This is a genomic window from Chryseobacterium sp. MYb328, from assembly GCF_037572595.1.
In the GTDB taxonomy this organism is placed as follows: Bacteria; Bacteroidota; Bacteroidia; order Flavobacteriales; family Weeksellaceae; genus Chryseobacterium; species Chryseobacterium pennae.
Genome location: NZ_JBBGZQ010000002.1, coordinates 288,358 through 346,028 on the forward strand (window position 1 = coordinate 288,358; position 57,671 = coordinate 346,028).

The 57,671-nt window shown below is 36.9% G+C and carries 39 protein-coding genes and 1 tRNA gene (1 of these 40 running past the window's edge); 15 read left to right on the plus strand and 25 right to left on the minus strand.

Annotated elements, in window-relative coordinates:
- Window positions 1-612 precede the first annotated feature (612 nt).
- Window positions 613-1,578, plus strand: coding sequence for a GNAT family N-acetyltransferase (locus WH267_RS03350; RefSeq protein ID WP_340005679.1), 966 nt, complete (start codon window positions 613-615; stop codon window positions 1,576-1,578).
- On the opposite strand, the gene WH267_RS03355 is transcribed toward WH267_RS03350, so the two are convergent.
- The 3 genes from WH267_RS03355 to WH267_RS03365 form a co-directional block, all read right to left on the minus strand.
- Window positions 1,570-2,427 carry a LysR family transcriptional regulator gene (locus WH267_RS03355; protein ID WP_340005682.1) on the minus strand — a complete coding sequence of 286 codons (858 nt, stop codon included), beginning with the start codon at window positions 2,425-2,427 and terminating at the stop codon, window positions 1,570-1,572. The two genes, WH267_RS03350 and WH267_RS03355, sit on opposite strands and share 9 nt — an antisense overlap.
- Before the next feature lie 152 nt (window positions 2,428-2,579).
- Window positions 2,580-3,326, minus strand: coding sequence for a copper chaperone (locus tag WH267_RS03360; protein ID WP_340005684.1), 747 nt, complete (start codon window positions 3,324-3,326; stop codon window positions 2,580-2,582).
- Window positions 3,327-3,328: 2 nt separating this feature from the next.
- On the minus strand, window positions 3,329-4,867 hold the full coding sequence (locus WH267_RS03365; protein WP_340005687.1) for a tyrosinase family protein: 1,539 nt from the start codon (window positions 4,865-4,867) through the stop codon (window positions 3,329-3,331).
- A gap of 336 nt (window positions 4,868-5,203) precedes the next feature.
- On the opposite strand from WH267_RS03365, the gene WH267_RS03370 reads away from it, so the two are divergent.
- The 4 genes from WH267_RS03370 to WH267_RS03385 all read left to right on the plus strand — a co-directional run bounded on the left by WH267_RS03370 (window position 5,204) and on the right by WH267_RS03385 (window position 11,447).
- Window positions 5,204-5,878 carry a hypothetical protein gene (locus WH267_RS03370; protein ID WP_340005689.1) on the plus strand — a complete coding sequence of 225 codons (675 nt, stop codon included), beginning with the start codon at window positions 5,204-5,206 and terminating at the stop codon, window positions 5,876-5,878.
- A 730-nt stretch (window positions 5,879-6,608) separates the two neighbouring features.
- Window positions 6,609-9,101, plus strand: a complete 2,493-nt coding sequence (locus WH267_RS03375) for a PIG-L family deacetylase (RefSeq protein WP_340005692.1) — start codon at window positions 6,609-6,611, stop codon at window positions 9,099-9,101.
- A gap of 100 nt (window positions 9,102-9,201) precedes the next feature.
- Window positions 9,202-10,893 carry a sodium:solute symporter gene (locus WH267_RS03380; protein WP_340005694.1) on the plus strand — a complete coding sequence of 564 codons (1,692 nt, stop codon included), beginning with the start codon at window positions 9,202-9,204 and terminating at the stop codon, window positions 10,891-10,893.
- A gap of 35 nt (window positions 10,894-10,928) precedes the next feature.
- The gene (locus tag WH267_RS03385) at window positions 10,929-11,447 is read left to right on the plus strand and encodes a DUF2911 domain-containing protein (RefSeq protein WP_115970764.1); all 519 of its coding nucleotides are present in this window, start codon (window positions 10,929-10,931) and stop codon (window positions 11,445-11,447) included.
- 99 nt (window positions 11,448-11,546) lie between these two features.
- Here the strand turns inward: WH267_RS03385 and pgl are convergent, their stop codons facing one another.
- The 10 genes from pgl to WH267_RS03435 form a co-directional block, all read right to left on the minus strand.
- Window positions 11,547-12,257, minus strand: a complete 711-nt coding sequence (pgl, locus tag WH267_RS03390) for a 6-phosphogluconolactonase (RefSeq protein ID WP_340005697.1) — start codon at window positions 12,255-12,257, stop codon at window positions 11,547-11,549.
- Window positions 12,258-12,277: 20 nt separating this feature from the next.
- A complete protein-coding gene (gene zwf, locus WH267_RS03395; protein ID WP_340005699.1) occupies window positions 12,278-13,759 on the minus strand; it encodes a glucose-6-phosphate dehydrogenase in 1,482 nt (493 codons plus the stop codon).
- Between the two features lie 9 nt (window positions 13,760-13,768).
- A complete protein-coding gene (gene gndA, locus WH267_RS03400) occupies window positions 13,769-15,187 on the minus strand; it encodes an NADP-dependent phosphogluconate dehydrogenase (protein WP_340005701.1) in 1,419 nt (472 codons plus the stop codon).
- Between the two features lie 342 nt (window positions 15,188-15,529).
- Window positions 15,530-16,225 (minus strand): ABC transporter ATP-binding protein, encoded by a 696-nt coding sequence (locus tag WH267_RS03405; RefSeq protein WP_340005703.1) that lies wholly within the window; start codon window positions 16,223-16,225, stop codon window positions 15,530-15,532.
- Window positions 16,219-17,565 (minus strand): DUF3526 domain-containing protein, encoded by a 1,347-nt coding sequence (locus WH267_RS03410; protein WP_340005706.1) that lies wholly within the window; start codon window positions 17,563-17,565, stop codon window positions 16,219-16,221. Before WH267_RS03410 ends, WH267_RS03405 begins: the two co-directional genes overlap by 7 nt.
- A complete protein-coding gene (locus WH267_RS03415; protein WP_340005708.1) occupies window positions 17,565-19,010 on the minus strand; it encodes an ABC transporter permease in 1,446 nt (481 codons plus the stop codon). Before WH267_RS03415 ends, WH267_RS03410 begins: the two co-directional genes overlap by 1 nt.
- A 3-nt stretch (window positions 19,011-19,013) precedes the next feature.
- Window positions 19,014-21,332 (minus strand): TonB-dependent siderophore receptor, encoded by a 2,319-nt coding sequence (locus tag WH267_RS03420; RefSeq protein ID WP_340005710.1) that lies wholly within the window; start codon window positions 21,330-21,332, stop codon window positions 19,014-19,016.
- Between the two features lie 906 nt (window positions 21,333-22,238).
- The gene (locus WH267_RS03425; RefSeq protein WP_340005712.1) at window positions 22,239-22,475 is read right to left on the minus strand and encodes a hypothetical protein; all 237 of its coding nucleotides are present in this window, start codon (window positions 22,473-22,475) and stop codon (window positions 22,239-22,241) included.
- Between the two features lie 124 nt (window positions 22,476-22,599).
- Window positions 22,600-24,114, minus strand: a complete 1,515-nt coding sequence (locus WH267_RS03430; RefSeq protein ID WP_340005714.1) for a hypothetical protein — start codon at window positions 24,112-24,114, stop codon at window positions 22,600-22,602.
- 144 nt (window positions 24,115-24,258) lie between these two features.
- Window positions 24,259-24,540 carry a helix-turn-helix domain-containing protein gene (locus WH267_RS03435; RefSeq protein WP_340005716.1) on the minus strand — a complete coding sequence of 94 codons (282 nt, stop codon included), beginning with the start codon at window positions 24,538-24,540 and terminating at the stop codon, window positions 24,259-24,261.
- An 842-nt stretch (window positions 24,541-25,382) separates the two neighbouring features.
- On the opposite strand from WH267_RS03435, the gene WH267_RS03440 reads away from it, so the two are divergent.
- Window positions 25,383-25,928, plus strand: coding sequence for a hypothetical protein (locus WH267_RS03440; RefSeq protein WP_340005718.1), 546 nt, complete (start codon window positions 25,383-25,385; stop codon window positions 25,926-25,928).
- A gap of 388 nt (window positions 25,929-26,316) precedes the next feature.
- Window positions 26,317-29,295 carry a hypothetical protein gene (locus WH267_RS03445; RefSeq protein ID WP_340005720.1) on the plus strand — a complete coding sequence of 993 codons (2,979 nt, stop codon included), beginning with the start codon at window positions 26,317-26,319 and terminating at the stop codon, window positions 29,293-29,295.
- Between the two features lie 32 nt (window positions 29,296-29,327).
- On the opposite strand, the gene WH267_RS03450 is transcribed toward WH267_RS03445, so the two are convergent.
- The 9 genes from WH267_RS03450 to WH267_RS03490 form a co-directional block, all read right to left on the minus strand.
- Window positions 29,328-30,017: a 4'-phosphopantetheinyl transferase family protein gene (locus WH267_RS03450; protein WP_340005722.1), complete on the minus strand. Its 690-nt coding sequence runs from the start codon at window positions 30,015-30,017 to the stop codon at window positions 29,328-29,330.
- Between the two features lies 1 nt (window position 30,018).
- Window positions 30,019-30,696: an HAD family hydrolase gene (locus WH267_RS03455; protein WP_340005724.1), complete on the minus strand. Its 678-nt coding sequence runs from the start codon at window positions 30,694-30,696 to the stop codon at window positions 30,019-30,021.
- Window positions 30,697-30,790: 94 nt separating this feature from the next.
- Window positions 30,791-32,164, minus strand: a complete 1,374-nt coding sequence (locus WH267_RS03460; RefSeq protein WP_340005726.1) for an MATE family efflux transporter — start codon at window positions 32,162-32,164, stop codon at window positions 30,791-30,793.
- 2 nt (window positions 32,165-32,166) lie between these two features.
- The gene (locus WH267_RS03465; protein ID WP_340005728.1) at window positions 32,167-36,585 is read right to left on the minus strand and encodes an amino acid adenylation domain-containing protein; all 4,419 of its coding nucleotides are present in this window, start codon (window positions 36,583-36,585) and stop codon (window positions 32,167-32,169) included.
- A 22-nt stretch (window positions 36,586-36,607) separates the two neighbouring features.
- Complete coding sequence (locus tag WH267_RS03470; protein ID WP_340005730.1) at window positions 36,608-37,732, minus strand: Gfo/Idh/MocA family oxidoreductase; 1,125 nt, start codon at window positions 37,730-37,732, stop codon at window positions 36,608-36,610.
- Window positions 37,733-37,742: 10 nt separating this feature from the next.
- Entirely contained in the window at window positions 37,743-38,840 is a 1,098-nt protein-coding gene (locus WH267_RS03475) for a saccharopine dehydrogenase NADP-binding domain-containing protein (protein WP_340005732.1), read from the minus strand.
- 2 nt (window positions 38,841-38,842) lie between these two features.
- Window positions 38,843-42,409: an amino acid adenylation domain-containing protein gene (locus WH267_RS03480; protein WP_340005734.1), complete on the minus strand. Its 3,567-nt coding sequence runs from the start codon at window positions 42,407-42,409 to the stop codon at window positions 38,843-38,845.
- 13 nt (window positions 42,410-42,422) lie between these two features.
- Window positions 42,423-43,223 (minus strand): thioesterase II family protein, encoded by an 801-nt coding sequence (locus WH267_RS03485; protein WP_340005737.1) that lies wholly within the window; start codon window positions 43,221-43,223, stop codon window positions 42,423-42,425.
- 37 nt (window positions 43,224-43,260) lie between these two features.
- A complete protein-coding gene (locus WH267_RS03490; RefSeq protein WP_340005740.1) occupies window positions 43,261-44,991 on the minus strand; it encodes a condensation domain-containing protein in 1,731 nt (576 codons plus the stop codon).
- A gap of 338 nt (window positions 44,992-45,329) precedes the next feature.
- On the opposite strand from WH267_RS03490, the gene WH267_RS03495 reads away from it, so the two are divergent.
- The 5 genes from WH267_RS03495 to WH267_RS03515 all read left to right on the plus strand — a co-directional run bounded on the left by WH267_RS03495 (window position 45,330) and on the right by WH267_RS03515 (window position 52,734).
- Complete coding sequence (locus tag WH267_RS03495) at window positions 45,330-46,211, plus strand: hypothetical protein (RefSeq protein ID WP_340005742.1); 882 nt, start codon at window positions 45,330-45,332, stop codon at window positions 46,209-46,211.
- On the plus strand, window positions 46,184-46,864 hold the full coding sequence (locus WH267_RS03500; protein ID WP_340005744.1) for a hypothetical protein: 681 nt from the start codon (window positions 46,184-46,186) through the stop codon (window positions 46,862-46,864). Before WH267_RS03495 ends, WH267_RS03500 begins: the two co-directional genes overlap by 28 nt.
- Window positions 46,854-50,138: a hypothetical protein gene (locus tag WH267_RS03505; RefSeq protein ID WP_340005745.1), complete on the plus strand. Its 3,285-nt coding sequence runs from the start codon at window positions 46,854-46,856 to the stop codon at window positions 50,136-50,138. Before WH267_RS03500 ends, WH267_RS03505 begins: the two co-directional genes overlap by 11 nt.
- Complete coding sequence (locus tag WH267_RS03510; RefSeq protein ID WP_340005747.1) at window positions 50,128-51,075, plus strand: hypothetical protein; 948 nt, start codon at window positions 50,128-50,130, stop codon at window positions 51,073-51,075. Before WH267_RS03505 ends, WH267_RS03510 begins: the two co-directional genes overlap by 11 nt.
- Window positions 51,076-51,165: 90 nt before the next feature.
- Entirely contained in the window at window positions 51,166-52,734 is a 1,569-nt protein-coding gene (locus WH267_RS03515) for a recombinase family protein (protein ID WP_340005749.1), read from the plus strand.
- Between the two features lie 267 nt (window positions 52,735-53,001).
- Here WH267_RS03515 and WH267_RS03520 read toward each other — a convergent pair.
- Window positions 53,002-53,075, minus strand: a tRNA-Arg gene (locus WH267_RS03520).
- Between the two features lie 59 nt (window positions 53,076-53,134).
- Here WH267_RS03520 and WH267_RS03525 point away from each other — a divergent pair.
- The 3 genes from WH267_RS03525 to WH267_RS03535 are packed head-to-tail and all read left to right on the plus strand — an operon-like array spanning window position 53,135 to window position 56,924.
- Window positions 53,135-54,181, plus strand: a complete 1,047-nt coding sequence (locus WH267_RS03525) for an ABC transporter substrate-binding protein (protein ID WP_340005751.1) — start codon at window positions 53,135-53,137, stop codon at window positions 54,179-54,181.
- A gap of 45 nt (window positions 54,182-54,226) precedes the next feature.
- Entirely contained in the window at window positions 54,227-54,871 is a 645-nt protein-coding gene (gene mtgA / locus WH267_RS03530; protein WP_115971315.1) for a monofunctional biosynthetic peptidoglycan transglycosylase, read from the plus strand.
- A 13-nt stretch (window positions 54,872-54,884) separates the two neighbouring features.
- Window positions 54,885-56,924, plus strand: coding sequence for a recombinase (locus tag WH267_RS03535; RefSeq protein WP_340005757.1), 2,040 nt, complete (start codon window positions 54,885-54,887; stop codon window positions 56,922-56,924).
- A 69-nt stretch (window positions 56,925-56,993) separates the two neighbouring features.
- Here WH267_RS03535 and WH267_RS03540 read toward each other — a convergent pair whose 3' ends face one another.
- Both WH267_RS03540 and WH267_RS03545 read right to left on the minus strand, forming a co-directional pair.
- The gene (locus WH267_RS03540) at window positions 56,994-57,182 is read right to left on the minus strand and encodes a hypothetical protein (RefSeq protein WP_115971313.1); all 189 of its coding nucleotides are present in this window, start codon (window positions 57,180-57,182) and stop codon (window positions 56,994-56,996) included.
- A 103-nt stretch (window positions 57,183-57,285) separates the two neighbouring features.
- Window positions 57,286-57,671, minus strand: the 3' end of a protein-coding gene (locus WH267_RS03545) for a hypothetical protein (protein WP_340005766.1). Its footprint extends 541 nt past the window's final position; 386 of the gene's 927 nt are visible here — the last part of the coding sequence; the start codon falls outside the window, past its right edge — the gene reads right to left on this strand; it ends in the stop codon at window positions 57,286-57,288.

A 57,671-nucleotide genomic window follows, 5' to 3' on the forward strand; every position in this document is an offset into this window, starting at 1 on the left:
TTAATTTCAGTATTTTATGTTTGATTAAAGCTGTTTATGTCAAATTTTGTAAAATTCTATTTTTCTCTGAAATAAGATTATTTTTATATATGTATAGATATTTGTATTTACTATTTTATTTAAATCGGTTCTAATGTCCTGAAAATTATCACCAAATGTATTATTGTTAAACATAAATGGTTACCAATGAATTTGGTAAATTGTCCGGGACTTAAAATATTCCAGTTGAATTTTCTTGATAGAATTCTCAGTTGTAAACACTTTTTTAAGTATCCAATTTAAATAGGGTCTGAGATTGTACAAATGATGTGTTTCTCTGACGCAAAGTTTTCATTTTTGAAACGGTTGATGATAAGTGAGCAAAGCATTGCAACTTCGCCGCCGATGAAGAATACAGCTAAAACGTCTGCTTCATCGAATCAACTTTGTTGATTCTGTTCTTTGCCTCCTTACAATAAAGCGGAATGATTAATGAACTTTGCGTTCATTCTTTTAATGCAAAAATCAGATCAAATAATTAAAAAATAGCATTTTTCTGCATTATTCTACTGGCTAATTTTGCGGCAATAAAGAGATTGGTTAAACGTCGAATGGACAGTATAGAATATGGAAATGATGATAACAAAAATTACAGAAAATGATATAGCAGAGCTACAGGAGATCAGTAAAAAAACGTTCTCCGAAACATTCTCTGCAGATAATACAGAAGAAAGCATGGCGCAATATCTTGAGACAAGTTTTGCAACAGAAAAGCTTCATGCTGAACTCAACGACAGAAATTCTGAATTCTACTTTGCCAGACTGGATCATAAAGTCATTGGATATTTGAAACTCAACACCGGTTCATCACAGACCGAAATGAACGGAGATCATGCACTTGAAATTGAAAGGATATATGTTTCTAAAGACTTTCACGGAAAGAAAGTAGGACAGGCTCTTTATGACAAAGCGATTGCCATTGCCACAGAAAAAAATGCAGATTACGTTTGGCTGGGCGTTTGGGAAAACAATTTGAGGGCTATTAACTTTTACAGAAAAAATGGATTTAAAGAGTTTGATAAACATATTTTCAGACTCGGAAATGAAGAGCAGACCGATATTATGATGAAACTGGATTTAAAAAGCAACACAATGAAAACTGAATTTTTTATAAAATCATTCGAAGAATTATCCACTCTCGAGCTTTACAACATATTAAAATTAAGAAGCGAAATATTTATTATAGAACAGAATTGTGTATATCAGGATATTGATGATAAAGATTTAAAATGCCATCACCTGATGTGTTTAGTAGATGGAAATCTGGCAGGATATACCCGGATTGTTCCGCATGGTTTGACCTATGAAGACGCTTCAATTGGCCGTGTTGTGATTGGGTCAGATTATAGAGGATTGGGACTGGGAAAACAGCTGATGGAAAACTCTATCAAAGGCTGTCAGGATATTCTTAAGGAATCAAAAATCCGGATCAGTGCACAATTGTACCTGCTGAAATTTTACAATGCTCTAGGCTTTAAAGAGGTCGGAAGTTCTTACGATGAAGATGGTATTCCGCATATAGAAATGGTTTTAAACTAATTCCAGAATATTTTTAAGAATCGGGTTAGGGTCATCTTTCCGCCATTGGATGTACAAATCGGTAACAAAGGGAAGAGGGATAAAACGGATTCCGGTATTTTGGTGAAGATGATAAGAATGCGGCAGAATCGAAATGCCTAATCCGTTTTTAATTAATGAGATAATGGTAGACCCAAACTCACAACGAATATAAGAATCAAGATTGACGTTGTAAAAATCAAGAACTTCCTGAACCAGCAAATTGTAACTGCTGCCGTCATCTCCTGTGGTTAAAAGGAATTTCTGATCTTTCAATGTTTCTTCAGAAATATCAGATAAGGTTTTAAAATGATGATTTTCAGGAACCACTAAAGAAAGATTTTCCTGGTATAATTTCTTTTCATTAATTCCTGAATAGGTATTGATATCACGGGAAAATGCGAGATCTATCTTATAATTTTTAAGATAATCCTCCTGAATTTCATTGGTAAGCTGAAACAATTCCAGATTAAGATGAGGAAAAGCTACCGAAACCTTTTTCACAAAATCGGGTAAAACTGAAGAAGAAATAGAATCAGGGTGTGCAATTCTTATTGTTCCATGTTCGCCTAAATGAATTTGCCGGGCCAGCTGATGAAAAGCCTCCATTTGACTAAGCTCTTCGCCCCATTTTTCCTGTAAAAATTGGCCTGCCGGGGTAAGTTTCACATTTCGCTTATCACGGTAAAACAGCTGAACACCCAGTTCACTTTCTAAAGACTGAATGTTCCGGCTCAAAGCAGACTGTGTAATATTCATTTTCGCAGACGTATTCCAGAAATGAAGTTCTTTGGCCAATGCCAGAAAATATTTGAGCTGTTGTAGATCCATTAATGCAAATTAATCATTAGTTAAGCAAATTTAATAAGTAAATTGAATTAAAGATCACCTGATTGAAAATTATATGAATACAAAAAATAGCGCCTCTTTATAAAAAATGGCGCTATTTGGATATTGTAATCTAATCTTTTTTTAACAGCAGATCAACGTCTGATAGGATTTTCAGGGATTATGATTCTCAGTAATTTCAACCTCAAATCTATGCGCCAACGTGGAGCTTGCGGATGTTCCATATGTTCGCTCAGCATAATAAAAGTGACGATCAGCATCGCCAAATGATGTCCCTGCGGTAATAACATCGGGAGAAGCATTAATGCCCAGCCTGCGCCAACACACCAGAAACCGTGAGTAATCCCAAATGAAAAAGCATCCTTATAAGCTTTAGAACCCCAGGCTGCCAAAACAGGATGATAATGTCCCCTGTTTAGACACTTTTGCTTAATGGGTGAAAATTGCCAGATTAAGGTGATGATCCCAAAAATAACTGCAGGAATAAAAGATCCAGGCATCTGAATACTCAGAAAGATGATGAAAATGTTTAATAAAAACCCGGTTACAGCCCACATCAAAACATATCCTGTTATAAAAAGAATGACCAATAAAAAACTCATACTTTTAAAACTTTGATTAATGATGATCTGTATAGGAATAATCAGCTTGGGAAGCATCATGGCCAATACCATCAATATCCATCCCGTCATCATTTCAGAGAAAGGATTTATTTTGAGGATCATTTTTAATGAAGCGCTGCTTCCGTTACATAAATTCATCTGACAATGTGCTGCTGTAAGCAAATTGCCGGGATTGAAAAGCAGGATAAACCAACAGATAATACTGAAACTCCATACACTGTAACTTATAAGGTTCCGATTAGCATTTGATCTTTTCATTGCTATTGTTTTTCTCTGTAAACGCTTATTCTTCCTACTGTAATTTTCACATCAGATAAGATTTCGTTATCAGGAGTAATGGCAACATCTAAGGATTTTAGATTCTCAAGATCATTTTCAAGATGCAGTTCATCAATGATATTGGTAATATCTAAAGAAAAGCTAAGTCCGTTACCTCCTCCGTGAGAATCGTCCAGTGATGCATTGCGAAGTCCAAAAAGTGAGATAAATCCTATATGCTGATTGTTTACAGAAACTTCAAGCGTATTGGCGTTGATATTTCCCTTCACATTCTCCAGAACCAAATAGATACGGTCAGGAATTTCATCTGCAGAAGCTCTTAAAAGGCTTGTAGACACTTTCTTTAATCCTTTATCAGAAAAATTAACGGTAGTTTTGGTTACTGCATTCTTAATTTCAAAAGAACCTTGGTTGGCAGCGACTAATTCTGTTGGTTTCTCATTATTATCCATAGTAGATTCAGTTAGTTGAGCATCATCCAAAATTGGAATTCCTAGTTTTCTCAATCTTTCAGAAGTAGTATCGGCGGCAGCAGGTTCTACTTTTGTTTGAAGATCATCATAGCTGTAATTCAAAAGATCAAGATTGGTTACATCATTGGGGGTATACGTCCATTCTTTTCCATCAAGTAAAGGCATTACAAACTCACGTTCTCCAATTTCCTTCGGGCCTCCCAGCCATTTTTTCTCTGATGGATTCTTGTTTCCCTTGGCATTCCACGATGCCCACATTCTGTCAATATTACAGTGATGAAGATAAAAGATAGGATCCAGTGCTGCAGCGTTAGGATCAGACATAAGACCTTCATTTCCTTTAACAACTCCTCCTACATCATTATGAACAAAATTATGAGGATTGGTTTCTAAACTTTCTTCAGGAAATATTGTACCATAATGTGAAAAATCAGTTTCAGGCCCTCCGAAACAATTTTGATTACCGGTGTATACTGTCTTAAGTTCACAATTTTGTGTAACTCTTGGCTTGCCGTCCTTAAATAATTTGATGTAAATATTTCCGTCATTATCAGGACCGTGTCTTTCTGTAACAAAAAGAGGGTTAGGAGTATCGCGGTCTAAAAACGGCCTGGTAAATGCCGGAGGTATTTTATTTTCTTTTTCTCCACCAAAGTAGTTCCAATACGGTAAAGCCCAGTCATCAGGCCCATTAAGCTCTATCACTATTGCTCTGATCTGAATTTCCAAAGCCATAAGATAGCCACGATGCCAGGGGGCAAAATACCAGGTTTGGTGCTGACATTGATTCCAATACTTATCTTTTATATCTGTAGACGGAAGAGGGCTTGTAGGTACCTTTGGCGGAGCTTTAATAGTATTCCAGTCAATACCATCAGGATCCCCGGCAAAATTTTCACCGTGAATGGCAGCAAAAAACCACCAGCTCGTTGGGTCATCCAATTTCCTAGACTGCATTTCAGCAACTGCTCTTGCATACCAGTATAAATCGGGATTATTAAACGTTCCTTCCTCATTCCACGCGTTTTTTCGTAAGAATTTTTTCATGTACTAATAGATTTATGATTATAGTTATGAGATTGAAACCAAATATTTTTCGATTTCATTCTCACTGTAAAATTATTATTTAAAAAAATCTTGTCTATCAGTAGTTATACCTAATCTTGCATGAAAGAAGGTTTTGTGATAAGAAAGAGTATCAGACTATTTTCTTGCAGACTCAGCCTTGTATAGTTTAATGTGCTTTGAATTAATAATTTTATAAAATATGATGGAACATATCCAGCTACATAATGTCACAATTTTTTCTATATTTAGAAAAAAATGGCTTGTGTCTGCATTTTGCGTTCTACAGCCTTTCTATGAACCCATATAAAAAGGACAATGCCAATAAATCAATTACCTCCGGACGGAGGTATGCTCTATAAAGAAACAGATATGGCTCATTTTTTTCCTGAGCCGCTAAATGCAATCACTGCTGTATTATTTTTAGCCATAGCCATTTTTTGGACCCTTAAAATGAAAGACAATTTTAAAGAATATCCTTTTTTAACCTACTGTCTGGTTTTGTTATATATTGGTGCCATAGGGGGAACCATTTATCATGCATTCAGACAATGGCCGGTATTTATTATGATGGATTGGATGCCCATTATGGTATTGTGCTTTTCTGCAGGGTTTTATTTTTTAGCGCAGAGCCTCAAATGGTACTATGCTATTGTAATGGTTCTTATATATCTGGTCCTTACGTTGGGGTTGAGAAATTGGATTTTGGCAGATAAACCTTCTCTCTTTATCAACGTAAATTATGCAATCATGGCTTCATTTGTACTTTTCTCAGTATTGAGTTATCTGATTTATACCCAATGGAAAGCTGGTAAATGGGTAGGCTTTGCTTTATTGTCGTTTGTTTTCGCACTCACTTCCCGCATCATTGACAAATGGGAATGGTTGACTTTTGGAACACACTTTTTGTGGCATACCTTTGGAGCGATAGCCACATTTTGCATGTTTAATTATATCTATCTTACACGGAATATAACTAGAAAAAATAAGTAGTTTTTATTTTCCTTGAAACTGTAATTCGTACACAAAGCCTGTATCTAATATTTTTCCGCAGATTACCACAGGTGATTGAGAATAAGTATGTACATTCAAAAAAAAATGATTTTTTTTAAAAACTTAAGTGCTCTTCTCAAACATGTAGCTAATCACTCAAATAAACCAAAGTGTCTAAAACTTTTATGCCTTTTGTGGTTGAATTTTTACCACAGATGACACAGATTAGCACAGATGTTTATGTGTGATTTTATGCTCCGTAGTTTGGGGAAATTACACATGTTTTTATTTTAAACGCCTAAGTTTTCTTTAGAAGAAAATCAAAGATTTTTAAGCCTTATGTGTACTTACTATGCATCAAGTATGCTACTTAAAATAAACTAAAGTGTCTAAAACTTTTATGCCTTTTGTGGTTGAATTTTTACCACAGATGACACAGATTAGCACAGATGTTTATGTGTGATTTTATGCTCCGTAGTTTGGGGAAATTACACATGTTTTTATTTTAAACGCCTAAGTTTTCTTTAGAATAAAATCAAAGATTTTTAAGCCTTATGTGTACTTACTATGCATCAAGTATGCTACTTAAAATAAACTAAAGTATCTAAAACTTTTATGCCTTTTGTGGTTAATAAAAATTAAACAGCTTTTTTATAGAATTCACAGTTTAATTCTTTTACTATTGAAAGAAAGATGATTTACTTATATTTGCCCTGCAAAGTAAAATTAAATGTTCAAAAAAGTAAGTACTGTATTTATTCTTGGCCTTTATACGGTTTTTTGCTCGGCCCAGCAGGTTCGGCCTTCCAAATCATCTGAAATTTACCGTGAACTCAAAACACTTAAACACCTGCCTAAGGTTTTATACCTTGCAGCTCATCCCGATGATGAAAATACAGGATTACTCTCCTGGTTAATCAACGATCAAAATGTAGAAACGGGCTATTTGTCTTTAACAAGAGGAGATGGTGGTCAGAATTTATTAGGTACAGAGCAAGGTGCTGCATTGGGTTTAATCAGAACGCATGAGCTTTTAGAGGCAAGAAAGTTAGATGGTGCCCAACAGTTTTTTACCCGGGCAATTGATTTCGGATTTTCTAAAAATACTACTGATACTTTTAAACAATGGGATGCAGACAGTATTACAGCGGATGTAGTTTGGGTCATCCGTACATTCCGTCCTGATGTTATCATTTGTCGTTTTCCTCCTAATGCGGCGGCAGGTCACGGACAGCATGCGGCTTCGGCCGTGGTGGCAGAAAAAGCTTTTAAGCTGGCAGGCGATAAAAAAGCTTTCCCGGATCAACTGAAATATGTTAATACATGGCAGCCAAAACGCGTATTGTGGAATACTTTCCGCTTTGGTACGGTCAATACAACAGCTGAAAATCAACTGAAAATTACGGTTGGGCAATATGATGCACAATTGGGAATGGGCTATGGTGAACTGGCAGGATTAAGCAGAAGTTTACATAAAAGCCAGGGAGCAGGAACACAGTCTGTAGCCGGTATCAGAACTGAATATTTTTCCCATGTTATTGGCGAACCAGCAAAAACAACACTTTTTGACGGAGTAACGAAAACCTGGACTTCACAGGGAAATGCTGATATTGACGAATCCTTAAATACAATTATTTCTACTTTCAATTTCAATAACCCAGACCTTAGCTTGCCTGCTTTGCTTGCATTGCGAAAAAAGGTTATGGTACTAAAAGATGCAGACCTAAAAAAAGATAAACTTAAATCTCTTGACCAAATCATTTTAAGTTGCGCCGGATTTATGGGCGAAGTGGTTACCAATCAGGCTGAAGCTGTTGCCGGAGATCATTATAATTTCAGATTAAATTTGGTTTCAAGAGCTGCAAATCCTGTTGTTTTAGAAAATGTAAAATGGTTAGGACAGTCAGAAAGCTTCAATAAAAAACTGTCAAAAGATTCTTTAATTACTATTCAGCATGACATTCAGATTCCTGCTGATGCAGCACTCACAGAACCTTACTGGTTAGCAAAACCAGCTACAAACGCTGCAACTTTCTCTGTTCAGAATGATACTTTAGTCGGTTTGCCTGAGGCAGAATCACCACTGAATGTTTTGCTTGGTTTAAAAATAGGTTCAGAAAATTTTCAGGTTAACCTTCCTTTATCTTTCAAGAAATTAGACCCGGTGCGTGGTGATGTAGTCGAAGCTTTGCGCATTGTTCCTGCATTAGAACTGAAATTTACACAACCCCTTTATCTGGTCAAAGAAAATGAAGATTTACCTTTGAGTTTAAATGTTAAGGTTAATTCTAACAAACCGTACAGTAAGGGTATTCTAAACCTGATGTATAGCGGAGAGCGATTAGGAGGCGTTGATGTAAGTTCGCTCAATGGAAAAGATACCACGATTGATTACGTTATTCCAAAAGCTAAGCTTGCTGCAATTCATTCATCTCGTTTGCAATTGGATGCTAATTTTGTTGCAGATGGAGTCACTTATAATAAGAAACAACTATTAATTCAGTACCCGCATTTGCCTTCCTTACAATATTTTACACCTGCCACGGTAACCGTAATGAAAGGTGATATTCAGGCGAAGGTTAAAAAAGTAGGATATGTAGAGGGTGCAGGCGATTTCATTCCTGAGTTCCTACGCATTGCAGGTATTCAGGTAGAGGTCCTGAAAGACGAAGATTTTTATGGTAACATAGAAAACGGTAGCCAGAACAAACTATCACAATATGATGCCATCGTACTTGGTGTTCGTGCCAATAATACAGAGAAAAAACTGGGTCGCTGGATGCCTTTTTTATGGTCTTATGCAAAAGCTGGTGGTAATTTGGTGATGCAGTACAACACCAATCAGGATACAACCGTTGACCAATTGGGGATGTACAATTTCAGTATTGCCAATAAGCGCGTTACCGAAGAAAATGCTGCGGTTAAGCTGTTAAATCCAAATCATAAATTACTGAACTTTCCGAACAAAATTACTACAGATGATTTTAAAGGCTGGGTACAGGAACGTGGTGCTTATTTCCCTGCTCAATGGGATGCAGCGTACGAACCTCTTTTTGAAATGCACGATACGGATGAAGAACCTCTGCAGGGGTCAACTTTATATGCCAAATACGGAAAGGGTAATTTTATTTATACCCCGTTGGCATTTTTCAGACAGCTACCTGCAGGAAATGTTGGGGCGGCCCGTTTATTTTTAAACTTTTTATCTGCACAAAAAAACTGATGAACAAGCAACTTAAAAATTGGAATATCTGGTACATACTATTAGCCCTTGCATTAGTATCTCAGATCGCATTTTATTATTGGTTTACTAAATTCTGGGCATGAGTAATATAGATTGGACAGTTCTCATTTTTACACTTGTTGCAGTGGTGGTTTACGGCGTATTCATCGGTCGGGGTCAAAAAAGTAATGAATCCTATCTGAAAGCAGATAATAAAATGCCTTGGTATATTGTGCTTATTGGTATTATGGCTACACAGGCAAGTGCCATTACGTTTCTTTCAGCACCGGGCCAGGCTTATACAGACGGCATGCGTTTCGTGCAGTATTACTTTGGTTTGCCTTTGGCAATGATTGTGATCTGCATCACTTTCATCCCGATTTTTCAGCGCCTAAATGTTTACACCGCGTATGAATATTTGGAAAACCGTTTTGATAAAAAAACAAGAGTGCTTACTTCACTGCTTTTTCTTTTTTCCAGAGGCTTATCAACAGGAATCAGCATTTACGCACCAAGTATAATCTTGTCAAGTGTTTTAAACTGGAATATTTACTTAACCAATGTCTTGACAGGTGGTATTCTGTTGATTTACACTTATGTTGGTGGCGCAAAAGCGATTGCTCACACCCAAAAATTACAGTTTCTCATTATTCTGGGAACCATGGCTTTTGCAGGGTATCTGCTTATTCAGAATATGCCGAACGGAATTGGTTTTAATGATGCACTTTACCTGGCTGGAAAATCCGGAAAGCTCAATGTCATTACCACAGAATTCGATTGGAAAGATAAATACAATATCTGGAGCGGGCTGATTGGCGGTTTTTTTCTGGCATTGTCTTACTTCGGTACGGACCAGAGTCAGGTGGGGAGGTATATTACAGCAAAAGACAATACCAATGCAAAAATGGGGTTGCTGCTGAACGGATTGGTTAAAATTCCGATGCAGTTTGCGATTCTCCTGATCGGGGCTTTGCTTTTTGCTTTCTTTTCTCTAAAACCGGCTCCGATTTATTTTAATGAACGCTCTTATCAATATTTAAAGGAAACAAAACCTGAACAGGCTGTCGTTTTTGAAAAGGAGCATCAGGATTTACAAATAAAATTTAATGCAGAATCGAAAGAAATTCTAAAGTTGAAGGAAACTCATTCTCCCCAACTCAACAAAACAATTCAGGATTTTAAAAATACACAAACTGAGGTAAAAGCACTTCATGGCAGGGTAGAAGAAGCTATCAATAACTCAAACTATAATGCCGAGAAAACGGATACCAATTACATTTTCCTGTATTTCGTGAAAAATACCTTGCCTGTAGGGATGATCGGTTTACTGTTTGCCGTCATTTTTCTGGCCAGTTGGGGTTCTATTTCTGCAGCGCTGAATTCCCTTGCCGCCTGTTCATTAAAAGATGTTCATTTGATATTTAAAAAAGAAATTCCTGATGATGCCACCGAATTGAAGTATAGCCGTCTGCATACTTTAGCCTGGGGTATTTTCTCAATCGGTGTTGCTATGTTTGCCACGCAGATGGGTTCCCTTATTGAAGCGGTTAATGTATTGGGATCTCTTTTCTACGGCCCGATATTGGGGATTTTTCTTGTTGCATTTTATTATAAAAAAATCACCGGCTCCAATGTATTTATTGCTGCAATATTATCAGAAATTACGGTTATTGCCGTTTATCAGTTTGATATCGTTTCGTTCCTTTGGCTTAACGTAATTGGGGCAGCGGCAGTAATTATATTTTCAGCAATCGGTTTATTGTTTTATAAGCCGAAAGATGTAAATTCGTAAACGGACAATAACAAAAACAAACAAATAAAAATAGTATGAAAACAATGATCAAATCTGCTACCATGATTTTTGCTGCAATGACGATTTCAGTAAATGCCTTTGCACAGGAAGCTAAAAAACCTGCCAGCCCTCCTGCTACAGCTACGGGAAAAATTAAAGATGCAACTATTACAATAGCCTATAGCAGTCCTTCTGTTAAAGGACGTACCATCTGGGGCGGTTTAGAATCCTATAATAAAGTTTGGCGTGCAGGTGCCAATGAAGCCACTACTTTTGAAACGGATAAAAATATTACCGTTCAGGGTAAAACGCTTCCTGCAGGTAAATATAGCTTTTTCTTAATCCCTAAGGAAAGCGGAACCTGGACTGCGATTTTTAACAAGGAACCAAAACAATGGGGAGCCTATAAATACGAAGAATCTAAAGATGCTTTACGTGTGGATGTAAAAACAAAAGCTTTACCGGCAACACAGGAAACTTTAGTGTATAAGGTAAACAGTAATGGATTCACAATGGATTGGGATAAAATCTCAGTTCCTGTAGAGATAAAATAGATCTCAGTATAAGAAATTAAAATCCCGGATTAACCGGGATTTTTTGTTTACAATTTTGATACTGTATATTGGTGACCAGGTGAAAAACCTTTACGACATTTAAGCTTCTGCTTCTTTGTCGGTAAAAATCTGAACACCGTCTTTCTTTTCAATTAACTGAAGCGGATACAGTTTCGGATTGTATTCGCCGTTTAAAACTTCATTCAGAGCATGCTTTTTAGAAGCCCCGAATGTGACAATCAAAATATGGTCAGCTTTATTGATGATAGGCTCTGTTAAAGTAATTCTGAACATTTCCTGAGGTTTCAGATAATAAGCTGCCACCCATTTTTCTTTTTCATCCAGAACGGCTTCTCCCGGAAATAAGGACGCTGTATGACCATCATCACCCATTCCTAAAAGGATAAAATCGAAAACGCCTTCTTCTCCTAATGTGTTTCTGATCTGCATTTCATATTCTTTAGCATAATCTTCAGGTTCAGTTCCGTTTTTATACATTGGGAAAATCTGATCTTTATGGGCGGGAACTTTATTCAAAAGTGTTTCCAGGGTCATTTTAAAATTACTCTTTTCGTCATCAAGAGCAACCCATCTTTCATCCACCCAAAAAATATACACTTTGCTCCAATCTATTTTATCTGCATATTCCGGAGTCGCCAATAAGCTGAAAATGGCTTTAGGAGAAGAGCCACCGCTCACCGCTGTTACAAATTTTCCATGTTTTTGAATAGATTGTTCTGAAAGCTCAACAAACGTATCTGCTGCTTTTTTATATAAAGTATCGAGCGTATTAAATATTGTAATATCCATTTTTATTTCTTAGTTAAATTCTAAACCCACTCATGCCCTTGTCTTTCCACCAAAGCATTGCTGTCATCAGGTCCCCAGCTTCCTGCATCGTAATTCGGGAAAGAGGGATCTTTAGTTGTTTCCCAGGTTTCCTGAATCGTTTTTACAACATCCCAGGCTTCTTCTACCTGATCAGAACGCATAAACAGGGTAAGATCACCTGCAAGTGCCTCTAACAAAAGGGTCTCATAAGCTTCAGGAGTATCTGTCTGACAGGCAAAATTATCAAAAATCATTTCTACCGGTTTCAATTCTAATGAAAGACCCGGTTTTTTAGACATAAACTGCAGTCTTATATCCATTTGCGGCTGAATGTTAATAATCAGTCGGTTAGCAGATAAAGGGGATGAGCTTTCTGAAAATGTAGAATGGGGAAGGGGTTTAAACTGAATGGTAATGTAAGAATGCTTTTCTTTCATCTTTTTTCCGGTACGAACGTAGAAAGGAACGTTTTCCCATCGATGGTTATCCAGATAAAACTTAATAGCAACGAATGTTTCGGTGTTAGAATCAGGGGCAATTCCTTCTTCCTGGCGATAGCCGTTTACTTTGACTCCATTTACTTTACCTTTTCCATACTGACCCCGGACAGCATAATGATCTACTTTATCTGATGAAATTCTGCGAATTGATTTTAAAACATCCACTTTACGATCTCTGATTTCTCCAGATTCCAGTGAAACCGGCGGTTCCATAGCGACCATACAGAGAATTTGTAAAAGGTGATTCTGAATCATATCACGCAAAGCCCCTGTCTGCTCATAAAAGCTGGCTCTTGTTTCTACCCCTACTTCTTCTGCAACGGTAATCTGTACCGATTCTATATGCCTGTGATTCCATAAAGGCTCAAAAATTGAATTTCCGAATCTGAATGCCAAAATATTCTGAACCGTTTCTTTTCCCAGATAGTGGTCGATACGGTAAATCTGTTCTTCCTGAAAGGTTTGTGAAAGAAGATTATTCAGTTCTATAGCAGATTCTTTATTGTGGCCAAAAGGTTTTTCGATAATAATCCGGTCTTTTGCAGGATCAGAAGCAATAGAAGTATTCTTGATATGATTTGAAATAACGGACACAAAGTTCGGCGCAATAGAAAGATAGAAGAGTCTGTTCCCTCTTACTCCATAAACTTTATCAAAATTTTCCAGTTTCTGATATAAATTTTGATAGGAGCTTTCTTCATCCAGCTGATGCTGAAAGTAGCTTATGTGAGCCTGAAAACCGGCCCAATCTTCCTTGGTTACAGTTTTTCTTGAAAAGCTTTCCAGATTTTCTTTAATATAAGCTCTGAATTTTTCATCCGTATTTTCGGCTCTTCCCAACGCTAAAATATTAAAGCCTTTGGGCATTCTGCCATCAATATATAAATTGTAAAATGCAGGAAAAAGTTTTCTTTTTGCCAAATCTCCCGTTGCACCAAAAATAACAATGGTTGTTGGATGCAGGATTGTATTGTCGCTCATTTTCCGGGTTTAGTTATTTAGGTTTTGCCAAGAAGTGTGAAAAACTCCTTCTCTGTCAATTCTTTGGTAAGTATGTGCCCCAAAATAATCACGCTGAGCCTGAAGTAAATTGATGGGTAAGGACTCTGTGGTGTAGGCTTCGAAATATCCTAAAGCTGCCTGAATTCCTAAGCTAGGGATTCCGTTTGATACAGCAAAAGCAGCCATTTTTCTTAATGCAGGAATCTTATCTTTTACAATTTCTGAAATCTCCTGATCCAATAGAATATTAGATAAATTCTGATCTTTAGAATATGCTGAATAGAATTTTTCTAACAAAACAGAACGGATAATACATCCGCCTCTCCATATTTTGACAACATCTTTTAACGGAATTTCAAACTGATATTCTTCAGATGCTTTTACCAGTAATGCCAATCCTTGTGCATAGCTGATTAAAGTAGCCAAATACAACGCATCACCCACTTCTTTGATGAAGGCTTCTGTATTTTCCGGAGTTTTTATTGCTTCTTTAGGATATAATTGAGAAGCTTTCACTCGTTCATCTTTATAAGCGGATATAATTCTTGAAGTTACTGCAATATCAATAGTTGGGATAGAAACTCCGATTTCCATTGCCTGTTCGGATGTCCATTTTCCGGTTCCTTTTGCTCCGGCTTTATCTAGAATTTGATCAACAAGAAATCCATCTGTTAGATCATCTTTTTGCTGGAAAATATCCCTTGTGATTTCAATAAGGAAAGAATTCATTTCACCTTCATTCCACTTTTTGAAAACCTCATAAAGCTGATCATTGTTCAGATGAGCTCCTTTTTTCAGTAGATCGTAAGCCTCACTGATCAATTGCATGATGGCATACTCAATTCCATTGTGAACCATCTTTACATAGTTTCCGGCAGAGCCTTTGCCCATGTAAGCGGTACAAGCTTCACCGTTAACCTTTGCTGAAATTAATTCCAACATAGGTTTTAGCAGGTTGAAAGCTTCCAAATCGCCACCAGGCATAATACTTGGCCCTCTTCTTGCGCCTTGCTCACCTCCTGAAACACCCATTCCCATGAAATGTAGGTTTTTAGAAGCTAAATCAGCAATGCGTCTTTCAGTATCTTTGAAATAAGAATTCCCAGCATCAATTACGATATCTTTTGGGCTGAGAAGTGGTGTAATGCTTTCCAGAACAGCATCTACAGGTTTTCCTGCGGGTACCATTAAAATAATTTTTCTCGGACTGTCCAAAACTGAGACAAACTCTTCCAGAGAAGCGGTTCCCTTCACTGAAGTTCCCGGAGTTGCTCCGTTATGCAGTTCTCTTACTTTTTCCTCATCCAAATCGAATCCCGCTGTAGAAAAACCGTTATCGGCAATATTGTAAAGCAGGTTTCTTCCCATTACTCCGAGACCAATGACCCCGTAATTGTACTTTTCCATTCTTATCTTATTTAAGATTTATTTTATTTTTACAGATCAAATTTACGGAAATGCATAGCAGTAAAAAAATTATACAAAATTTTCTTTCAATCATTATAGTAGTTATCATCAACTGAAAAATCTAAATACATTCATATAATTCATTTCAGCTATTTAGTTTACATGATGATTATATGAGAAAAAAGATTTGATCTATTTGAGATTATCGTGAAATATAGATGATTGGGTTTATTTAAGGGCAATAGGAAAGCTGGGTCTTATCATTCAATGACCAAAAAGCCAGATAGGGTTATCATCTGGCTTTTTTTAATTGCTTATATTATTGAATGTGTGGAAACAAAATCAGATTGTTTTCAGATACAATTCCTGTAATTCTTCTGCCGTAAATGCTTTGGACTGGAGATTCTGCACCAGCTGTCCCTGTTTCATAATTCCGATATTTGAGGCCACACTTACTGCATTGAAAATATCATGAGTAGCCATGAGTATGGTTCTCCCTTCCTGTCCCAGCTGACGGATAATTTCCGTAAACTCTGCCGTGGCAATAGGGTCCAGGCCACTCGTAGGCTCGTCCAATAAGAGTACTTTGGCATCTTTGGCCAGGGCAATCGCTATTCCTACCTTTTGACGCATCCCCTTAGAATAGCCACCCAATGTTTTATGGTGGGCTACTTCCTGTAATCCGGTATGTCTCAGAAATGCGGACAGTTCGGCTCTGGTGTAATTAAATCCTGCTATTTTGGAAAAGAAATCCAGATTTTCCATGCCGGTAAGATTAGGGTATAAAAGCACAGTCTCCGGAATATAAGCCAGTTCTTTTTTTATTTTCTGCGGATGATCTGTCACCGATATATTATTGATAAAAGCATCTCCGGATGTAGCTTTGATGAGTCCCAGAAGAATATTGATGGTCGTACTTTTGCCTGCTCCGTTTTGGCCTAATAAAGCATAAATTTCTCCCTTCCCAACTTCTAAATTAAGGGATTGAAGCGCTGTGAAATCATTATATTTTTTGTGTAGATTAATTGTTTTTAACATAGTTTTCGGTATTTATTTTGTGAAAAAAGAAGAAGTAAAACGATGATGATCAAATACGGTAATAAAAGCTGCAGCATATTCAGTTTTTCAGGTTTTGTGAAATGGTCTACTGTTTGTGTGGCCCAGTTAACGGATTCTGCATTCTGACCTGAAAAGATAAGAGGATAAAAAAACAAACGTTTTCCTTCATGAAACTTTTGCAGTGCCGCACTGTATTGCAGGTGATTATCCATTCCGGTCTGAGCCAGCCGGCTCTCGGTAAGCTGAGTATGGATGTTGGGAAGAAAATAACCAAGGAAAACGGCGGCACGGTTACGCTTGTCCATTTTCTCTCTGTAAAGAAGTGCAGATTGTGAGGCTTCCGCATCTCCCATATGCTGCATGGCGTAATACCAGGTCCAGGTGAAGGTATCATTCTCTTCTACGGTAAACTTCCTGTACTGAGGATATACTTTGTAAAACTTTTCCATGGTAGGTTTCTTGGGCTCATCCCATTTGTTGTGGTAACCTTCACGCTGTTCCATAACTGCCTTAAGGGATTCCTGAACAGGATAAGACTTTTGGATCAGCAGATTACACCCCATCGGAATAATGAAGTTCATAGCAACCCACACAATAAGAAGGATGAGGGCATTCTGAGCAGATGATTTTCTGAACAGGATGGCCCAGCGGCATAATACAAACCAAAAGAGAATATACAGCCACCCCGAGAGGATAAAAAATATATAGAACTTATCCAGAGGAATCCGGATCCAAAGTGTGGCAATGATGATCAAAAGAAGGTAGATCAGGCTTACCGCAATACCCCGTATGATTATTTTGGCATTTAAAAATCTTCCCAGATGTCCGCTTTGTACAGAAAGAAGTTTCCAGGTTCCTTTTTCCTCCTCTTCGGAGATGAGGTTATAGCAGAAGGCAATAATAACCAGTGGGAAAAGAAAAATAAGGACAAAGCTAAAATCGAAATTCCCGACAGCAGCATTGGCAGGATTATAAAAATCCGAATTATAACGCTGCTCCTCCAGATTTCTTATGGTAACGCCCTGTATCGACGGATTCAGATCGCGCATACCTATATTTAATGCTGCAAGCTTTGGCGTTTCATTCACCAGGTTGAATTTGACGTAATATAAGATCAGGCCCAGATCATCCTTGTGAAATTTTACATTGCGTGCAATGCTTTCTTTCTGAAAATTGCCACTCTTTGCAATGATATCTTCATTTCTGTCGAGGAATTTTTTTCCGGTATAGATAGCCATGAGGCCTGCCGCCAGTAAAAATACCAGGGCGATAAGATAGGCCTTGTTGCGGTAAAATTGTTTATATAAATAATGATTCATTAGATAAGTTTTAGGTTTCTACTGCTTATTTCTATGATTAATACACAGGCTGCAAGCCAGAATAACAGGGCTGCGGCAGATATCCACTGATTCTTCATGCTTTCGGTAAGAGAAGTATACTCATACTCGAAATCAGGGAATTCTTTCCAGTTTTTTCCGTCGATCACAGCCGGAGGACCTCCTTTTTCCGGTTTTATATTGCTGATATACTGTATCTGCAGATCATTCAGCCGCTGTGCCATCTTGTAGCGGTATTCTTCGGCCTGTTTCTGAAACTGGATGTAAGAGAAAAAATCTGTTCCCGTTGCTGCCATAGAAAAATGTCTGATGGCCAGAGAGGGATCTATAAACCCGAACAGCTCAGAGAATTTCTGCTGCTGGTGATATTGTTCCTGTAACTTTTTCTGGTGCGAAATGTAAATCTGGGAACTGATCTTTTCGCCCTCCTTCATCACAAACCCACTGTAGTTGAAGGGCAGCTCATTGGTATTGGTTACTCCGTAGTGAAGAAGCAGAGAGTCTTTAATCTTTTTGAAATGAGGATCATCCGGATTATGGCTGTCTCCCGCTTTCAGAATATCTTTTTCCAGCTGGGTTTCAAAAGCAATACGGGATGGGGTAGAATACAGGTTCTGTGCAGCAAACTGGATCCCTTTCGGAAGAAAAATGACCAGGAGAAGCCAGCATCCGATCAGGCTTACCAAAGCCGTTGCAGAAGTCCTGCTTACTGATGATATTACCACCGCCAGGGTGCTGATGAAAAAATAATAAATCATGTAAGCGGGCAGGAGAGAAAGTATTCTCAGTACAATATCGTTAAGGAGAACTGTTTCCGAAAATGCGGCAGTAAACAAGATCACAGGTAATACAGGCAGCAGAAAGAATAATGAAAACTGCCATAATCCAAGGATCTTGCCCCAAAGAATATCCCTGTTGGACGCCCCCTGAATGCTTAGTATTTTCAGTGTGGTGTTCTCACGCTCCTGAACAATAAGTCCGAAACCCAGAAACAGGATGATCAGCGGAACAATGCTCTGAAGAATGAATGCACTGCTGAAGGCTCCAAAACGGACCAAAGCTCCGGAACTTCCTGCCTCGGAAAGGTTGGCGGTATTCTGTTTGTGGGCTTCCAGAAAAATAACATTGCCCAGATAATCATCCAGCCCGTTATCAAAAAGGCTTAAAGGATGGGCGGTCCGGAATACCAGGTATCCGTAGTGGGCCATCCTGTGCGGATGCTTGTCTGGCCGGTCTTCCCAATGTTCCCGCACCTCGCTGCGGTATTCTTTGATCTGGGAAACGTTGTCTGTATATTGCATGAATCTGACCCCGATGCTCATCATACAGAATAAGAGCACAATAACGGTGATAAGCAGGTTTTGTTTTCCTTTGAGCAAATCCTGCCGGGTTTTTCTGACGATACGTCGTAAGTTTGAAATAGGCATAGTTTAAAAATTATAGGTAGCAGTTAATAGATAATTTGTGGGAGCTCCCGGAAAAAGTCTGAGATAATTCTGTGCACCCACCCAATAAGACGTGTTGGTGATATTATTGACCGTAAGTGCCAGCTGCACTTTCGACTGTAAAAGAGTATAATAGACCGCAGCATCTACAGTAGTGTAAGCCGGAAGCTGAAATCCTCGGGTAAACCAGGGAACTTTGGAACTCTGGTACAGCATACCCAACCCAACTCCGAAGTCGCTCAGGAAGCTTGTTTTTGAAAAATTATAACGGGTCCAGATATTAACAGAGTTCTTAGACGTATTCTCCTTTCTTTGACCTATGAGAGTTGCGTCTGCATCGTCTACTATCCGGGCGTCAATATAACTGTATCCGGCATAGATGTGCCATTGAGGAAGAATATAGCCTGTCACTTCAGCCTCAAAACCTCTGCTGCGGTCGGCACCACGCTGGATAAGCTGATCCGGTTCTGCCGGATTATTGGCATTGATCAGTATATTTTTCTGATTGATCTCATATACCGCAAGACTGGCCGAAAGCATCCCGAACAAACGCCCTTTAACCCCTATTTCCTTAAGATCAGAAGTTAAAGGTTTGAATTGGGCAGCAGATTCCGAACCGGTAAACCGCCCGGTGTTGGGCATTAATGTCACCGTATTGGACTGGGGCTGGTATCCGGTAAGATACGTTCCATAAAGGTTGATCTCATCCGTCAGGCTATAGGTGATTCCCAGTCTGTATAAAAACTTATTGTTGCTGAATGAAGATTCGTCAGCTTCTTTAAAGTGGGTTGTATCTTTAAACCATTCATGACGGATCCCGGACAATACTTTGAATTTTTTCCACGTAAAAAGATGCTGAATATAGGTTGCATGAGTGGTGGTAAGTGCAGCAGGCAGCTGGGTCGTCACATTGGTCTTATACAAATCTGCTCCCTGATAATTTTGCGCTCCGGGGCTTAAATCAAAAGGAGTGACGTTCGGTTTAGGTACTGTTATTCCGTTGTACAGGATGGTTTCATAGCTTTCTGCATTGGCAGGATTATAAGAGGATGCTACAGAGCCGTCTTTCATCAGAAATCCTCTTGCAGCATTCTGAAGGCCTCCTTTTCGCTTTTCCCAGATCTGGTTATCGTACCCGATAAGAGTTTGATGTTCCACCTGCCCGGTTTTAAAGTTGAAATTAAAATAGGCATTCAGGTTGTCCGTAGCCCAGTTTTGCTTTCTCTGGACAAACTGCATCATGGCCAGGCTGGATATGGGTTTGTTTTCTATATCAGGGACGAAAGCCCCTGTAGTACGATGCTCCTGAAGGTCTTCTTTCCACAGCTGTTTCATGTAAGAGGCATTAAAGCTGATGTGTTTATTAATATGTCTGGAGAAGTTTCCCATAATGATCAGCTCCCTCGTTTTAAAAAAGTCGTCAGGAGCTCCAAGATTTAAACTTTTCGGGGTGCTGTTGAGGTCGGTTTTCCCTGCTACGGCTCCAAAAATAGGCTGGCCGCGGTCCAGGTTTCCATTGAGATGATTAATGATCATCTCCACATTCAAAGAAGTTTTTTCATCCGGGATATAGGTAATGGAAGGCGAGATCAGAAAACCACTGTTGTTAATATGATCCCTAAAGGATTTTGCATTCTGATACGCCCCATTAAAACGGTACAGTAAAGTTTTGCTCTTATTCAGAGGTCCTGTAAGGTCTGTTGTAATCCGGTAGGTATCAAAACTTCCGCCTGAGAGACTGATTTCGTGCCGTGGATCCGGTAAAGGCTTTTTAGTCACCATATTGATGGTCCCACCGGGATCTACGCTGGACATGGTGATGCTGGCAGGACCTTTAAAAACCTCTACGCGTTCTATATTGGAGGTCATAGGCTGCAGAAAATAATACTGCCTGGTTCTCATTCCATTGATGATCTGACCTTCTTCATTCTGGCTGATTCCGCGGATGTTGTACTGATTGTAATAGCTTGAAGGAGAAACACCGCTTACATTTTTTAATACTTCTCCCAGCTGAAAGGCCTGGCGTTCACGGATGAACTCTTTGGTAATGGTATTAAGCGTTAAAGGAAGATCCTTATTCCTCATGGCTGTTTTAGTGGCTGCAAAAGAATAATCAGAAATATAATCTTTTGATTTTCTGCCGATGATCTCTACCGTTTGTATTGATCCTGATGCGGAGTCTTTGCTTACCGACTGAGCATTCAGTAAAGAAGATGAAATAATAGCTCCCAAAGCAGAAAGCTGTATGGTTTTGCCGGAAATGAGGTTCATTACTTCCGGACCGTTAAAGTGGTTGATGCGCATTACAAATAGAATGATACAGACATCTGTGATATCGTATATTAATAAAAAGGATTTTGTATACAGAGAGGTATACAAATGCCCACAGAAATAGACTTACAGATCATAAGACCTGCAATAGGTAACGGGCTGCAGCGAAAAAAATAATCAGGCTGCAGTATAGAAATCTGACGGGGGTGCGCGGGAGCTGAAAAAATCGAGTAAACACCGGTAGGTAATGGCCTTCGGTTGAGGCATTTCACTGTCGTTGGCAGTGTTTACAGCAAAATCTACCGTTAAAGATTCCGGCAGAACCACATTGTTCATATGCATATGGAGGGCACACTGGCAATGGTCATCCTTGGAGAAGGTAGGTCCTTTTTCTTCTTTAGAATCTTTTTTAGGGAAGGTTTTGGTGGTTGCGTGCTTCGCATGTTCAAGACATATACTTATTCCACTGACGTTCGATAGGAAGATCAGTAACAAAGAAAAGACAAAAAAGGTTTTCAATGTTTTTTGCATAAGAAGCGTCAAAAGTAGGGATAAAATTTTATAAAATGAAACTTTGTTGCAATAATAAATGTAAAACTCATCCCTTTTTTGGGATGAGCTTATTTAATGAAATAACATTCTTAGCTGAGCTTAGCACAGTGAGAACAAAGTGGTTTGCCACCAGTACCAGATCTTCTGTTTCTAGTTTCGATGTTGTTTCCTTCTGTACAACTTGTGTTGTTGTGGTGAACATTTGCATTTCTTTCAATGCTATGCCACGGCGTTGTTTTTGCCATAATTAATAAGGTTTAAAATTCAAATGAAATTTATTGAGAATATTTATTAATTCATTATGGGAAACCGTATTGTTGAAATGCAATTTCCTTAATTGGCAAACATTAATATTAAGCAAGGGGTCAGAATTTTCCTCAATACAGTTTATTCTGTTTTTATTACTGTCTTAGTTTTTTTGTTTTTTCCAGAAATTCTCAAATTGATGTCAAAATTCATTTTGATTCTTCGAAGCATTTTGAAAACTAAGTAAAAAGCTGCGATGATTTGTATTTCAGAAGTGGTTTTGAAAATACTTTTGCTTTGGTATTCTTGATGAGAATTTGCTAAGATTTCTACATTAAATTTTGTCTGACTATTTTCAATAGTTTTAATTGTACTCATTTGCAATATTTTGTTAAATTAATAGTGCAAAGATTGGTTATTATCGAGTATAAATGTTATCCAAATTATTATCCAGTTTATCCAGGAAGTGTAATAATTGATTGTAAACTAGATTGTTATTTATTTAATCTGTATTGATGATTTTATTGTGAGGAATTTTAAATTGATTTTGTTTCTCGATTGAAAGCTTATTGTCTGTAAAAAGAGTTTTACGTATATCTTCAGGTTTTGGCTGCTCTTGTTTATCTATAAATTCAAAATGGTCTAAAATCATTCTAGAAATGGCGCTGGTGTTATCCTTTCCGTTTCTTTTGGGAGCTTCAATAAAACCTTTATCAATTAATTCGGAAAACAAATAGCCAATAGATTGAAGACTACCTTTAATTTTTATTTTTTGTGGAACTACAATTTTATCACCGTTAGTGGGTTTTGGTAATTGAGACCCTATTTCTGAAGTAATTTTCTTTTCTAAACCATCTCCTTTGTAACCATTAGTAAGGCTTCGTAAAAGTTTTTCCCTGTCTCTATCAAATATTCTGTTCATATGTTTAAAATGCATATCAATATTATCTGAATCAAAATATTTTAAGTCAAAAAAATAAAAAGTTTTATTGTAATAGTATACTAAATGATTTTTATGTGTACCATAATTATCAAATTTATCTTTAGGTCTATAAGAAACTTGATATCGATTATTTCCAAGTATGTAGTAATCAATTTCTTTTATTCGACTGGCTAAAAATTTGAAATCATCATTTTTTTCGAAATAATCATTTATAGTTGCATAAATATATTTTTCTTTAAAATTTTTAAAACTATTTTTAAGACATGTAATTATTTCACTTTCAGTGAAATAAGAAACTATTACATATTTGGTTAAATTATAGTTGTTAAATTTATTTTCAATAGAGTTTATATAATCAAGGAAATAGTTGTAGTTGTGTTTTCCATTTTTTGCAATATTAATTGCAAAATCTGATAATGTATTAGCTTTAAAAAGTTCTACTTCATTTATAAAATCTGAAAATTTATTATGGTATAAAAGGTTGTCTTCAGTTGTTTGTTGTTCTTCGGTTGCTTTATGATTCTTCTCTAATTCATTAAACAATAGGTAAATTTCTTTTTTTAAAAATTTGTACAGACGATTAAAATAATCCTTTTCATCGTACTTATAGAAATCTATTTCACCTATTATGAAAACATAATCAATAGCTCTTTCTTCTCCTTTCTCATAAGTATAAATTAAATCATCTGCTATAGCTTCAAAATGTTTTGGAAAATGAGATATTTCTACATCCCGGCTAAGTTGCCCATTATGTTCTTCTTGATTGTTCTTTGAAAAAAGAATGTTTTCTAAAATTTTAATGTCAGCCAAATAACGTTTTTCAATATATTTCTCTGTTGTTAAAAATTGATTTTTTTCTTTTTCTAATAGATAATAGTTAAACTCTAGGTTTTTGAAAATTTTTAAAAAATCTACATAGGTATGAGAGTAAATATTAACTTTCAGATCTTGATAATCTATTAACTCAATTTCTTCAAAATGTTTTTCCCAAGCAGGATATGTTTTTAAAATATCTTTATTAATTTTAATTTTCCTGTATTCTTGTTGATAACTTATAACATTGAAAAGCTCCATATTTTAAACATTGATAATTGGCTACTATTACAAATTTATAATAAAATGTCTGAGGATATTGTTTACATTGAAAGAACTTTGCACAAAAGAATAAACAACAACTTAAATGAATGCTAGAAGTGTACTAAAATAAACTAGCTCTTTTTATGTTTTTTTTGTTTTAATTTCTTTAATATCATATTTCTTCTCTTTAATTGGTTCATCAGGGAAGAAATCTTTAATAGAACAACCTAATGCTATTGCGATTAAGTTTAGATGAATCAAATTATATTTAGCCTTTTTCGAAGGAGCTTCTATCTGCGAAATAAATCCAATATTCTTACCAATAGAAAGAGATAGTTCTTCTTGAGTAATTCTTTTTGTTTCACGTATTTCTTTTATACGCTTTATAACAAACCTTTCTATTTCGTCTAATGATTCATTCATAAGCCAAAGTGAATAAAAAACATCAAAAAATATTATGTACTATAGTACATATTTTAAAAATTGTTTTATATTTGTACAATAAGCTACAATAAAGTAGCTTTGCGATACTTCAAAGAATAATAGAAGCTATTGCTTAGAATCTTGTACTAGAAAACTGGTAATTTTTAAACACACAAGACGATAAGCAGGAAGCTCACGACCTAGGCGTGGGCTCTCTTATCTGTGTGTTGGGTATACCAGTACCTCTAGTTCAGATATTGTAGAGTCTCATGCCGTTTTTATTTTCATGCTGTTCTGCTTTTCTACAATCATCTTTTTCTAAGCCGTTTCACCACATAAAGTATCATGATACGATACAATGGAGTGTACAATCCATTGCGGCTTCAGGGCTTTCACGGGAACACAGATTTTATTTCTATTCATCATTTACCATACAACTCAGCGTACATCGGTAGGCTGGTGGTTTCATACATTCTAAAAATACAAACACATGAAAAAAAACATTAAGAAAAATCAAGGTTTTAAGTAAAAACTTGTTTAAACTTTTTAAGCTTAACCACAAAAGGAACAAAAGCTATTTGCGCAGATTTTAAATATAATAAAAGTTCTCAAAAGAATAAAAATCAAAGATTTTTAAAGGCTTATGTGAACTTCTATGCGCAAAGTAACTAAACTTAAAAATCAAAAATGTTTAAAATAAAACTTTTGTGACTTTTGTGGTTTAAAAAATAGCTTCAGCTATGTCCTTAATGATTCTTAAACCCTTAAAAGATCTTAATGGTTAATTAAGGAAAAATGTCACTCAATCCTTAGTTTTTGAACCCCATTAAAAAATACAAACAATGAAAAAGATAAAAACACATTTCGATACCTGCTTTCGGGCAGACAGCAAGCACTCTGGGCTAAAGCTGATGGAAACTTTCTTCCACTTCAATGAGCTGAATGATTCCAAAGAAATGCTCAGCAACTTAGTGAACTATGCGGTAAAGAGAAATAGCTGGATCCATGAAGATCCGGCGGTGATCTTCCGGTTTCATCAGTCGATGAGGTCGTTGATTCGGGCAGGCTATCTCATGATATTAAAGGAAAGAAAATGGACTGTAGATACCCAACCAGAAAAGATTTCCCCGTGGCTTCTTGGCTTGCTTTCGGAGAAGGAATACCGGAATCCGCTGTTGGTTTTCAAAAAAGCATTCAGAGCATATACCCTCAAAGAATTTGATTATTTTATGTCCGGAATGGTCTATTTCTCCATGGGTGTTTATGAAAATCTACCGGAAAGAAATATCGTGATGCCCTACATCCATACGGTTAAAATGCTGGATGCAGCGTATCTTATTCTGGAAAGAAGAGGGAAGAGGGTAAATGGTTCTGTGCAGGAGGGCTGAAGTTAAGGGGCTGGAAGTTACTCTTAGTGGTGAGTACGTAAAAGTCCCTGTAAAATGTCATTTTTAAACTAACTAAAGTGTACTGAAGTGTTTATAATAAAGGTTTTATTATGTCTTTTGTGGTTTATATTTTACGCAAAGACCTGATATATTGATGGGATGTATTGATTGTAAATGTAAAAAATAGTAATTTAACTTTCTGAACTTTAATTATCTCTGCCATTTTTTGTGCGTCTCAAAATTGTTGAGGTAAACCTTGTTTTAAAAAGTTCCTCTCTATTATTTATCCTGTATTGAAGAAATGGGAAAGAAGTTTTCCTGGAATTTTTTATAGAATTGTAAATGTTGAGAGGGGGTGAAATATTTCAAATTTGAAAAATGCATTGTGATGTTACCGGATGAGCTTAAACAAATATTAAATGAAACTTCTACAACGAGTTGGTGCATTGCTTCAGGCTTTAATACCACGAAGAGATTAAAAAATAAAGATTATATCTCTGTAAGATGCAAAGATTGTGGATTTCGTACAAAACATAATTTGGGAAATTTAAAATACCATCTGTTTAATGATCCCAATCATTGTAGTTGTACAGATTGCAAAACAAGGATTAAAAAGAAGGAGAGAAGTGATAAACTTATCATAAAAGCCGAAAAAATCATGCTTGAATCGGTTGATTTTCCCTGGATTTTAAATAGAGCTGGAATTGATAATGATCAGATCTACTATGCAAAATCATGTTTGCCTTTAATCTGTAAGACCTGTGGTGAAACAAAGGAACATACCTATAGCAATATATTTACAGCGATTTACTCACCGGGGCATATTGTGTGCATTAATTGTAAGCTCAAACTGAAGGTATTACTTAAACTTAAACGATGGAAAACTGAAATCAGGAGAAATTCTTCTGACGAATATGATCTGGACATGAGTATTACACCTTTAGGTTATAAGATTATACATCGAATATGTGGTAAATTTTATTATGTCAGGTCACCTCAGTCATTTAAAAATATAAAATGTTCTTTCTGTGAAGACGATACCGGTAGTATAAATATACTGGAGAGAATCAAAGATGATATTGAACTGGGAAATTATATTGCACAGCAAACTTCAGGTCAGCTGACATTGCATAGTGTAAACAGATTTGATAAGGTCCTAATAGTCTCTTGTAATCTCCATTCTGAACAAGGAACGTATTCTTTACCGTGGAGATCATTTCTAATATCCAAAAGAAATAAAGGAGTAATGTTATGCAATCTCTGTAATAAACAACGGCTTAGAAAAACTAGTTTTGAAGGCTATAATTACAAAATAGCCAAACTTAAATTAAAGATCGCTACAGATGATACATTGGAAAAAATCGATACAAAAGAAAAAGTGTTACATTGGTGTACTTTGAACTCCAGACATCCTGCATTTTTAGCTACCCCTGAAGAGGTTTTGCATAAAAATAAACGCTGTGCATTCTGCTATGATAACGCTTCATTTCATAAAGGTTATGATTTTATCAAAGCTTATATAGAAATGGATGAAGATCGTTTCTATACGCATTTTGGTAAGAAGTTCAGACTCCTATCGTCAAGATCAGAAATTGAAGCACAGATAAAACCATTCTCACCGATTAGCCAAATTCGAATTAGAATCAATGAACTGACTTGTCATATACATGATGAATATGAAGTTTCCTGGGCTGATTTTAAATGTAGAAATTTGGGATGTACTCAATGTACACGTGAAAATAATGTATCATATGCACATTCTTATTATCAGGCATTGCTTGCATACTTCAATCTTGATTATGTGGCCGAATACCCCATAAAAATAAACGCAGAAAAGACTTACAGAATAGATTTTAAATTGCCAACGATCCCGAATTATCTGGAGATAGACAGTTCTATTCACGTTGGAAAAGGATGGGATAAGAATGAGAAGAATATCCGGGCCTATCGAGAAAGAGACAGAATAAAGGACGAGCTTCTTGGCGATAATATTGAACGCATAAAATTGTATGATGACAAAAATAAACATCTACCCATGCAAACTCAACTTCAGATTATTGAAAAAGCTTTTTTAGATAGGATGATACACAATAATTTGCCAATACGGAGTGGAGATATTGAAGCAGCTAAACGTGATCCGGACTTTTTTAAAAATGCAAGGATTGTTGCACGTATCAAAAGATTGGAATACTTCCATAAGGATCATATTGAGTTCAGGTATACCGATCATTTATCGATGCTACATTCATATGATGTTGATGAAATTGAGTTTTATTGTAAAATTCACGGGAAAACATTTTCCAGGAAGCTTATTACCGTTGCGAAGCTACGTTTTTTATGCCCTATCTGTAAAAACCATATTATGCTTGGTGAACAGCAGTCTTACTATATGAGTAAAGAAAAAATTCAGGAGATCTCCAATATAGTTGATATTCGTTTTGATAAAAAAATGATTATTGATTGTAATAATTGGGGTGAGAATGTTTCTTTTTTTCTGACCTTAGTTTTTCCAGTTTCGGTACAAAATCAGCAAAAAACTATATTACTATCCTTGAACGAACTACTGGGCTCAAACATCTCTGACATAAAACATAGAGTAAAGCAAATTAATAATACTGAATCCTTCAGGAAGATCAAGAATAAACGTTACATTACTGATTATGAACCGGTGCTGATTGATAAAATATACCAGAAAGAACGTTTTGATCAGCACAAGCTTAGTAAAATGATGCTGAAGGGCTATCAGAATGAAGCGAAATCAATTAACAAGTTAATGAAAAATAAGCAGGAGAAAGGTTATATTGAAGGTTTGATAGACCATAATGAAATATCATTAAAACCTTATATCCATAAAAGTGAAAGCGAAGCTAAGCTTTGCCTTGGCATTTTTGACAGAAAAATTATTCCCTTTTTTTCTCAATCACAAGAAATGGAATTACTTACGGTAAGGGAACATTATGCCAACAATAAACAATACCTTCTGATTAAACGTAAAAGCTGTGGCCATAGATTTTACAACAGCTGGAACTGGATAATGTGCAGAAATAGGGAAGGTAAAGGGATTCAATGCCAACATAAAGATTGCTTTGATCGATATTACAAGGAAGTCTATAAATCCGGAAATAAGATACCTAACCAAGAAATACTAAATGTTTTTAAGGAAAAATATTTTGCACAATATTATCCCTTAAACGCAGATATACCCATAAATGTAAGGGATTTAATTGATGTAGCTCATCTTCCAACTGGCCGTAAGTTTCAGACTAGGTTTGATAATTTTAGGAGAGGAAAATTTAGGTGTTCTTATAAGAAAATGTCCATAGAAGAACTTTCAAAACACTTCCCGATTTTTTACGATACAAAATAAAAAGATTATATGAGACCTAAAAAATTAAGAAGTCAAAGCTCCTCCAATCTCTTCTTAAACTCTTTGAGGTGGAGCCATTGCACATCCTTACCAGGATGCTCACAAAATGAGCACAAAGAAAGTTGGTATCCTTCTATACATTCCAGTATTTCAAAATAAGCCAAAACGGGTTTTCCATCCTTTTCAATACCTATCCCTCCATTACTCCTCGAAATTTGTAATGTATTTAATCCTTCGGAAAGCCCTTTTCCTGTAGCTTTTACATAGCTTTCTTTCAGGGTCCATAATTCAAAAAAAAACAGGTTTCTTTCCGTTTTATTGATTTTTTGGAATTGTTGATACTCTTCGGTTGTTAAAGACAATGAAGCCAGGTTTTCTTTTACCTTGGCTATTCTTTCAATGTCAATGCCTACCGGATCCTTTGAAACTACCCCCGTAACCCAATCTCCGGAATGCGAAATATTAAAATGAAGATGGGAGTGATGGGGAAGATAGGGTTTTCCAAACTCCTGGTATTCATAATGTATTTCATCATTTGTTAATCCATAGTGTCTGCATAGAATAGTACGGATGATCAAATCTCCCAATAATGATCTTACTGCATCAATGGGTTTTCGGAATCGCTGGATTTTGGCCTTTTTATCGGACGAGACATATTGGATGAGCTCGTTAAATTCCGCCTCATCCAGGAGATTATTAATATGGATACAATAAATATGCATGTTAAGACCATATGAGAAGTTCCCAGTTATTTTTTTGAGCCAATGAAGCCAGTTTTTTATCCGGATTAACCGCTACAGGATATTGTACTGAAGAGAGCATCGCAATATCATCACCTGAGTCTCCGAAAGATGCACAGTTTTCCAGCGTAAACTGATTGCTGTGAGCGTGTTGACGGATGAGTTCAGCTTTTCGCTTTCCGCTAACGGCACGACCCTCCATTTCTCCGGTATAGATTCCGTTTTTGGTTTCTAGGCGGGAAGAAATAAGCTCAGCCCCTAATTCTTCGGCTAGAAGCTGCAGGAAAATATCCAAAGATCCCGAAACCAGAACTATCTGTGTTCCTTGTCTTTTGAAAGTATTGATGGTTTCGAGAGCTTTTGAAAAGAGTTTCTTTTGATATTTTTCCTGATAACATTGAGTTTTTAAAGAATCCATCGTTTCAACAGAGATCCCTTTATACTGTCTGTAGATGGAAGCTGTAGCCTTTTCACGGTCAATCTTGTCAAGAAAAGTCCAGTACATGAATCGAAAGGGAAGTCCTGCCCTCCAAAGGCTATATCTGAATGGTGACATCACCTGTTTTTTAATATACAATAAAGGCTCTACAATATTGCTTTTGGTTAATGTACCATCCACATCAAAATAGACGGCATGTAGGTTTTTAGGTAAGTTTTTCATTGATTGAATACAAGTTTTTAATGATGAAACAATCATGATTGATCAGCCATTCCGGAGTCACCAATCATGAAAGTCTCATCTTGTTGGGATAAAATCAGGTTTGTTGTAAATCTGATTTTGTTTTAAGCTGAATGAGCCGTCTCAATTCACCAATAATCATGATAAGAGCGATAAGGGCCACACCATATTCTATTGCGCTTGAAGCAAGATAAATCCAGCTGATTCCATATAGACCAGGTAAAATGAGCATGGCAGGCACATAAAAAATGATTTGCCGGATAATGGCCAGCAATACTGCCGGTTTTCCTTTACCAATAGAGGGATAAAAACTCATGGTCATAAACAGAAAGGGAACTACGGGAGTTGCCCACAACAAAACCTGAAAGTCTTTGTAATGCTGGTCATTAAGTGATTCTGTACTGATCATTGAAGAAAGTACGGTCTCCGGATAACCAATTAAAAGAATCCATATAGGTAAAATGAACAGGGTTGAAAGCAATACGAAAATCATATAGGCATTCATAGTCCGGTCGTATTTTCCTGCTCCAAAATTAATTCCGATAACAGGCTGAAGGGCTCTCATAAATCCGGCAATCGGCATCAGAAGTAGAGTATATACCCGGTAAGCAGCTCCATATACCGCCATATCTAATGCACTGCCATATCTGGAAACACTTTTGAAAACGGCTATTGCCTGTATCAGATTCATAACTACCATAATGAATGAAGCCATGCCCAAGGAAGAAATTGCCTTTAAGATAGCTTGATCATATTTCAAAGACAGTGGCTGTGCCGGAAATGAAACATTTTTGCTGCGGAAATAGTAAAAACCGAAAACAGAATAGACAAGCATGCCAATGTTGGCTCCCCAGGCTGCTCCTGCAACGCCAAGTTTCAATACATCAATCAGGAAATAGCTGACCAGTAAATTGACTACCAATCCGGTTCCCATAATAATCGCTGCAAGTTTCATTTTGCCTTCTGCCCTTACAATCATATTGGCTGAAAAACCATATACCCAAAAGAAAGCACCAAAAAGCGTGTGCTGAAGATAGGTATGGGAAAGATCCAGGATTTCACCCTGAGCTCCCATAAATTCTAATAGGGTCCTTCCCATGAAAAAGACAAAAACTAAATAAACTACAGATAAAACTATGCTGAGAACATTGACATTACCCAATAATTCTGACTGCTTTTTCTGATCTTTCTCACCAATGGCTATACTGAGCAAAGATCCTGCACCCACTCCAATGAGAGAACCTATTCCCATGGTTATAGAAACCACGGGATAGGTAATGGCTACAGCAGCCAGGGCGTTTTCACTAATCAACAAACCAACCAGCACCGCATCTAAAACAATATTAAGCCCATACAGCACCATTGCAATGATGATAGGCCAGGAAAGATTCCAGGCTAAGCTCCATAAGTTGTCATGTAGGATTTTATCTTTTTGTTCAATACTATTCATGATTATTGATCAGAAATTTCTAAATGACGAGCCAGATCAGGTGCATATTCTTCACCCACACAACCCAGGTGATCCCCTTCAATGTCTGTAATATCTAAAGTTCCGAGGCTGATTTCAGACCACAGTTCTAGAATATCATCATTGATTCCGGTTGCAGTCGTGGTTCCCTGATCTTTAGCTTTAAAATACCGGATATCACCAAAATAAGGGGGAGACACAAACCGGGAAGCTTTAAAGTTTTGAGCAAAAGTACTGTAGGTACGTTCCAGCAGTTCTTTGGGCATTTCGCGTCCGGATAAGCGTTTCATGGCATCAAGATAAGCATCAAATCTCTCGGATTGGCTGGCAGTTTTCATCTTGTTAAAAACTGAACTTATCTGTACCAATTCGCTGTTACCCTGCATCGTGAAAATAGCACCTTCCGGAAGTTCGTTTTTATTTTGCTGTAAGGTTTGGGTTACCCATTCCATGAACAGTTTTCCGTTCATCTCTCCAAAACCTGCATCTGCCGGGTTAATTCCTAAATTCGGCAGAAAACGGAATTCCACAAACAGATCATCATATACTTTAAAAGGAACACGGATGGCATCTATAATGCACAAATCAGCGACTTCAATTCCCTTTTCACTCAGTCTTCTTGCCATTTCTACAGCAATCATACTTCCGATGGAATAGCCGATAAGTTGTACCTGTTTAGCACCATTTTCAATAATAGAGGCACAATAATCATCTGAAATACGTTCCACCAGCTGATCGCTTTCTATAGCACAATAAGCATCAAAATCTCCAACGGAAATTCCATAGACCGCTCCGGAATTCTGATTGACCATTTCACGGATCAGGTGTTTATACCTTTCCAAAGTTCCACCTCCTGCATGAAGGATGATACGATGCATCCCGGATGAGTCCCCTCCGAAATGGGTAAGTGTTCCGATACGGGTTTCTTTTTTGGTTTCTTCTGCCTTCTTCTGAACGCCTGCATTGTTTTCCTGATCTCTAAAGAAATCTGCCAGATCTGCAATGGTAGGAGAGGTTAGAATTTGTCTTAAAATTAGGTCAAAAGTCAGATGCTGCTGCCCTTTTTCTACGAAAATATCCCTCAGTTTTCCAGCCATCTGAGCTGATATCAGGGAGTCTGCCCCAAAGTCGTTGAGGTTCTGATGCTTGTCGATATAATCAAGACCAAGAGAGCTGCACCACAAATCATGAATTGTTTTTTCAAGTTCATCCGTGAAATCCTGATTGCCTGTAGTGGTTTTACCGGTATCAAGAATACATAATTCTTCCAGTTTTTTAACATCTACTTTACCATTAACGGTTACCGGAATTCTATCAATAACCTGAAGATGGGAAGGAACCATATACGCAGGGACTTTTTTACCTAAAAACTGTACTATTTCAGAAGTAAAATCGGAATCAGACTGATTTCCGGAAGGAACTATAAATCCAAATAAGGTTTTTATTTTACTGTTTTCAGTATGGGTTTTAGCGATCACTACGGCATTGGAAACATCAGGATGGGTAGTTAATGCAGATTCTATTTCACCTAGTTCAATACGGTGACCTCTTATTTTAACCTGCTTATCTCTTCTTCCTAAAAACTCAATTTCTCCGCCGGGCATATATCTTCCCAGATCTCCGGTTTTATACATTCTTTCACCGTCTGAAGGATGTAGAAAGAAACGTTCATCAGTAAGATCAGGATCATTGAAGTATTCCAGTGCAAGCCCTGAACCTGTGATAAATAAATCCCCCGATTTCCATTCCGGACAATCTCTCATCTGTTCATCCAGAATACGGAATCCCTGGTTGGAAAGCGGTCTTCCGTAGGGTATACTATTCCAGTCCGGTTGTAATCCTTTATAAATATGGAAATTGGACCAGATGGAAGCTTCCGTTGCTCCACCCAGGCTGATCAGCTGTACAGAAGAAACCAGCTGCTTTAAAGTATCAGGGAGGTTCAAAGGAATCCAGTCTCCTGATAATAAAGCAAGCCTGAAATGACTTAGAGAAGTACGAATTTCCTGCTTTTCAGTTTCCAGAAAATTAACAAACATCTGCATAAGGGCGGGAGCTGTGTTCCATACTGTGATCTGATAATTTTGCATCAGTTCCAGCCAGTGAGAAGGATCACGCTGGCGGTCCGGGTTAGGATAGATGAGAGTTCCGCCAAGTCCTAACATTCCAAAGATATCATACACTGATAAATCAAAGCCGAGCTGTGATAAAGCAAGAACGCTGTCTTTTTCATTAATATTAAAGCGTCTGTTGATGTCCTCAATTGTATTCATTGCTCCTAAATGGGAGATCACTACTCCTTTAGGCTCACCGGTAGACCCTGAAGTATAAATGACATAGGCAGGAGCATTGCGGTCCTGTTTTGTATTGGCAGAAATTTCACCAAGATTTATTTCTTTGTTAAATGATAAGGTATCTACAGCAATAATGTGTACCCCGTTTTCTGTTCCGTACCCTTGCTGATTGATTTCATCAGAAGTCAGAACATACTTAATCCCTGCATTTTTAATGATCTTTGTTCGTCTTTCAACAGGCTGGTTGAGGTCTATCGGAACATATACACCACCCAGAGCAAGAACCGCCAGTACAGAAGTTACCTGATGGTGGGATTTAGGAAGGGTAATCGCTACTTTATCCTGCTCTTTGCAGCCCAGTTGTTGTAATTGCAAAGCAATAGCAACTGTTTTTTCTTCAATATCCTGATAGGTAAACGAACCGTACTCATCAACAATAGCTGTTTTATCAGCGTAAATTTTGAAGTTTTTGATGACGGGTTCATGAAGTAAAGATTCCGGCAACATAGCAGGTTCATGATTCAGTTGGTCTCTTTCTTCCTGATGCCTTGATGGTAATGCAATCAGGTCTTTTTTGTGCCACGATTCCGGATGGTCCGACAATTCGTTGAGAAGCGTTTCAAAGGTTGAAAACATATCGTCAATCATCTGTTCGGGGAAAATACCATCACGGGTATCCCAGTTCACAGAAAGTCCCTGTGCGGTATCTACCACCTGACAGTCAATAAATACCTGAGGCGTCTGGCTGATATTGTAGTCACCGATCTGTCCTTTTAGTCCCGAATCTTCACCCGTGTCAAGCAATCCGATGGCACTCGTTAGCACAACGGGTAAAAGAACTCTTCCGTTCTGTTGCTTTTTAGTCATTTCACGAAGTACTTCAACACCGGTAAATAACGGATGATCCAAATCGTCAAACAGCTGAATATTCATATTCTTTGCCGTCTCACTGAATACTTTGGGCTCCCTGTAATCTACTTCAAGTAAACTAACCGAAGTGAAATCACCCACAATCTGATGAACCTCAGGATGAAGAGGCATACGGTTCAGAACGGTAAGGTTAAGGCAGAAATGAGCGGTTTCGCTCCAGCGTTCCAGTACGGAAGCGTACACTGCTGCCACTGCAGAAGTGGGAGTAATACCATGTGAGTTGGCAGTTGCTTTAAAGCTTTCCCATTTCTTTTTTTCAATCAACGTGCTGTTTCTCGTAAAATGATTGGAGGCGGTATTTTCCCTGCGGGAAACGGGAAGGGTAGGACCTGCGGGCAACGTTTCCACACGATTCATCCAGTAGTTCCTGTCTTTGGCATAGGCAGGAGTTTCACGGATTCCCCTTTCTGCAATGGCATAATCTCTGAAACTAAGGCTTAAGGGGGAAAGCTGAATATCAGGATTGAAATAAAGTTTTTCAAATTCAGCCATCAGCATCCACATACTGATCCAGTCTGCAATCAGGAATTCCATAGAAAAATGAAGCACGGATTCTTTTTTCTGTTCCAGTTGTGTCGTGGTTACCGCAATATCGAATAACGGCCATTGTTCAGTATCATAAACACGATGGCTCATCTGCTCCCGTACTTTCTCCAAAACAGAAGCCTGTTCCTGAATTTTTAATGAAGAAACATCTTGATAACTTACCGTGAAGCGTGGTGTTTCCTGTTGAATGCTCTGAAACCCCTGATTGCTCACAGTAGCCCTTAGCATTTCATGCCTTTGAACCAGTCTGTTCCAGATATTTTCTACAAGTTCATGGTCTAAAGCATTGTATTTTAATTCCATATACAAATGACAGGCAACCCCGCCGTATCTGAATCCGGGGTTTCTCCCCAGAAGGTAAGCAGATTGAACATCGGTAAGGGGGAACGGTTTATAGCGGTTTGGCAGGTCATACTGGATGGTCATAGTCTTGTTTTCTGACTCCAGATAGTCAAGGATCTTTTCTTTGTTTTCCTTGAGAAGTTCTAAGTCATTCGGTTCCATAACTCCTTTCGGAGCTTTGAATTTTAATTTTCCGTCTTCTGTCCAGAGCTGAATTTTCTTTTTTCGCATGCTGTTCATCAGCTCCTGAACATCAACGGATTCTATATAGGTTGTCATAGGGATATTCATATTATTGGGTTCTAAAAGCGGATTAAGAGATACTCATTTCTTCCGGTTCGGCCGGAACGTGGCTGGCAATCTCGATAAGTTGGCTTATTTCAATCTGCTCATAGGAGGCATCCGGTTTTAAGGTCGGAGATCCTAAAGCGTGGGTCAGGTCATGCCACAAACGGGTACATAATAGTTCCTGGTGAGCTCTCTGTTCCGGTTTTTTTTCGCCTGTGATAAAACTTTTTATGGCTAGCAGGTCCTTTCCAATAGCTCTTGGCCATTGTTTCTGAAGAATTTCCTGATAAGTAGGCGGAAATTCAGGACCTAGAACCATAGTGCTCTTTTCATTCAGGTGATTTCCGGCAGATACATTTCTCAGCAATTCATTGTGTGGGATATGAAGTTGGGCTTTCCATACTACAGGTCCATGGGTATCGGTAAGAGATAAAGTTCCTCCGGAGCATCCGATAGAGATGGTATGCAGCAGATGCTGATGGTTGTCAGGATCGTTTGGATTGACTTCATTATGGGCACGAAGGGTAAGAGGCAGACCGCCCCATTCTCCGGTAAGTACCTGAAAGGGTCCCGAATCTTTCAGAACATGATGAATGTTTAGTGGTCTTGGGTTAGGCAAAAGATCAATCATCATCTGAACCAATGGAAATGATACCTGAGTGGCCAGCGCAATATCGATATAGACTGCTTTTTTCGTTTCAAAAAGATGTTTTGCCACTTTAGAAAATCGTCTGAAAGCCGGGAGATGAACATAGAGATTACCTGTAATGAAATGCACATTGTTCGATTTAGCTGCCCGTAAACAGGTGGCCAGATCATTGTGGTGGATAGGATGTTCCTGTATCACATGAATGCCTTTTTCCATACAATAAAGAGCGAATTCGGTTCCTTTACCGCCCATAACGCCTGAACGGAGGATAATGCACGCCAGATCAACCTCATCAGGGTTTATTTCTGTAATATCTTTTAAAAGGGGGATGCCGTAAGCTTCTGCGCATTTTTTTGAACGCTCACTGCCACCGGCAATCAAAGCTTTGATCTCAAAGTCATCAGACAGATTACTGAGCGCTTCCAGATAAAACTGTCCGAAAGTAGAGCCAATGACTACGGTTCTTATTTTTCCTGATTTATATTTTTTGATACTGTTCATTTTTTAATCTTTATAAGGTTCCTTCTTCCTCCACTGAAAGTTCTTCAATTGAATGATCAATAATCTGGATACTGTGTGTGGAATCTGTTTTTTCCAGAAGATCCATCACATAGTCAATATCCTCAATGGAAGCCGCATGATGTAATCCGTGTTTTAGTTTACCATCCAGTACTGCTTTTACGATAATGGCGGCTATTTTTCCGCAGAAAGGAATGATTTTTCCCACTTCATACACGGCAGTCTGTGTTTTTTCCTGACCTTCTGTTTCTCCGGTCAACTGGACCATAAGAATGAAATAGGGACTTCTTCCCAGCGTATCCATTTCTACGGCAAAGCACAATTTTTCAATCATAGCTTTAGGATTGGTTTTATATTCAAAACTGGCACTGTCGAGAGCTGCGATTGATTTTTCTCCTTCTACCGCAGCATACCATTCTCCGTTTTCCAGTTCAAGTCTTTGCGCCACCAGCTGGGTTTCATCATCAAAAAGAGGGAATAAAGTAATTTCTCCGGGGAAGAAAGGAAGTTCAACTCCGCTTTTTCGTGATAATACATTCGGTACGACACCGTTTCTCCAAGCCGCACGGGGAACATTGTTGGAATGTAATGATCCTTCCAGGTAATCTTCAGCACCGGCTTTTGAAAGCTGTCCTGAAGTGCCATAATAGCTAAGCAGAGAATGGACTTTGTCAAACTGCTTACCAAACCAGATCGGGAACAATCCTGAAAATCCGGGGGTAGCTCCGGCAGCATACACTATGATATTATCTCCGGTTTCCAGCGGATCGCTGTGATAATCATTATCTATTCCGGCATCTACCATGTTGACATGATGCTGCAAACATATTTTAGCAATCCGTCTTGAGTAACGATGGGATGGGGCAGCGCAATTTAAGATCAGGTCACAGCCGGCAATGAAACGGGTAATGCTTTCGTCATCTTCTACGTCTACCTGTTCCCAGATGGCTCCGGGAAGTGCTTCCGACTGTTTTGCTTTTCCTTTCTCAGGATTACGCCCTCCGATTTTTAAGGGACCAATGCCATATTGTTGCAGGGTAATGCAGGCATGATGGCCTACTTCTCCGTATCCTCCTATAATTCCTATCATAATTAAATTTCTCCTATTTCCATGGTTTCCAATTCCTGCTGCATTTTGATGTGCTGTATCTGCACTTTAGCGGCAACATCTTTTAAAGTCGCTCCAAATAATTCTCTCAGGGAGAGATTCACTTCAAACTGTTTTTTTACCTCTGTAAGAAAACGGGTAGCCGATAAGCTGTCGCCTCCTATTTCAAAGAATACATCTTTTCTTCCTACGGCTTCTAAAGCCAATAGCTCTTTCCAGATTTCAGCGATGCCTTCTTCCATCTTGCCTATTGGTTTTTCAAAATCTTCCGTACTTTTTCTTACTTCCGATTCTATCATGGTTTTTACCAGTCCGGTAAAGGATTTCCGGTCTATTTTTCCATTTGCACTTAACGGCATCCACGGAAGGATAACCAGCTTTTCAGGGATCATATGCGGTGGTAATAATGTCTGAATGTGGGAAAGGATCTGTGTTTCCTTTAATTGAGGACGGTTTTTCGGACACTGCGTATCATATACAAGAGTGAAAGAATCTTCAATTTCTTCAGCAGATACTTTTGTAAAGCCTGTTTTCAGAAAATAATTTTTCCAGGATGCTTTATTTAACATCGGACTGAATACTTCTCTGCGCTGAAGGTCAAAGTGCTGGAAACCACGGTCAATAACTCCTGAACTGATAAGGGCAACCGGCATCAATAGTCCGGCCTCAACAGCGAGAAGCCGCCCTCCGTTTTGGAGGAGAAGATGACTGATAAATATTCCCTGATCCGGTTGAGGGAAACGATGCAGTGTATTGATGGCCACCACAAAATCAAAATGATACCAGTATTCTTCGGGAACCTGGTTGTTTTTCAGTTCAATTCCATCGACCTGATAGCCTGCTTTAGATAATGTTTCGGTGCAGCTGTGAACCATAGCGCGGCCTTCGTCAATCACAGAATATTCAATGCTGTTATTTTGAGTCGCTTGAAGCAGTTTCTCTGTTAAAACTCCTGTTCGGACTCCCAGAATGGCAATTTTCAAAGTTTTTGCGGAAGTGTTGGCTGCCTGGTTAATTTTTTCGGCTATATATTGAATTCCTTTCAGTGTACTTTGATCATGGGTGCTTAAGATCTCAGGAGATAAAAGGTCATCATCCAGTAAAGATACTGAAGGCAGAGTGTTGGATAGAATCTGACGAAGTATCGGTTGGCGTTCATGAAGTCTTTCTCTGAAAGTGTTCAAAAAGGAATCATCAGAATCAACAGTACTTGGTTCAGTAAATAACCACTGACCTTCTTTTTCTGTCAGAATATTTTCTTCATGCAGCCAGTTGAACCACATATCCAGTACGGGAGTCTGCTCAGGAGCAATGCCCATTTCATTAATGATTTCAGCTTTTAATGCGGTGATCATAGACGGTAAGGCTGGTTCTGAAAGTAAAAGAACAGAATCATTAGTTCCTTTCATAGTGTGGTTTGATAAATCCAGTAATTCGTACAGGAAATTGGCAACCACCTGCTTTTGAAGTTGATATCCGGATTGGGCAGCAGGAGAGGCGGCTGTCAGTATATCAGATTCGGTTTCTTCAGTTAAAGCTGCTTTTTCTCCTACAATACCGGCAATCAGATGAGCAGATTGATGAATGGAAATTACCGCAGCTGTTGCCTGAGCGACTCCCGGAAAAGTTTTCAGGGCAGACTCAATTTCTCCGAGCTCGATTCTAAATCCGTTTATCTTTACCTGATGGTCTATACGGCCTAAAAATTCCAGATTACCATCCTGCCAGTAGCGTCCAAGATCACCGGTCCGGTACCATCTTTCGTTATCGAAAGTAACGAAACGGCTATGGGTAAGTTCCTCATTGTTGGTGTACCCTGAAGCAACTCCTTTCCCACCAATCCATAATTCTCCGGCAATGCCATCAGGGCAATCCATTCCCAAATGATTCACCACTCTGTATTTCTGGTTGGCCAGAGGTTTTCCATATGGAATTGATTTCCAGTTGGGATTAACCTCATTCACCGGGAAGAAATTGGACCAGATGGAAGCTTCTGTGGCTCCACCCAGGGCGATAAGCTGACCGTTTTCTGATCTTTCTATCAGTCTGTCCTTTAAATCTAATCCTACCCAATCTCCTGAGACTAATACCAGACGAAGGCTTGACAGATTATTTTCTGACGAAGAACTCAAAAGCAACATATCAAAAAGTGCCGGAACTGAATTCCATAGAGTTACGTTGTATTTCTCAACCCACTGAACCCAAAGAGAAGCTTCTTTTCGGTCTTCCTCACGAATCAGTACCAGCGATCCACCTACTGCCAGCAATCCGAAAATATCATAAACAGACAAATCAAAATCCAGAGCAGATATCGCTAAAGCCCGGTCTGAAGCAGTTACGTTAAACCTGGTATTGATATCCTGAATGGTGTTCCAGGCTGCGGAATGGGTAATTTCTACTCCTTTAGGCTCTCCGGTTGATCCCGAAGTAAAAATAATATAAACCAACTGATCTGTACCTGAATTGACAGGGGCTTCCAAAGGCACTACCTCAGAGAGTTCATCAAGATTAATGATGGTAATATGCTGCTCCTGTGCCAGATTGTTGAGATGTGGAAATTCGGCAAGCGTTGAAGAATCAGTAACTATATACTCTATGTCTGCCTTTTTAAAGATCTTTTTCTGGCGTTCTGAAGGCTGGTCTACACCAATCGGGATATACAGTGATCCACTGCCCAAAATTCCCATCACAGCAATGATTTGAGGAGAACCTTTTGGCAGTACAACTGCTGTACGACTATTCTGCCCAGCTCCGTTATCAACTAAGGCACGTGATAGTTTTAAGGCTTTGTTGGCGAGTTCTCCATAGCTCATTTGAGCTGTATTTCCCTCCTCCCAATAAAGAGCAATATCCTCGGGATTTTGCAAAGCATGCCGGAAAAAAGCCTGATGAATAAGTTGGGGCTGAATTTCTGCTAAAGTCTGGTTGGCTTCAGTTCTGATTGTTCTTTCCTGTTCGCTCAAAAGATCCGGTAAAGAATTCTGCCAGTTTTCCTGTGATGACCAGTTCAGTAAATAGCTGTGGGTGTTGGCCAGGGATTTCACTCTTTCTCCCTTTAAAAATTCAGAATGAATATGCCATTCAATGTGTACATCTTCAGTTACTTTTATCATCATTAAAACCGGAGAGGTGATGATGGGAATACTAAAATCAGAGGAGCCATCATGAAGAATTACGGAAAACCTGTGGTTCAGTAATTCTTGTGCTTTATTGAAATCTGAGGTGACAGAATCATTCAGATCACTGCAGTGTTTCAGAAAACTTTGATCCCATCCGATATTTTCAGAAGGATTGAGTAAAACGGAGAAAAAGTCGTTTTTACTGATGATATTCATCTGTTCACCAGTTTCCTGATCCGGCAGATCGAGCCAGGTTTTTAAGGAAAGTGCAGCCGTAAAAGCCAATATGTTTTCCGGCTGTAAGTGATATTCTTTTGATTGATCTCTAATAGCCTTCCAGGTTTCCTGGGAAATATGAAGTTTTTCCGTATTCCATGTACCATCCTGGATGAGCTGGGAGATTGTTTTATAATGAATTGAATCCGTTGTCATGAGTCATAGTAATTTAAGAGAGTGATTTTCTTGTTTGGGTAATGGTATCCATCAGTGAATTCAGGTAGGTTTCACCCAATGCCTGAATAAAAAAGTGGTGACCTTCAAACTCCTTGATGTGAAATTCATCTGTGGTCACTTCTTTCCAGTATTCCACAATTTCTTTGGTTGCATCGTCCTGTGTAGCGCAATGGACTTCAATAGGAATCTGAAGTTTTTGTCCTGTGTATCGTAAGGATTCATGGGTACGTAGATCTCCTCTCAGTTGGGAGAGGGTAAACTGTAACATTTCCGGATGATTCAGAATAGCTTCCGGAGTACCGCCCATTTTTTTGATTTCTTCAATAATTTCGGCATCAGTACTGGCGCTGCTCAAAGGGTTCGGATCCTGCATATGAGGAGCATGACGTCCGGCTACAATCAGTTTTTCAGGGAGCTGGAAACCTCTTTCCTGTAAGGTATAGGCGACCTGAAAGGCAACTGCTGCTCCAAAACTGTGCCCGTAAATAATATAAGGAGCGCGCACCACTTTTGGAAAAACTGATAAAAAGGCTTCTACCAGTTCGTCAATGGAGGTTGCGGCCGGGGATGTAATGTGATTGCCACGTCCCGGGATTTCTACCGGAATAAAATCTATGTCACTCATGTCATGGGTAGCATTGCACCAGCTTCTGTATAAACCGGCACTACTGCCGGCTGAAGGAAAACAAAATACCTGGATGCGCTCTTCCGAAGGTCTGAACGAATCTGTGTTTTCTTGTTCCTCCTGTATTTTTCTATGGTTAAATGGAAACCATCTTTGTAAAATATTCATATAGTTTTAGTTTTAATCTGTAGTTTTAATTTGTTTTTTATGAATCTGCACTCAGTTGAATGTCCCAGTTTTCAGCTTCTACAATCTGGTGCACCCATGCTTCATACAGAGTCACTATTTTCTCAAGCTGCCGGAGATCAAAAGCTTCTTCCACCACATCCCAGTTGATCAGGTATTCATCACCTCTGCGGTAGATCTGATGGTCAATGACTACCTGTGGAGTCTGGCTTACGGCATAGACTTCTTTTACGCCTTCCGGGAAGAAATTGTTTTCCATATCTGCTGACTCACTGCTTAGCAAACTGGTATACACAACGGGCATTACCGCTTTTCCGGGATTGTTTTTGTTTAAAGCTCTCAGGACTTCCAATCCGTTTTTAGCCCGGTGCTCCACGGCCTGCCATATTTGTTCCTGAATGGCAGTGGCTTCGTATAAAAAGTTCGCTTGGTTTTCAGGGAAATAGGAGATTAAGGCCACATTGGTAAAGTCACCCATGACCTCGTTAACATCCGGATGGAGACCCAGACGGTTGAAAAGCGTCATATTTAAAGTAAGAGCCTTTCCGCCACTCCAATGGGACAGAAGTTTTGAAAAGATGGTTGCCAATACAGCTGTAGCACTCAGATTGTACTGTCCGGCTTTTTGGGTTAAAGCTTCAATGGCCTTATCTGATACGGCGAATGTGTACCTTCTGAATTTTGGATGTTCAATCTCGGATAACGGTTTTATAAACGGCAATTCCGGTCCGGAAGGGATGTCTTTTAACTTGGATTCCCAATAATTTTCGGCTTTCTGAAGGAATTGCTGATGTTCCAGATGCCATTTTTTTTCATCGGCAATATATTGCTTAACAGTATATCCTGGTTTTTTTACTTCCTGACCCTGATAGGCTTTAATGATTTCCCGCATCAGAAGATCGGCGCTCCAGGCATCCAGTAAAAGTAAATCGACGCTCAGATGTAAAATAGTGTCGGTAGAATGAGCGCTGCTCACTTCAAAATGAAACATGGGCCACTTCCCAAGAGGATATTTATGGTGGGAACGTTCTGCCCTTATAGCTTCAGGTGTTTCATTAGATATTGTAATCTGATAATAAGGCTGCTGTGGTAAAACTGCCTGGGTTCCATCTTCGTAAATAACGGTTCTAAGGGCATCATGTAATCCAATGACATGATTCACTACTTTTTCCAGTTTCTCTACATCAAGGTTGGGCCATTTCAATTCGCTGTAATAGTGTGATCCTACATTTCCTAATTCAAAAGTATTGTCTCGTCCCATTAAAAAGGCCGCCTGGATAGGGGTAAGGGCAAATCGTTCGTATTGTTTTTGATGTTTTTTAAAGGTCTCGGACTGCAAATAGGCAATCAGGAAAGTTTTGCTGGCTTTTAACTGTTCAAGCAGTTCAGGAGAAAGGGCTCCTTCAGGCGCTTTGAATTTCAGTTTGTCTTCTTCTACCCAAAGCTGTACTTCTTTCTGTTCACATGCATTCACCAAAGATTGGAGGGTGTCCGTATGTTTTTGCCATTCTAAAGATTCAAGTTCTGTCTGCATGGCTGCTTTTTCAGATTGAAAATCTATGGCACCGGCAATAAGGGTATGCAGATAAAAGTGCTGTACGGAAAGGTTTAAGTTGGCTTTGATCTGTTCAAAATCATAACCTCCCAGCTGGCAGGCTCCGATATTATAATGCACACCTTCTGCTTCCAGCAGCTGAGAAACTAATCCCTGAGAAAAATGACGGATTAATTCTCCTTTCTCTTTATGCAAAGTATAAGGATCAAGACTTTACCGAAGAAAATATTATTGCAAGTATTAATAAGGTATTTAAAGACCAGGGAAATGAAAGCCCAAGAACTGATAATAGAAACAATACAATAATTCTAAGACTACAAGAATCATTTTTATGGCGTAATGAAACGAAGAGAACCTATCAGTTCAAAAAGTATGGATTAGAACTTTGTCAAAATATTGAAAAGAGATTAATTGAAAAATATAATCCTGCCAAAATAAAACGGTTTTTTGATGAATTACATAAAAGTCTCACAGAAAATATTGAAGCAGAAAAAGATTTTAATGAGTGGATAGAAGATCATTTCAATCTAAGAATGCCTGAACTTGTTTCTCAAATTGAAATACTTGATCAACAAGTAAATGAATCTGTCAATGAATTCAAAGCAATTGTTAAGTCTGAAAATCAATGTATTACTGAAGTTTTGAGAGGGATTGAAATTCACTTAGAAGTAATCAAAGAACAGGCATCTGAGTTAAAAAATGCATTTCAGGTTTCATACGAGATTGACGAAGTTTTAACAGGGATTCTCCAAAAGCCGGATAGCTATGATTATATTGATAATATTCAAAAGGTTCAGAAATTTCATGACAATTCCAGAAATCAGTTAGAACAGGTAAGCAAAAGAATTGACAAGATAAAACCTCGGATACGAGAATTTATTTATGATTTCAATAAACAAGATTTTGATCGAAAGACCAATAAATTCATTGATTATATATTAGAAAACTCTTTTGTAAAAAAGGAAGGAAGTGTAAAAAGAATTCAATTACCGGATAATCTCTCAGGTTTAAAAGTAAAATATGCAGATCATCTTCCCATATTGAATATTGTACCAATTAGAGAGATAAGTTATAAATTGCCTATAGAGGTTCCCAAAAGACAAATAGATTTCTATAAAAGGAAAGAATTATTAGACAAAGCGAATAAATGGAAGCGAGACAAAGAGAGAATATCATATTGGACAAATATTGCCTTTAAGCTATTACACGAAAATGGTACATTAATTTTTACCCCATTTTTTTTTAAGATTATAGATAATGATGGATTACCTATAGCTGTTAAAACCACACACAATATTTTGAGAAGAAGTACAAAGTTGAAACACAAATATAAAATTGATATTAACCGAAATGCTGTTAATTATACAGCAATCAAAAGTATTTCAGTATGCCAGATGATTATTCAGAAAATATAGTAAAATACAGCTTTTTATACGATAAGAAAGCAATGAATATTTTTGCTAAGTTGGATTATACACTTAGAAGTGGAACTCATGTCCAGAGAGAATATCCTTTTGACATAAACTTATTTCGCTTTTTAAATGAAAATGAGAATTTTGAATCTTTAAAAGAATATTATAAAGACTTTTTCAATCTCAACCTAAGAAAAGAAGGAAATGAATTTAATCAATATTATTATCTGCAACTAAATGAAGATGGAAAGAGCAATGTATCTTCTGATCACAGAGACTATTTAAAAAGCGAGTTTATAATCATCGGAATGCTCTTTCTAAAAATGTATAAACTGGACGGTAATATTGAGCTAGATAGTATTTCTGATTTTATAATCCTTCTTTATGAAGAATATGAAGAAGAGAAGAATGCTTTGAGAAAATTAATAAATGACAACTCTTCAGACAAAGGAACAGATACTACCGACCAAAGATTTGAAGATATTGTAAGAAAATCCTTTTTCAAGTTCGGTGAATTAGGATGGTTAATGTGGGATGATGAAAGTGAGAAAAATAAATTCAAAATTTTACCCTCTTTTGAACGGTTAAGAGTAGCGTATCAACCCCAGATAGAAACAATAGATGATCTGATTAAAGAAGTGAAAAATGCAGAATAATTTCCCACGCATATATAGTCTATCTACAATAGGCATTAAACAACACTTTAATGCAGATTATTTATTTCATCCTTATAGAACAGATTTTAGTGGTGAAAGTGGTAGTGGTAAAAGTATGATTGCAGATATGATTCAGTTGATTTTAATCGGATCGAGTGAATTTCAATCTGCTACAGATGGTAATAAGGATAGAGATGTCAAGGGAATGCTTTTGGGAACTAAAGGTAAAACATCTTCCAGAGGTTATATTTTTTTAAATATTGAAGTAAAGCCAAAACAATATATTGTAATTGGAGCTTACATTGAAAGCACTAGCAATATGGCTGATATGTTCATTATCCAAAATGGATATGATTGGGGAGTGTTAACACCTCTCAATAATCCAATTTTTACCAAAGATTTAATTATAAATGATAAGATTGAGACGCTAAATAGTCTTTGTGAAAAGATTAAGTTTGCTAGAATGAAGTTATTTAAAAGAAAAGGTTATCACCAAACCCTTTACAGTAATGAAATACTTTCTTTAGACTTGACTAAAGAGGAGACATTAAAAGCCTATGCAAGTATTTTAAGGTCATTCTCACGGGGAAAAGGCTTTAAAAAAGAATCTGAAAATCTTAAAAAATTTCTTTTTGGGGACGATGATAAGAATATTATTAAAGCAAAATATGATGAGGAAGTAAGAAATATTACGAATGACTTCCACGAACATAAAAGATATTTGGATGAAATCAGACTAATTAATGAAAAGCAAAATTTACTAAAAAATGTACTCGAAAAAAGTAAGGATTATAAATCAAATTATTCTGAATATCTAATTAAACGATACAACTATTGGAACACACTAAAGAAAAAGACTTTTCAAGAACAACTGAAGATTTTTAGCGAATTATATAAACATAATAATGAATTAATATTCATAGAAAATCAAATAATCAATTTGCAAATTAAAGAACTGGAAGAACTTCACAGTTTAAAAGAAACAGTGATGAAACTTGAAAGCCAAAAAGAATTTAAAGCTGATATTGAAGAAAGATTTTTAGAGATAAGTCAGTCCAAAGCTTCCATAGAAAAGGTTGAAAATTGGTTGAAATTAAATGCTAATCAATTAGAAAAAGTTAAAGAATGGTTTTCTTTTCAAAGAAAAGAAAACGAAAATAAAACAGCCTTACAAAGTTTTACTAATCATCTTCGAACAAATAATGTATTAAGTGATTTTGATACATCCAATTGGCTAATTGATTTTGAAAAAGAAAACGTCGAATTTCCCAAGAGAATTGAAGAACTCGAAAAAGAAATAACTGAACTTCAGTCCCTCTCTAAGTTTACAGATATTAATAATCCGGAATCTCTTTTAAATTGGGCTATAGAAAACTTAAAATTCCCAATCTTACACAACATTGAAAGTACATTAATTTATTTTCAAAAATATGGTAAGGTAAAAGTATCTGAAAGAAATGCAGAAAGATACATATCTGTTCCTGAAGATCTATTTAAAAATGTAGATGCTAAAATTAAAGAGGAAACAGTTCGGGGCTTTTGGCTAAATCTCGATGGTGTTTATGAATATATTGAACATTCCCCCAATCAAGTATTGAATGTTAGCGATCCAAAACTGCTCATTGAGCCTATTCAAAAATTAAAAGAAGGTGTTGAAAATCGTTTGTTGACACTTAATGCTAAAAAACAAAAAGAACAAAAGCTAAAAGAGATTTTATTTGCCTATAGCAACTTAAAAGAACATATTGATTTATACAAAAGAAAGGAGGAACTTGCCAGATTTAAAATTGAAGCAAGTTTAATAGGACTTTCCGAAGAAACTTTTGTTCAAATTATTGAGTTATATAATAACAGAGAAAATATCGATGTAGAATTTACTTCAATTCAAAAGGAATATCAATATTTTATAAATCAAAAAAGTATAATTGAAGGACATAATAAAAAAATCAAGGAGTTAGATACTAAGTATTTTAAAGAAGATTTTGTAATTGATATTAGCCTTGTTAAAAATGAAATTGAGCAATTCGAAAATAGTCTGTCTGAATTAAAAGACAATTTTAATGGAGATGTTGAAGTGTTACAGCAGAAGTATGCAAAAGAAATTAACAATGAATCAAAATTATTAACTACAAAATTTGATCTTAAACAAACAATCGATAAATTTCAAAATAATAAAAAAGACAAAGAAGATACCTATAGTAGAGCAAATAAAGAACTGGATGAAACAATCAGACTGAACGAAGATTTATTTAGATCAGAAATTAATTTTACAGATGAACAAGAGCTAAATGATCCTGAAAATGGTGGTTTCAACTCTTTGAAATCTAAAGCGGAACGATCAAAGACTGTTTACGATGAATATTTAAAAATCGTAACTGAAAATACCCCTTATGATGAAACTGTTTCTATTGGTAAACTTGCTAATCATTTGTTACCAACGGTTTTTAATACTTCTACAATTGATGAAGATCTAATTACCTATAATATTGCAGAAAGACTGAATAAACTCACACAGGATATTCAGGAAATTGGTTCAAGAAAAGTGGAAATATTAGGTAGTATTTTCAATGAGGTCTATAAAGTTTATAACAATTACCTTACTAAAATTAGTGAAATAGACTCCTATCTCAAAAAGAAAAACAAAGTTATTACCGGAGGTAATCGAGCATCTTTATTGTCTAAACCGTCAATTCATTTCCCTACAAGTTGGCTTTTCAATTTTAGAAAGCAATTAAATAGTCAGATGAATTATGTAGGATTATTTAGTGATCTCCGAGAAGAAATGGATATTAACATAATGATGATACAGGCTTTTCAACAATTTGGAGGTAGTGCTAAGGTTGATCCCGAAGACTTAATGAATCCCAAATCTTATTTCGATTTAGAGTTTGATTTAAAACTTGACAACGATGAGAGTAATTCTGGCAGTAATGGGCAAACTTATACCGCTAATGCTTTATTATGTTTGGCAAGATTATCTCTGATTGAGGAAGAAGGAAAAGGAGGACTAAAGATAATGCCGATAGATGAGGCTGAAGGTTTAGGTAGTAATTATGATATGTTGCATGAATTAGCAAAAACAGAAAAATATCAAATTCTTACAATGGCTATAGAAACAGCAGGAGAAATTACAAATGATGGGCAATATATATACATTATGAATGAAAATAATTTGGCCGATATGGATGCTTATGTTCCACCTTTGGGGATTTTTTCAGATAACATAGTAGATGATATTGCTGACTACATTAATACCATGCCTGATGATGAATAAAAATATCACTTGGAAAGAGTTAAAAGCACTTGATGATTTGTTCCATTTAAAGAAGACAAAGGCAATCATTCAAGAGCATCCTTATATTAATTACCTATTAGAAGACAAATGCATTCTAGATCATCAACCTGGAAATAATAAAGTGATTATTTCTACAGATAACTTTAATAGGTTTTATGAAAATACATTTAAAACAGCATATGATGAGGCTAAGACTTTTCTAATAGAAAATGGTATTGAACCCAGTGCTAAAAAGAATTTTACACTTGAGGATATAAAAACTTTAATGCTCATTGCTGAGAATAAAACAGAGTTAAAAAATAATCCAACCAATATAGAAGATTTTTCTAATGAATTCTTTGATACTTCGAAATACTTGAAGAACAAGACCAGTTTGAGAAATGCGGTATTCAAAATTTTAAATATCACAGAGTTTCCTTTAGATAAGAAAGAGAATCAATGGAGGATAGTGGTTGATCATCCTAACCCTAAGGCAATTGTATTGTGTGAAAATAAATCATTTTTAAAACAACCTTGGATTGCTAGGAATACAGAAGTCAAATTATGGTATGTTGGAGGAAACAATATCAAAATAATTGACGATATTGATGAAATCGAACTTTCAAAGCTAATCTACTATTCTTGTGATTGGGATTTGGCAGGTTTACAAATTTATTCGAGAATAAAAGAAAAGCTAAAAGCTAGAAAGAAAGATATTTTTCTTCTATATCCTAATGAACCGCATAAAAAAATAAGCACACATATAGATTATCACTATAGCCATTGGGATCTATTAAAGGAATTATCCGGTTTATCTATAGAAAATTTTTCAAAAAAAGAATTAGTACTAATTAATGAGCTAATTCAAAAAGAAAAGTGGATAGAAGAGGAATCATTTGATTTGGAAAGAATGATTCAAGTACAGGTTTCCGGTTAATTTTAAGGGTTAAATTACTATGATTTTCTAATAAATGCAAAGATTCTACGTTGTAATTATATAACATTTCCCAAGAGAAATTACCATATTATGCCTGCCGTGTATCTCTACATACGAGTTAGTACCGATGAGCAGGCTGTAAAAGGATATTCCCAGCGCAGCCAGTTGGAGCGTCTTGTGCATTATTGTAAATATAATAACCTGATCATTACAGAAACTATTTTCGAGGATTATTCAGCAAAAACATTTAATCGACCCGCATGGAACAGATTAATGATTAAGATTAAATCTCTTAAAAATCGTCCGGCGATTATACTCTTTACTTACTGGGATAGATTTAGCCGTAACATTACAGATGCTTATCTAATGCTTGAGAAACTAGGAAGTATGGGAATTTCTCTTCAAGCGATTGATCAGCCAATAGACTTTTCTATACCAGAAAGTAAGATTATACTTGCGGTATATTTGACTACATCTGAAGTTGAAAATGATAAAAGAAGCCGGAATGTAAGTTTAGGTATGCAAAAAGCAAGGCTGGAAGGTCGATGGATCAATAAAGCTCCTTTAGGATATCGGAATAAAGTAACAGCGGATGGAAAAAAATATATTGCTCCTTATGACCCTGAAGCTTCTATAATTCGTGAAGCCTTTGAAGAGATAATAAAAGAAAAAAGAGTTACAGTATCAGAAATATATAAGCATGCTGCCTCTAAAGGTTTAAGATGTAGTATGAGCGCTTTCTATAGATTAATAAGAAATCCTATTTATTGTGGACAAATTAAAGTTCCTGAATCTGAAAATGAAGAAAGTAAGGTTATTAATGGATTACATACAGGAATTGTATCTATAATACTGTTTGAGAGAGTTCAAAAAGTATTACGGGAATTAAATAATTCAAAGTTTGTCAAAAAGAAAAAAGTACTTAATGAAAATTTCATATTAAGAGGCGTTCTTTTGTGTCCTATCTGTGGAAAAACATTAACTGCAAGTTCTTCACAGGGAAAATTTAAGAAATACTATTATTACCATTGTACCAGAGAATGTAAGTATCGTATCAGAACTGATTTTGTTAATACAAGTTTTCTAACTTTCCTTAAAGAAGTACAGATTGATATTCCTTTTTTAAAGATAGCCAATGATTTTTTGAAAGAAATTGATAAAGGAAGACAAGAAGCTTATCAAAGTAAAAAGCGGGAGATAGGAAGAGCAATGGATAAATCGATTGATAGAAGTTTAAATGCACATCAGCTTTTTTCGATGGGAAAAATTGATTACGATGACTATTTCCTTATTAAGAACAGTTGTAAAGTCTATTTAAGGAATTATGCTTCAGAATTACGTGATCAAGCATTAAAGGCAGGAGTAGGAATGTTTTGGAAAAAAGAAGGGAATAATATATTTTGTCATTTAGGAGACATTTATGAGGCATCTGATATATCAGTTAAACAAAGAATAGCAAGATTATTTTTTCCTGAGAAAGTAATTACTGATGAAAAAATTCTGAATATGTTACCGGAATTTATAAAAATAATATTTGGAATAAAATTAGAAAAGTCTGGTTCAAGAATAGGAGAAACTCTAGGTAATGATGAGAAGATAAATCATTTTCTAAAGGAAATTTCCTTGTTTGCATTTGAACAACAATTGAAAACAATTTAAAGGAATATACATTTGATTTTTTCTCTAAATTTTGGTGTTCGAATCCTGTTAGGTTATCGGAGGTAAAGTTTTCAAACCTTTATCGGTTGTTGTTTTAACTAATTGCTTATCAGTGTTTTGATTTTTTATAGTAGAATCAACTGAATTTTTTGGGGTTGACACTTTTGTAATGAAAGTCTTAATTTGTTGAAGTCTAACTATCTGAATATGAAGTGTTTAAAAATAAATATGCGCAAATTGTCCTAAATTTGCGCATATTGTCGTTTGTGACCTCGACAGGATTCAAACCTGTAACCTTCTGAGCCGTAATCAGATGCGCTATTCAGTTGCGCCACGAGGCCGTTTGTCATCTTGTTGTTTAACGGTTGCAAATATACCACTTTTTTCCGTTCTTTGGAAGATGAAACAGAAAATTTTACTTTTATTTACGGTATTTTCGCTAATTGCCTGTAAAAGAGAATCAAAAATTTCGTCCTCAGATTGGACAAATATCTCAAATCGCACCCAATACAAGGAGCAAAACGGAAGCTTGGAGCTGAAATCAGGGAATTTCACCTATAATTTTAAGCAAAATCAGACTCCTTTTAAGAAAATCATCCTTCTTAATGCAAGTATGGCAGGGTATATTTCAGAGCTTGGAGCAGAAAATTTAATCATTGGTGTATCAAGTCCGGAGTATATCTATTCAGAAAAGATCCAGAATCTGATTAAAGAAGGAAAGATTCAGAATGTGGGAAGTGATCAGAAGTATGATGTAGAGAAAATTATTTCCATGAAACCGGATGCAATCTTCACCAATTATATTGCAAGTTTTGATAATGCTTACCAACTTTTGAAAAACAATGGAATTCAGGTCATATTTCTGGATGAATATATGGAACAGCAGCCATTGCAAAAAACGGCTTACATTAAACTGTTTGGAGAACTTTTCGCAAAGGAAAAAGAAGCTGAAGCTAAGTATCAGGAAGTGGAGAAAAACTACAATGATCTGAAGAAACTTGCCCTGACTGCAAAAGAGAAACCTGTTGTCCTTGCCAATGAAATGTATGGGGATGTATGGTATCTTCCGGGTGGAAATACTTCTGTAGCTCACTATATCGCTGATGCTAATGCTACTTATATCATGAAAGATAATAAAGATGAAAAGGCATTAACGATGAGCTTTGAGGAAGTGTATGCCAAAGCAGGAGACGTTCAGTACTGGGTAAATGCAGGAAATCACACTTCAAAAAAAGAAATGCTGAAGATGAACCCTTTCTACGGAAAACTGGATGTATTCAATAAAGGAAAGCTCTATACAATGGCTGGGAAAGAGAGACAGAAAGCCAATGACTTCTTCGAAAGCGGGGTAGTAAGAGCAGATCTGATCCTTAAAGATTATATTAAAATCTTCCATCCTGAACTTTTACCGGATTATCAGCTTACTTATATGAAAGAATTGCAGTAACTCGGACTATTTTTGCTTATTTTTGCCTTTCCTTTTTATAAAGTTATGTGGAAAAGAATTAAACAGTTTATTTTCATCGTTCTTGTATTGAACGTAGTTTTCATCATTTGGGGACGATTTTTCAATCCACCCATTACCCTTACCCAGATCGGAGGTCTTTTTGAGTACGGAAAATTACACAGAGACTATATTTCCTATGATGAAATGGGAAGTAATGTGAAAAAGGCAGTGATCGCTTCTGAAGATCAGAAATTTTTCGATCATAACGGCTTCGATTATACAGCCATCGAAAAGGCAATGAAGCATAATGAACAGGGGAAAAAAATAAGAGGGGGAAGTACCATTTCCCAGCAGACCGCAAAGAATGTTTTTCTTTGGCAGGGCAGAAGTTGGGTAAGAAAAGGACTGGAAGCCGTTTATACTTTCATTATTGAGAAAGTATGGAGTAAAGATATCATACTTGAAAGATACCTGAATTCCATTGAAATGGGGCAGGGAGTATTTGGTGTAGAAGCAGCTGCTCAATATTATTTCGGTAAAGCATCCAAGGATCTAAGTGCTTCAGATGCAGCCTGGATTGCTGCTGTACTGCCGAATCCAAAGAAATATGATCCAAAGAATCCATCCCCTTATTTAAGAAAGAAACATAATTGGATTATGAGACAGATGAGGAATGTGAGTTTGAAATAGTATCTTTGTACTAATGAAATTCTTTAATTCCAGCACAAATTTTGAGTCAGTTCTTAAAAAATACTTTTCTTTTAAGAACGAAACCCTTTCTTTGGAACCCTTTGCAGAGCTGTTAGAGAGTGTAAAAAGGGCAGACTTTACAGATGTGCTTAATTTTCTTAGAAACAATCCGAATTTTGCGGAAAACTTTAAGCACTATATTCACAATATTTTTAAAGGAAGACCATTCAATCTGTCTTTGACGGAAGCCAATATTCTTTCTGAAAATGCCTTCTTTCCGGAACTTAAAAAAAGAATCCTGAATAAGGTTCTGCCACCTGTAGAAAATGAAAAGACAGTGTGGTATATGATTGACAATGTAAGTCTCAGACCTAAAAAAGATTTAACATACCTGCACAACCTTCCCGAAAATGAGATTGATGAATTCCTGAATCTTATGGGTGCTTCAGATTTTATCATTAAGCCTAATGTAAAAAAAGAACTGATTTTCTCTATGAATATTCTTTCATGGAGGGTAACAGGAATGGCGATGGAAGTGGAAGTGGTAAGAATGGCTCCCCAGTACAGAAACCTGGACAACCCGTTTTTGGCTCTTCAGAATGAATTGGAAGCATTGGCAGATGACCTTGTTAAGGATCCTGAGTTACAACTGCATTCCAAAGACAGCAGGTATAAGCAGATCAAGATCTATGCAGAGCAATGTCAGGAGTTTGTGAATATAGCCTTTAAAAATTCTGCCAAATATGGTATTTCAGGGAAGATCAATCAGTCATTGCTAAAGATCCGCCAGCAAACCGAAAGAATTTATGAGATCGTACAGCTGTTGGTAATAGACAATGATGAAGATGTTTTGTTAAAGTCAAAGCAATTGGTTTTTAATATCTTAAACTATAAATCTCACAAGAATAATATTGCGGATCTTATCAACGACAGTACAAGACTGATTTCTCACCTTATCACCAATCATACGGCAGAAGCCGGAACTCACTATATTACTTCTACCAGAAAAGAATATATGACCATGTTCTACAAGGCGAGTGGAGGGGGAATTATTGTTGGAGCACTCTGTGTTCTGAAAATGCTGTACGGATACATTCCCGGAAGTGATTTCTCGCATGCATTCCTATATTCAATGAACTATGCGATGGGATTCATCATGATTTATCTTATGGGATTCACACTGGCAACAAAACAGCCGGCTATGACTGCTGCCACGATGACCAAAGTATTATCTGAAGAGGGAAATAGCCAAAGAAACAATACCGAATTTGCCCATTTAGTATCGAAATTATTCCGAAGTCAGTTTATTGCCTTTGTAGGAAACGTTTTACTGGCGTTTCCGGTAGCGCTGGCTATTATTTATGGACTGGATGTGTTTTTCTCTCAAAATCTCGCTGTTGACCGGTCAGATAAATTATTAAAAGACCTTGACCCTTTTAAATCCAAAGCAATTCTTCACGCAAGTATTGCAGGTTTTTATCTTTTCATTTCAGGAATTATTTCAGGGAATATCGGAAACAACTCTGTATTCTACCAGATTCCGGAAAGAATTGCTAAAAATCTTTCTATCAGAAGCTTTTTCGGTAAAAAATTTGCGAAAGGATTATCTAAATATTATGCTAAAAACTGGCCGGGAATTGTTTCCAATTTCTGGTTCGGGGTTTTCCTTGGAGCTACGGCTCCTGTAGGCCTATTCTTCGGACTGGACCTTGATATCAGACACATTACTTTTGCTGCCGGAAACTTTGCATTAGGGCTTTACGGAAAAGATTTTTCTGTAGATTCGTACACATTCTGGATGTCCTTTTTCACTGTATTCTTAATAGGATTCTTTAACTTCCTGGTGAGTTTCAGTTTATCTATGTTCCTGGCGTTTAGATCAAGAAAAATGAACTTTGGACAGGTAAGTGAAATTTATAAGGAAATTTTTAAATATTTTGTAAAACACCCGCTAAAATTCTTCCTGCCATTAAGTTCGGGGTTAGATAAAAGAGCAGATGATTTGATGAGCAGTACGATTTCTCATAAATCGGAAAAATCAGAAGAACATTAATCACATTTAATTTAAAAATAACAAAGCGGAACTTCAATTAGAAATTCCGCTTTGTTATTTTTTGAAAGGTTATTTGTTTTTATTAGAAAGACGTGAACTCTCAAATTTGGCAATAAAATTCTCCCAAATCCAATCTGGAAATATTTTTGGCATTTCGGTTTTAAAAGCTTCTGTTTCTGCCGAACCGATACCTTCTCCATTCATCCAATATAATAATACTCGTTGCCAATGATTGAAGACACGTGCTTCAAATGCCATTTGGGTATAACCATTATAATCCAAATCCAAATTATTCAATTCGTAGTCACTTACACTCACATAATAGAGTGACTTGTATATAATATCCGGCTTTATAATAAAGTCAGTCTAATTTCTGGGCATTGCCTTTAATGATAATTTTATCTTCGTTTTTATTAAAATAAAACACCTCCCTTATGACCCAGGACCAGCTGTCTGTATTACTTTTCCAAAGATATTCGTTCAGAATCTGGGATATAAAAAAGGGATCCAGAAAGTTCATTTTTTCTTTCATATCCAGTTGGGTATCATTCAGGATATCTTCATAGGAAGGGTATTCTGTAAGGTTTTCAAATAATTCCAGGGCATAATTCTCGCTCACAAGCAGATCATCTGCGATTAATTCATTCAGCAGCTCTGTATATTTAGGTTGTATTCTTTCATTAAAATCATTCAATTCAATGTTGAGTTCAAATTGATATATTTCTTTATCTTCAGAATATTTTTTGT

Coding starts and splice junctions, on each gene's coding strand:
- WH267_RS03350 (WP_340005679.1), top strand. CDS start 613: ATGATGATAACAAAAATTACAGAAAATGATATAGCAGAGCTACAGGAG.
- WH267_RS03355 (WP_340005682.1), bottom strand. CDS start 2,427: ATGGATCTACAACAGCTCAAATATTTTCTGGCATTGGCCAAAGAACTT.
- WH267_RS03360 (WP_340005684.1), bottom strand. CDS start 3,326: ATGAAAAGATCAAATGCTAATCGGAACCTTATAAGTTACAGTGTATGG.
- WH267_RS03365 (WP_340005687.1), bottom strand. CDS start 4,867: ATGAAAAAATTCTTACGAAAAAACGCGTGGAATGAGGAAGGAACGTTT.
- WH267_RS03370 (WP_340005689.1), top strand. CDS start 5,204: ATGCCAATAAATCAATTACCTCCGGACGGAGGTATGCTCTATAAAGAA.
- WH267_RS03375 (WP_340005692.1), top strand. CDS start 6,609: ATGTTCAAAAAAGTAAGTACTGTATTTATTCTTGGCCTTTATACGGTT.
- WH267_RS03380 (WP_340005694.1), top strand. CDS start 9,202: ATGAGTAATATAGATTGGACAGTTCTCATTTTTACACTTGTTGCAGTG.
- WH267_RS03385 (WP_115970764.1), top strand. CDS start 10,929: ATGAAAACAATGATCAAATCTGCTACCATGATTTTTGCTGCAATGACG.
- pgl (WP_340005697.1), bottom strand. CDS start 12,257: ATGGATATTACAATATTTAATACGCTCGATACTTTATATAAAAAAGCA.
- zwf (WP_340005699.1), bottom strand. CDS start 13,759: ATGAGCGACAATACAATCCTGCATCCAACAACCATTGTTATTTTTGGT.
- gndA (WP_340005701.1), bottom strand. CDS start 15,187: ATGGAAAAGTACAATTACGGGGTCATTGGTCTCGGAGTAATGGGAAGA.
- WH267_RS03405 (WP_340005703.1), bottom strand. CDS start 16,225: ATGTTAAAAACAATTAATCTACACAAAAAATATAATGATTTCACAGCG.
- WH267_RS03410 (WP_340005706.1), bottom strand. CDS start 17,565: ATGAATCATTATTTATATAAACAATTTTACCGCAACAAGGCCTATCTT.
- WH267_RS03415 (WP_340005708.1), bottom strand. CDS start 19,010: ATGCCTATTTCAAACTTACGACGTATCGTCAGAAAAACCCGGCAGGAT.
- WH267_RS03420 (WP_340005710.1), bottom strand. CDS start 21,332: ATGCGCATCAACCACTTTAACGGTCCGGAAGTAATGAACCTCATTTCC.
- WH267_RS03425 (WP_340005712.1), bottom strand. CDS start 22,475: ATGAGTACAATTAAAACTATTGAAAATAGTCAGACAAAATTTAATGTA.
- WH267_RS03430 (WP_340005714.1), bottom strand. CDS start 24,114: ATGGAGCTTTTCAATGTTATAAGTTATCAACAAGAATACAGGAAAATT.
- WH267_RS03435 (WP_340005716.1), bottom strand. CDS start 24,540: ATGAATGAATCATTAGACGAAATAGAAAGGTTTGTTATAAAGCGTATA.
- WH267_RS03440 (WP_340005718.1), top strand. CDS start 25,383: ATGAAAAAGATAAAAACACATTTCGATACCTGCTTTCGGGCAGACAGC.
- WH267_RS03445 (WP_340005720.1), top strand. CDS start 26,317: ATGTTACCGGATGAGCTTAAACAAATATTAAATGAAACTTCTACAACG.
- WH267_RS03450 (WP_340005722.1), bottom strand. CDS start 30,017: ATGCATATTTATTGTATCCATATTAATAATCTCCTGGATGAGGCGGAA.
- WH267_RS03455 (WP_340005724.1), bottom strand. CDS start 30,696: ATGAAAAACTTACCTAAAAACCTACATGCCGTCTATTTTGATGTGGAT.
- WH267_RS03460 (WP_340005726.1), bottom strand. CDS start 32,164: ATGAATAGTATTGAACAAAAAGATAAAATCCTACATGACAACTTATGG.
- WH267_RS03465 (WP_340005728.1), bottom strand. CDS start 36,585: ATGAATATCCCTATGACAACCTATATAGAATCCGTTGATGTTCAGGAG.
- WH267_RS03470 (WP_340005730.1), bottom strand. CDS start 37,732: ATGAACAGTATCAAAAAATATAAATCAGGAAAAATAAGAACCGTAGTC.
- WH267_RS03475 (WP_340005732.1), bottom strand. CDS start 38,840: ATGATAGGAATTATAGGAGGATACGGAGAAGTAGGCCATCATGCCTGC.
- WH267_RS03480 (WP_340005734.1), bottom strand. CDS start 42,409: ATGACAACGGATTCAATTCATTATAAAACAATCTCCCAGCTCATCCAG.
- WH267_RS03485 (WP_340005737.1), bottom strand. CDS start 43,223: ATGAATATTTTACAAAGATGGTTTCCATTTAACCATAGAAAAATACAG.
- WH267_RS03495 (WP_340005742.1), top strand. CDS start 45,330: ATGCCTGAACTTGTTTCTCAAATTGAAATACTTGATCAACAAGTAAAT.
- WH267_RS03500 (WP_340005744.1), top strand. CDS start 46,184: ATGCCAGATGATTATTCAGAAAATATAGTAAAATACAGCTTTTTATAC.
- WH267_RS03505 (WP_340005745.1), top strand. CDS start 46,854: ATGCAGAATAATTTCCCACGCATATATAGTCTATCTACAATAGGCATT.
- WH267_RS03510 (WP_340005747.1), top strand. CDS start 50,128: ATGATGAATAAAAATATCACTTGGAAAGAGTTAAAAGCACTTGATGAT.
- WH267_RS03515 (WP_340005749.1), top strand. CDS start 51,166: ATGCCTGCCGTGTATCTCTACATACGAGTTAGTACCGATGAGCAGGCT.
- WH267_RS03525 (WP_340005751.1), top strand. CDS start 53,135: ATGAAACAGAAAATTTTACTTTTATTTACGGTATTTTCGCTAATTGCC.
- mtgA (WP_115971315.1), top strand. CDS start 54,227: ATGTGGAAAAGAATTAAACAGTTTATTTTCATCGTTCTTGTATTGAAC.
- WH267_RS03535 (WP_340005757.1), top strand. CDS start 54,885: ATGAAATTCTTTAATTCCAGCACAAATTTTGAGTCAGTTCTTAAAAAA.
- WH267_RS03540 (WP_115971313.1), bottom strand. CDS start 57,182: ATGGCATTTGAAGCACGTGTCTTCAATCATTGGCAACGAGTATTATTA.